Source organism: Vibrio sp. LaRot3, assembly GCF_027587025.1.
Taxonomy (GTDB): Bacteria; Pseudomonadota; Gammaproteobacteria; order Enterobacterales; family Vibrionaceae; genus Vibrio.
This window is the reverse complement of record NZ_JAPPTI010000001.1, coordinates 459786-517456: the sequence shown is the minus strand read 5'-3', so window position 1 is coordinate 517456 and position 57671 is coordinate 459786. Positions and strand designations below refer to the sequence as shown.

Sequence of the window (57671 nt, the reverse complement as noted above, 5' to 3'; positions counted from 1 at the left end):
AACCCTAGCAACTTAAAGTAGTTCCACTTCGTTTCACCGCAGTAACGAGCATCGCGCTCAAATTGCACTGTCGTCTGTTTAAACCCCGGCCAAGCAAAAATACCTTTCATGTAGCGGTTACGCTCAGGCAAGCGATTAATGTGGTCTACTACTTCACGGCTTAATAGGCGGAAGTCACCAACATTTTCTGGAATGTCAGATTTCACTAAACTGTTTAGCAGACGGTAAAAAATGGCTGCAGAGCGTTTCTTAAACCAAGCCTCGCCATTGCGCTGCTTGCGCTGCATATTGACCACATCAAAACCTTCACGCCACTTATCTAGCATCTCAGGGATCAGCTCTGGTGGGTCTTGAAGATCCGCATCAATAAGCACAACCGCTAGGCCATTGCTGTACTCAAGTCCCGCGCTCATCGCAGATTCTTTACCAAAGTTTCGGCTTAACGAGATACTGCGAACTAGACTGGTGGTGGACTTGAAAGTTTCAACAACTTGTAAACTGTCGTCACTACTACCGTCATCGATGTAAATGATTTCACAATGGTCCTCGATACTATCAAGCACCTTGGTTAATCGAGCGTGTAACTCAGGCAACACATCCGATTCATTAAAATACGGAACGATGACAGACAAGGTGATGGCAGACTCAAAGTGTTTGGGAACAGGCTTAATAAACTTCATAGTCACTACTCTTGTTGCTAATCGGAACTAAGTCCTTTAAAAATCACGCTATAAAGGACGCTATGTGATTAACCTACAAGAAGGAGTGTGAAAACTCTGTTGTTCACATTTTTTCTACGCTGAGTTTGTTGCTATTATGCCGACGACTCTAGCCACAGAAACAAATAAACTGCTTTTATAAATCAACGAGGTAGCGGATGAACAAAGTGCTATTAGTAGAAGACAACCGTGAAGTCGCAGGGATTCTATTCGATTACTTTGAATGCTTGGGAATGGAGCTCGATTACGCCGACAATGGAGAGCTGGGCTTGCAGTTGGCATTAGAAGGCAACTTTGATCTCATATTACTCGACCTCATGTTACCTCGCATGGATGGCTTAACAGTGTGTAATAAATTGCGTGAAAGCGGAAACTCAACACCTGTTCTTATGCTAACGGCTCTCGATAATCGTGAAGACATGCTAAGTGGCTTTCAGCATGGCGCGGATGATTACCTAACCAAACCCTTTGATTTAGAGATTCTTGAGGCGCGCATGACTGCGCTTATCAAACGTTACCGAGGCCAAACGGCATCCAGCACGTTAGAAGTTGGCCCGATTAAGATTGACCAAAAAACTCGTCAAGCCTTTAGAGAAGGTCGCTTGTTGGCTCTTAACCCAACGACATACACCATCCTAGAAATGCTCTGTATCAAAGCGCCTGAACTGGTAACAAGGCAAGAAATCGCAGAGAAACTATGGGAAGAAAAAGAGCCTAATAATGATGTATTACGCAGCCATATTTATCAGCTACGTAACCAACTTGATAAACCTTTTGACAAGCAACTATTGATGACGGTGCCAAAATTCGGTTTTCGTTTGGAGATAGACTAACTTATGCGTATGCTCCGCAGCTCAAAATCTCTAACAGGTCGTTTAGCCGTCTTCTTTATCGGCCTATCTTGCACCGTGGGCGTTGTGACATTCATGGTTTTTCTCATGGCCTTACAATGGTCAGAAGACCGAGTGGGTGAACGCCGTATTTTACTCGACAGAGATATTGCTGCTGAGCGTTTTATTAACGGTGAAAATGGCAAGATCCGCATAGACATGCTGACCGATGCCTACAATGACTTATCCCTTATTCCAAAAGAATATCAAGATTATTTAAGAGACAAAGAGTCCTTTGTTGGAGAGGTAGGGTTTTGGTATAACCCGGACTCATTAATGATCTATAAAGGCCAATATGCTCATGATGGAGAAATGCACGATCTCATCTTGCTTTCTTTAATGGACAAAGTTGAGCTGTCAGATAAAGAAATCATATATTCCGGTCTCATCGTAATCAGTTTTGTTTCCGTACTGATGTTTGCCTTTGGCACGTTGCTCTACCGATTATCAAGCCAACTTATCGAGCCACTTAATGGCATTGCTCTTCAATTGGAAAACCAAACCGGAGACAGCGCCGCTGAGTTTACCATTTCACCGGAAGCCTCGATTGAGTTTCAAACTCTGACGACAAAACTCAACCAGTATCGTAGCGAACTCAACCATGCACTAAAACGCGAACAAGCCTTTGCTCGCTATGCAAGTCATGAACTGCGGACACCATTAACCGTGGTAAAAGGCGCGACAAAATTACTCGAGCGCACCGAAACCAAAACCTTCAACCTTCGCCAAATTGGCCGCATTAGTACCGCGACCGAGCAAATGATCACTATGGTCGACGCTTTGCTTAGTATCGTGCGCTACGAGCGCAACGTTGAAGACGCCCCTTTGCGCCAAGTGCCGGAACAAGAATTCTCAACCATCATCACCGACAACAGCTTACAAGCAACCGAAAAACAGCTGCAAGTTGAGCTAAATATCGATAGTTTGCCCCAAGTTAGAGCGACTGAGCCTGTGATGCACATGGTATTAGGGAACTTAATTCGCAATGGCATCGCAGCCACTTCAAGCGGCGCCATCACCGTGAATATTAGCGAGAATCACATACAAATCATTGATGATGGCCCTGGTCTAACCTCAATCCCAAACAAAGAGGGGCATGGTTTAGGCTTGCTGATCGTTGACGACTTATGCCATCGCTACGAATGGCAGTTTTCACTAAGTAATCACCCAAATCGGGGCTGTATCGCCACTATTCAATTCTAAGGTTTAGAGTCATTCTAACATTCAAGAATATTGTAAGGTGGAGTAGAATACTGACATAACACTCCACCTCAGTTAATCATGAAGCTCGCCGATACCCCTATTACCCAACACCAATTCGCTGGTATTGATTTCTACCTTAAGCGTGACGATAAGTTACATAGTCACTTTAGTGGAAACAAAGCGCGTAAACTAATGAGCTTACTACATGATGACTTTCCATCTGTTCGTACTCTGATTGGTTACGGTAGCCCGCAAGCAAATTCGTTGTATTCACTCGCAGCCTTAGCAGCAATAAAAGGATGGCAGCTGGAGTTCTACGTTGACCGTATTCCTGAATGGCTAAAGGGGAGCCCAATAGGCAACTACCGCGGGGCGTTAGAGCTAGGGGCAAACATTATTGAGACAGCTTCCCATCAATGTCATCCATGGGACTACATTAATCAAGTGCGCCAACCCGATGATACTTGCTTAGTCGTGCCAGAAGGCGGAAGAAGCCAAATAGCCGAGCAAGGCGTGAAAGGTCTAGCGAATGAAATTCTAAGCTGGGCACGCTTCGAAAGTGATAAGCAATTTGTGGTTGCTCTTCCCTCTGGTACAGGCACAACCGCCCTCTATCTGCACAAACATTTGTCACCCCATGGCATTAAAGTGCTTACCTGTGCTTGTGTCGGAGGTAATGATTACTTAACCAAACAGTTTTTAGAGTTAGGTGAAAGCCAACATCCTGAACTCTTGTCACTGAATCGTAAGCACCACTTTGGCAAACTATACCAAGCGGATTACCAAACTTGGCAAGCTTTGCTAGAGCAAACCAGTGTCGAGTTCGATTTACTCTACGACCCTTTGATGTGGCAATGTTTGCAGCAATGGCAGCTAAGTAATCAAGATAAAACCATCCTCTATGTTCACCAAGGGGGAACACTTGGCAACGAGAGTATGCTGCCAAGATACCAAAGAAAATTTGGAGACATCTGATGTACAGAATCTTTAGCCTTATCGCATTGTGCCTTTTTTCAATATCAAGCTTTAGCGCAGACAAGGTAGTAAAAACACCCATCAAACCCGTTGTTGTGGTTGACAGTTCTTCAGCTTCGCATCGGATCTGTTACTACCAAGGTGAAGCCTACTCACTTGGCGCAGTGATTAAAGTTGATGATTACCTGCTGCGCTGCCAAGCCGAAAATGACTTTGAGACCAACAGCGCTGTTATCTGGGCTGCACTCGAAAAATAACCAAGCCGAAAAACATCACGTAAATTCAGTCAATCGGACTAGAGCACATTACCGCCCAATAACACGTATTTGGTTTCTAGGTATTCTTCGATGCCTTGCTCTGCCCCTTCACGGCCAAGCCCTGATTGCTTCACACCACCAAATGGCGCACTGGCCGATGACAATAAGCCTTGATTAAGCCCGACCATACCCGCCTCTAAACGGTTGGCTAATCTCAGGCAGCGGGCAATATCTTGGCTATAGGCGTAAGCTGCGAGCCCCGATTCTGTCGCGTTAGCGCGTTCTATCACCTCTTGCTCGGTATCAAAGCGATACAACGGCACCATAGGGCCAAACGTTTCTTGTTGGCTACACAGCCACTCATCATTGGCATTCGCCAATACTATTGGAGCCAACAAATTACTCTGACCACTCGGAATCGAGCCAGAAAGTAACTCACCGCCTTTTTTTAACGCATCTTCAACTTGTTGCTTCACTTTAATCGCCGCTTCAAGGTGTATCAGCGGCGCAATATCAGAATTGTCTAACCCACTCCCAACTTGCAACGTGGCTACCCTAGCAACAAGCGCATCAGAAAAAAGCTGATAAATACCGCTTTGGACAAAAATTCGATTGGCGGCTACACATGTTTGTCCACTATTGCGAAACTTAGCGATCATCAAACCATCTAACGCTTGTTCAATATCCGCATCATCAAAAACGATAAACGGAGCATTCCCACCAAGCTCTAGTGACAGTCGCTTCACGTTTGCCGCGCTTTGAGCCATTAATAACTTGCCTACATTTGTAGAACCGGTGAATGACAGCTTGGTGATCTGGTCACTTAGGCACAACTGTTGACCAATTTCCGGCGCATCGCCACACACAACTTGCAATAACCCTTTAGGAAAACCGGCGCGCTGTGCTAACTCCGCAAGTGCGAGAGCGGTAAATGGTGTATCTGGCGAAGGTTTTACAATTACACTGCAGCCTGCAGCAATCGCTGGTGCACATTTACGAGTCATCATCGCAGCAGGAAAATTCCAAGGCGTAATCGCCGCAACAACACCAACGGGTTGCTTCTCAATCAAGATTTTAGAATTAGGTAGATGACTCGGCACTATCTCGCCGTTAATACGGGTCGCTTGCTCAGCATACCAAGCGACAAAAGAGGCAGCATAGGCTATCTCCCCTTGCGCTTCTTTTAACGGCTTACCTTGTTCAAGCGTAATAATGCGGGCTAAATCATCACTGTGTTGCAAAATTAACTGATGCCATCTGCGCAACATGTTACTGCGCTCAACCGCTAAACATTCTCGCCATAGCTCAAATGCCTTTTGTGCACTTGCTATTGCCCGCTCAATGTCAGACGAGTCAAGGTTTGGTACATTCCCTAAAATGCTTGAATCGACAGGGTTATAGACTTCCTGAACGTCTGGTTTGTCGAGCCATTGACCATCAACTAGGCATTGCTGCTTAAACAAACCTAAATCACTGAGTTTTTGCATGAGTGATACCTTTACTTAACTACGCTTTTCACAAGAACGAAATTTGAACCCACCAAATATGCAACTAATATTATATATATGAATCCACAATATAATCGAATATAAGATGATTCAACGCACTGTAGGCCTTTGCTTGCTGCTACTATTCAGCACTTTGGTACAAGCTCAGTCTCAGACAACCAAAGAAGAAATAATATTAGATTATGGGTTAGTGCTTCCCATCCCTAATAGTGTGGACGTTGATCGTGAGATTGCGAAACTTGGTTGGGTATTGTTCAAAGACCCAAACTTATCGTCAAACCAAGCAGTGAGTTGTGAGAGTTGCCATGATCTTAGCAGCAACGGGGCAGAGCCTACAGCGGTTTCTACTGGCGTAAACGGTCAGGGCATCCGCAATTCAATTACGGTATTCAACACTAGCTTAAATTACCGCTTTTTTTGGGACGGTAGAGCCAACTCTTTAGAAGAGCAAATCAATGGCCCTCTCACCAATCCTGTTGAGATGGATTCGAACTGGAATGATGTAATTCGCTACATCAAACAATCCACTCGCTATAGAGCAATCTTTAAATCCATTCCAAACTTTGACATCAACCAAGAGAACATTGCCTTTGCGTTGGCCGAGTTTATGCGAGCGTTGCAAACCCCAGGTTCTCCTTTTGATCAATACCTCAATGGCAACCCATACGCCATATCTGATCAAGTTAAGCGCGGTTGGGAAACCTTCCAAACAGTCGGCTGCGTGCAGTGCCATCAAGGCACAAATGTCGGCGGCAATATGATCCAAAAATTCGGTTACTTCACACCACAATTAGAAACGGAAGATACAGGGCGTCACCTAGTGACTAAAGATGGATTAGATAAATTTTATTTTCGCGTCGCCAGTTTACGTAATGTTGCCCAAACCCCACCTTACTTCCATGATGGCAGAACCGAAAATCTCACTGACGCCATCCGAATCATGGCCCAAGGGCAACTCGGTATTACTATGGACGATAATACCGTTAGCGATATAGAAGCCTTTCTTAGCGCCCTCTCTGCGCCTAGACCGCTAATCTTACAGGAGTTTGAAAATGAGTAGGTCTCTACCTATTACCGCTTTTATGATCGTGATGATTGTCGCCGCCCTTGCGCTTGCAGGGCTGAATTACCACTCCAGTCGATTGCTTGAAAACTATCAGGCGGAAGCCAATAAAATCAGCCATGACTTACTTAATCACAGAGACGACATCTTAAATTACGATAGCCATGATTCACGCAAGCACTTCCAATTAACACAAAAAATCGTTGAGATTGAAAAACGCTCGCTCAACTTGAAAATACAAGCTTCCAAAGCGCATTGGTTTGAGCTTGGGCACAACCATGACAAAACGCTTTCTACCCTGTCTCATTACCACCAGCAACTTAAGCAAATTACCTCAAAGTTAGATCTATTGGTTGGGATTCAAGTTGCCAAAAAGTACGCAGAAATCTCCCTCAATTCTCTTTTTGATAAAGCAATACAAGGCATCCCGAACGACCAAGGCATCAATTGGCAATTTGTCTCTTTCATGCAAGAAAACCAGCTCAGTAATCATGTCAAACACCCGCAAATTAGTCAGTTTTCTCAGCAGCTTCAAGTTATTGAAAGCAGAAGAAAAAGCTTGAGCCAAACGGTTTTGAATGAAGAACATAAAGCCTTTATCGAACTCACACGTAATCAACTGCGCCAACTGAGTCAAAATGCCCTCAGCCTAACTTGGCTACTTGCTTCAACAGCAATAATGCTTTGTTTAGGGCTATTTATGTATTTGGGCTACCGACGTTATCGTCTGCTCAATCAGCTAAATCAAGAGTTGGAATTTGCTTCAGATAAAGCACACAAGGCCGCAAAAGCTAAATCGCAATTTTTAGCCACCATGAGCCATGAGCTTCGCACACCTATGAACGGAGTACTTGGGCTAGCGCAAATCATTGCCGTGGACACCAAAGAGCCCGCGACTAAGCAAAACACCAATATTATTTTAGAGTCAGGACAGCACCTACTCACGGTGATCAACGACATTTTGGATTTCTCCAAAATTGAAGAAAACAAGCTCACTTTAGAAAATGACGATTTCTATCTTAATCAAGTTATTGCGCCCGTCATGAGTGCCATACAACCATTAGCAGAAGAAAAGCACATCAAGTTTGAATTTAATCAGCAGATAGAACCCAATCGATTTTTTAAAGGAGATAGAGCGAGACTGCGTCAAATTCTGTTTAACCTAGCTGGCAACGCGGTGAAATTCACTCATCAAGGTGGGGTGACCATCAGCGCCAAACTCACGCCAGCGCCAAATCATCAGTTGCAGCTAGCCGTCTCAGATACCGGAATAGGTATTGCCGAAGAAAAACATGGTGCGATATTCAAATCCTTCGAACAAGCGGATACTTCAACAACCCGCGAGTTTGGTGGTAGTGGCTTAGGCCTTGCGATTGTAGAGCGCCTTACCCACCTTATGGGCGGTACGATTACTTTAGATAGCGAAATCGACTTTGGCAGTACCTTCACCGTCACCTTACCACTTGAAACAGGGCTTTGTGAGCAAACAATTGAAAATGAAGAAACACTGTTTACACCAAACCAAGCAAGACCGCTCAATATCTTGCTTGCAGAAGATAACCGAGTGAATGCCATCGTGGCGAAAGGATTTTGCGCCAAATTAGGCCACAGTGTAGAGATAGCAGAAAATGGATTGGTCGCGACTCAAATGGCCAAAGCCAAGCAATATGACCTCATTTTAATGGACAACCACATGCCCGAGATGAGCGGGGTTGAAGCTACGCGTTTCATTCGTCAGCAGCTTAATATAGACACGTTAATCTTCGCCTATACCGCCGACGTATTTAGAGAAGCCCATGACGATTTTATTCAAGCCGGAGCCGATCACGTACTGACCAAGCCGCTGCAACATGAAAGTTTTTGTGATGCTCTGATTAGCTTTGCTCATCGCATTCAATCTCAACAAAGCATAGAGACAACCACAAATGAACCAAGCAACGTTATCGCCCTACACCGAGCGCCAACATCAGCCCTCCCCCTAACTGAAGAAGAGCTAACCAAGAGTGAACTGCTCAGTGACATCAAGCAAGATGTCGATACTTACCACAGCATTATCAGTACACTAATCGCAGACTTTGAGCTCGCCATCGATGAGCTGATTGATGCGTATTCTGAGCAAGATGCCGACCAATTACATAAGACCTTGCACTGCGTAAAAGGCATCGCACTCAATCTACAACTCGATAATCTCGCTCAACAAACACTCATTATTGAACAGGCCGTTCTTGCGGGCGATATTCCCGATATAGAGTCATTCCAAAAGTTGATTAACCGCTTATCCGTCAATGTTCATCAAAGTAATCGAATCATCGAACGACTTGAAGAAAACAAAACCGTCGTTGCGATGAATCCGAATCGCTAACCACTAAACAGAGCACTAAAGCGCGGAGATATAGTTGGGTTTATCTTGATACAAACGTTCATCCGCGAGTTTTATGGCGGCTTGTAACTCTTCACGCCCTGAAAAGGTCGAGACGCCAATCGAGGCAGATATCCACTCATCCTGCAAGGTGAGCTCTGCCGGCGTTTGGCTACGAATATGATTTTTAAGATGAGGTACAAAGGATTTTATTCTTTGTTGACCAAAGCTTGGAGCAATCACGATAAACTCATCGCCCCCCATCCGAATAACAAAATCAGACGAACGAAAACCAGATTGCAAAGAGTGCGCAATAGCTTGAATGGCAAGATCGCCAATATGATGTCCGTAAGCATCGTTAATCGCCTTAATCCGGTTACCATCGACGCAAAATAGCGCACATTGTTTATGGCTAATCAACTCTTGAGCCAGTTCATCCGACTCCAGAACCTTACGGTTATAAACTTGAGTTAAAGGATCATACAGTGCGGTTCTAGCGACCATTTTTACTCTATCGACTTTCGCCACATAAATCGCTATCGCAATAAATAAGCTCGAACTGAGCAGCACTAGCAAGCCATATCTTAACCAAAGCTCCACCAAATCTTTGTAAACCACCAATGATTTGATGTTGTCGAGCGTATAAGAAAGCTTTGTCGAATGCCACGTGGGCTTACTACCCAGTACAAGCTTAATCAAATGACTTGCGCGAGAGTGGGAGGAAACGTCGTAAACCGCATCAGGTAGAACCGTATCCACAATGACATCACCAATCACCTTACCGTTAGCGGTGATTGGCGCAAGTAACGAAATGATCCAACGCGCTTGGCTATGATCATAATATGGGTGACCAATAGCGACACCATCTTTGACGGGGTATGCTCCGGTGTACTTCTGGCATACCTTTTTCAGCAAGCAGTAACTGGATTGGAAGGTTCGCTCATACTCCTCTGGATTAAGCTCTTCACTTGAGTTCGATAGCAGTTGCTTACCCTTTCTAAGTCGAATTCGAACTGGCGTATCCTCGTCAAAAAAGATGGGATTTTGCTGAGCAAAATGATTAACCAACGAGAGCGCTTCCTTGTCCTGCCATTCTCCTGTGCTGTTGAAAAGTACATCATCCAACCGCCCTCGCTGACTTGAAGGCTTGAACAACTCAGCATCGCTCAATATAAACGACAGCAACATGGCAACTTTCGCGTTGGCTTTAATATCTTCTTGAAGCTGATTTGAGACATAATGAAACTCGTTCATTTCATCTAAAAAATCAAAACGTATCGTCACTACGGTAAAAACAGCGAGTACCACAAAAGAGAGAGCCAGAATGAACTTTTGCTTCATTAAACGTTGCATTCTTGCGCCTCATTTTGCTCAGCATAAACGCGAAGCAATACATCAATTGGCATCGGTTTCGCAAATAAATACCCTTGCTGAACATCCACACCAAATTCAGTAAGTGCCAGTTTTTGCTCTTCTGTTTCAACACCTTCGGCAACAATCACCGTATTGTCGACCTTAGCAAAACTGATCAAAGATTCGATCAGCTTCTGTGAGCGAGGGTCGTTAAACATGTCAGTGACAAACGCACGATCAATCTTAATCTCATCAACCCGTAACTCACCCAAATAGGCAAAAGAACAATACCCTGTACCAAAATCATCCAGTGAAAGTTTGTAACCATAAGACATCAGCGATTTAAGTCGGGAAAGAGTCTCGCTGTCTTTATCAAGGAAGATGTTCTCTGTGACTTCAATGGTGACTCTTTCCGGATCAACACCATGCCCTAACACGATATCATTCAATCGCTCGACAAAATCGGCTTGGTCGATACTGATAGGCGACATATTGATTGAAACAAAAAAGTCACGTCGACCCAATGCGGTGTCCAACATTGGCAACTGCTCACAGACCAAGCCTGCTACGTGCATATCCAATTCATAAATCAGAGCGCTGCGCTCCGCGATAGAAATAAACTCCATCGGAGAGACCACGCCAAACTCACACGAATACCAACGACACAACGCCTCAAAACCATGCAGTCGGCCGCTGACAGAACATCGCTGCTCTTGAAAGTGCACTTGAATCTCGTTGCGTCCCAATGCCAACGGTAGTTGGCTTTCTAAGCTTTGGTCGCGCGCGACTTGTAGCCCAATGGGTTCGTTATAAAACTCAATCCACTGATCATCGCGTTTACGTACATCTGAAAGTGCGATACCTGCCATCTTTATTAGCTCAAACATATCGCTTGAATCACTCGGGTACTTGGCAACACCAACATTGAACTTAATGTCTAAGTCTAGCCCTTTGTAGTTAAGAACATTCGGTATCGTTGACTGAATATGATTGATGATATCATCACATTCGTTCCCTGCCCCGCATGGCACCAACAATACAAATTCATCCCCAGCAAACCGATACACCCTGGCCCCTTTAGCCTCAAGTGAACGTAAATGTGTCGCGACATGATTCAATGCCTGATCTCCGCAATCAAAGCCATATAAATCATTGATTCGTTTTAATTTGACTACATCCAAAAAGGCCAAATATAAACGCTGCTCGCCCATCACTACCCATAGCTGAAACTCTCGTTCAAAGGCGCGGCGATTGGCTAAGCCAGTTCTATTGTCCACATAAGCCAAAGTGTCTAACTGGTTCGCTCTTTGTTTTAGCTCTTCGATTTGTGAGTGAATCACCTCCTGATAACGTTCAATCAGGCTGCGAACGAAATGGCTCATTCGATATGACATCGCGATCAAGATGAGAATAGTGATCACCGCGATAATACCAGTCACTTCTTTGACCGATTGATTGAGAAGCGTGAACGTTTTTGTATGATTTTCGGCTATATTTTGCGCTTCATCTAAGTAAACGCCTCCACCAACGATCCACCCAAACTCAGGTAACAATTGAACGTATGAAGTCTTTAAGTTGTTTTTAAGACCCTCAGGAGTAAAAGGTGCATTATAGGTGACATAGGCACTTTGCCCTTTTCCTGCGTTCTCAATAGCATTTAAAAACAAGTCGATGTACCTAGCTGGAATGCCCACCATTTCAGGGTTTATATGAGCCAGTATTTTCCCTTCAACACTGACAATAAAAATGTAGCCCGTCTCATCAAACCGATACTCTGAGATCCAATCAGAAACCCTTTTTTCTACTTCGCTTTCGATCCCTGAGATGCTGCGACCAATACCGATATAGGCATCGAACTCTTTGACATAAACGATGTAGCCAAGCTTAGACTTACCCATAAAATTCCACGCTACCTTTTGCGGCTGAGCGCAGTTCGGGATATAAGGCGATTGGGAAAACTCTCTAATGCTTTTTCCAATCGCACTCGGCACGTCAGGGTGCATCAATATGGTTTCATCTTCACCGCTGAACATAAAAAAGTACGCTTGTTCATTAGAAAAGCGTAAAGGGGTAAGTAGCGCTATCACGTCACTCAACTTCGGTGCCGCCCCTGCATTGGACTTTTGATCAAGGTAAGTATTCACCACACCGCTCGCCAGATTGATTGCATCTTTCAGCGCCGCATCAATCTGCTTGCGTTGAGTTGCAACTTGATAGCGAATTTCATGAGACACAATGTTTACTTGCCCGGCAACATGCTGCTTCTTTTCTTCTATCACTCCGTTGAAAATCGTCTCTTCAAAAGTACTAAAGGCGATTCGGTTATTTAAAAATAGAAGAGTCACCAGCACGATAGAGAAGATAGAACCCATCACGAATGGAATATCACGAAGCTGTTTCATCGAAGTGTTTTGCATAGTAATACTGCTATTTAAAATTGCCTTTAATTCTGCCTATACTCATTCGCACACGAGGGAACTTTGCATAAACATAAAATCGGTCGCCCTGCTGTTTAGCATGATAAAAAAACAACCGATAACCGGACTTAATGACATTTGATTTGTCGGTATAGCCCTTAGTCGAGTGAATTTCCGAGCGGTCATAGGCCAACATAATTATCTGATTACCCAGCCTTAGTTGACGACCAACCACCTTCCATTGAGATAAAATATTACCTTGCTTATCTCGCTTAGTATTAATTTCAATCGCACTACCACGAGAGCAAGTAACGACACTGCTGCCATTATTTTTGAACTTGAAACTCACTTGATATTCGCAAGTCATTCCTTCTAAATAAGCCACGTAAACAGCCATGAATAACATCGTCGCGAGGATTCCGCTCGCAGCAAACAAATATCTAGCCCATTTCATCCTGTTGACCTTCTGCATATTCTGCGGGAGTAAGATAGTTGAACTTTTCATCTGCTCGATAATTAAGTGTCACTCCGCCAACATCGCAAGCGATGTTGTTTTCCAAATCAACGCAATCAACAAACACCCATGATCGATATAAATAGAACACGATTGAAACAAGCCAAAATAATAGAAGAACGCCACAAACAATTGAAAAACCGTTCCATAACGGAGACAACCTGCTCTGTTGTTTAGTAAGCGGATGGCTTTCAACCGTCTCCACCACTGGCTTTGGCTCACACGGTGTCATTTCGAGGCGATAACCTAAACGAGGCACATTAATGATGCTCACGCCATCTAAGCTAACGATCTTTCGTAAATTAGAAATCGCGACAGCCAACGAGTTACAACCGATGCCTTCTTCTTTACCCCAGCCACAACGGACAAGTAATTTCCTTGAGACGACCTCACCACGGTGCAAGATCAGCTCTTTTAACACTATCGCCTCAGAGCAATTAATCGACATGAGCTGACCATTAGCGAACGAAATCGAGTTTCGACCTGGGTCTATTTGAAGCGTCATGTTATTGAGTTCTATTTTTTCCATATTTCTGTATTTAGTTCAGAATCACGAAACACTACCAGTTTATAAAATCAAATCAATTTAACGGAAAAATCCAAAATCCTCATAAATAGCTCATTAAACAATCACCTCCAGTGATACTTTTATTGATAATTAAACATATTTACAAACATTGTTCATTTAAGAGTCAAAACACATTGATGGACGTAATGGATTTATATTTTCCATATTAAAAAGTCGCAAATTGTATAGCTCAATTTACGCCTCAAATAAGATTCATTTAGAACACTAAGGATGATCATCCATTTGTGCTATTAAAAAAATGGCTCGTCATTTATGTAACACAACGGCAGTTGAGGAGGGATTAATTTATGCTAATTTAACCAAAAACACTTATATAACATAAGCTTAATAAGTCAAATTTAGATTTATTTAACTCTGTCTATTATAAAAACCAACTATACTTTTCAAATCAATGCCATTTGCATCAGTTATATTTTTAAGGCCAGCCATATTGCGGGCGTTATTTAACCGCTAACCACTGAGTAAAAAAATCGAAACAATTATCATCATTGATGTAAAAAAAGGCTCCGAAATCGGAGCCTTGATAAGTTGCTTATTGCGTTTAAGAATTCTCTAGTTTGTGCTTCAGTATACCAATTGCAACTCCAACCAAAACGCCAAAGGCAGTGAGTAAACCGACTTTAATTGGACAATATGGTCTGTCACCTTGAACTTCACCCGTCTGAGCATTAACTAGCACCTGATATACTTTTTCTTTGTATCGATAAGAAGTCACCCACACAGGCAAAATAAGGTGCTTAAAGGTCGCATTAGTGTAGACTGATTCAGTAGCGCTGATGCTCTGCTTATCTCCACCGATATCTTCTCTAATCACTTCATTAATTTTAAACTGCATACGATCTTTCGCATCTGAATAGCCTTGCTTAATATCGATTTGATAAGTCTCAGCTTGATAACCCTGTAAATAACTATCTGAGTAATCGACCATGCGGCTCAAATCCCATGGCTCAAGCTTATGCAGTTGCTTGGATTTTAGTGACTTAGTTGCCGGCACTAATACGTCATCAAAGGTAGTTTCAACGCTGCCCGAAACTTTCTTCCAACGAGTCTTCGTTTCAGTTTTAAACTCGGTCTTACCCTCAGAGTTCGTTACAGATTTGGTTACTTGGTAGTTGGTTCCTCTCTCACCACGATAGTCAGTTGCAACATCACAGTCGTAAGTCCAATACGGCAAGTAAATACCTTGGAAGCGTTCATAGTTTTTGGCGTGATTCTTTAGATCGTTTGGCGCAAGCCATAAGCCTTTAACCCAAGAGCCAAAATTACCAACCGCTTTCTCTCGATTAACTTTAAACGGTAGAATCCCTTGCGGCTTAATGCGCTTTTTATTCTCTGCTCTTGAAAGCACTAATGGTGTATCGCAAAACGCACAATGTGTTGCTTTAACATCAGTGCCAAACTCTGTGGAAGCACCGCAGCTATCACATGTTACTGTTAGTGCCTCAATTTGTTCTTGGCAAGATTCGTAGTTGTCTAAATAGTCCTCGAGATCAAACTCAACATGAGCATTAGTAGCTTGTAGAGGCTGCTCAATTTCCATTTCATACGAGCAGTGACTACATATTAAAGACGTGGTCCCCGGCTCATAAGTTAAATCTGCTGCGCAACTTTGACACTTTACATCCACTAACATCGCTTACGCTCCCGGGATTGGCGGAGGAGTAGCTTGAAACAGTCTATTGAGCTCTACTACATCACCAGCCTTCTCCCACGCGGCCATGCCTTGTTTCCAGACTAGACTTTCACGAGTTACCTGACCCGACGATGCTTGTTGCTTTAAAACATCAAGATTAAAAGGCCCTGTTTGCTGACCATTAACTGCAACAAAATATTCGCTTTGCGTCGGTAATGGCGGAGGTGTTACGGCCTGAGGAGCTGATTGCTGTTGAGTATTCTGAGGGTTCATAGACTGCGCCATTTGCTGAGCCATCGCGAAACCCATTCCCATTTCCATTCCCGCACTTGCGTTACCACCATTTTCAGCTGCGGTTTTCAACGCTTCTGCCGTTTGGTATTGGGTGTACTGGTTTAAGTTACCCAAAATCCCCATCGATGAACGCTTGTCTAATGCTTCTTCAACTTCTGGTGGCAAAGAAATGTTTTCAACCATGAACTTAGCAAGCGTTAAACCATATGTCGCAAAGTCTAAGTTCATTTTCTCTTGCATCAATAACGCAAACTCATCATAGTTCGCAGCCATATCAAGAACAGGTAAACGACTTTCACCCACAGCATCAGTAAAACGAGCCACCGCCATCGTTCTTAATTGGCCATGAATCTCATCAATTTGGAAGCAACCATCCGTACCCACAACTTGCTCTAAAAGTTTTAGAGGCTCTTTTACGCGAATATCGAAGTTACCAAAAGCACGGATACGTACTGGCCCAAATTCAGGATCTCGTAACATAATAGGGTTCTTAGTACCCCACTTGTTATCGGTAAACAATCGCATATTGATGAAATACACTTCGGCTTTAAACGGCGAATTAAAGCCATGCTTCCATCCTTTAAGTGTACTCAGGATAGGTAAGTTTTCAGTGGTCAGTTGGTACATACCCGGTTCAAAAACATCCGCAATTTGACCTTCGTTGACGAAAATAGCCACCTGCCCTTGCCTTACCGTTAGCTGTGCACCATTTTTTATTTCATTTTGGTAACGCTCAAAGCGCCATACTAAGGTATCGTTGCTATCATCAACCCATTCAATAATATCGACGAACTCACCAACGATCTTGCTCCAAAAGCCCATGAAACCTCCATTACCTAAGCCAAATTAGTATAGTTTTGTAGTTACTCGGTTTAACCACATGATTTATTGGGAAAAGAGTATCTGATACTCAAAGATTTAAGACAAGTGCAAAACCTAATAATAAGGTTAAATAACGAACTGACCGAATTAGAATGTCAGCAGCGAAACTATCTAGTATTGATGGGAAACAACAGGCATAAAAAAAGACGTCCTAAGACGTCTTTCTTCAAGAATGTGGCGGTGAGTGAGAGATTCGAACTCTCGATACGTTGCCGTATACACACTTTCCAGGCGTGCTCCTTCAGCCACTCGGACAACTCACCGAATCAAATTTTGGTTAGCGCTGTCGGCTAACGAGGCGCTAATTTAATGATTATAACCAGTTAGGTCAACCCTTAACGGGAAAAAATCACGATAAGGTGAGCTAACTGGTTACGGAGTAACTGATGTGACGAACATTCCACCAGCTACACTTGAGAGTAGTAACCCGGCACTTTGAACCATTTACGGCACATATCTAAGAAGTAACCATAAACCACGCCCATTCCGCACGATACCACTGCATTAGAGGCAACAGCCGTCATGATTTGATCCGAAGATGCACCTACAACTAACAAAATGCCCGCATAAACTGGCGATTGAAATAAAACGTAAGCAACGAGGTCCGAGAGGTTTTTCATACGACTTGAAGCAGACAGCTTTTCACCCTGTCGCAACACGAAATCTCTAAAAAAGCCGTATGGCCATGCGATGGCAATGTTTACGGGGATCGATAACGTTCGCGACGCTAACGACTGTTCAAACGTCATACCCGAAACAAAGATCTCTATGATCATGCCAGAAATAAAGCAAAACACCACCATGGCAAACGTATCTGCTGCAGCGTGGCGAATACAGAAAGGACCACGAACTTTCATACCAAAACCTCAAAACAAATCACTATTAACTACAACAAAGAACAATATAAATCACCATAATTATACGATCATGGCAGTTAGTTGCGCTATTAGAGCATGAAAATATTAGATTTAGATTCTATTTTTGAGTAAGTTTGGTAAATAAAGCACTGGTTTTGAAAATAAAACTAGAGAAAACGACTACTATTAGCCGTTCCCTCTAGAATTCATTGTAAGTTGAACCAAAAATGTAATTTATTTTCAGTAATCTTTGAGGAGAACCGTAAGAACATCGAGTTGATGTGCGGTTGGAAGCTCTTTATCTTCGAGCAGAGATGAAATTAATGCGATCAGGTTCTCAGTAGAATCATGAGCTACCGAAACGACATGCTCCAAAATCACATGAAGTATTCGGGAGACTTCATCATAAAGTTGGTCTTCCACCGCAATATATAAGGAGATAAGTTGCTGTTCTGTATTGAAATCATCTTTCACAGTTTTGGAAGTAGAGACCGAACCAAATTGATAGAGCTTGCTAGAGTATCGATGTAAGGCATCATCGAGTTCTTTTTCATTGATAGGTTTAGAAATGATGTAATCCACACCAGCGACTAACATCCTTTCTCGCGTTTCTTTAAATAGATCAGCAGTACAACCAAAAATGAGGGTATTGGCTTGCTTGGACTTAAGCGCTCTAATTTCGCTCGTCGCGGTAATGCCATCTTTTATTGGCATATGATTGTCCATTAAAATCAGATCGTATTGTCCACTTTCGACTTCTTGAACAGCTGCTTCGCCATTTTCAACGCAATGACATTCAAAGCCTTTACTGCTCATGAATGTTTTGATGATGATAGTGTTGGTTCTATTATCTTCAACGATCAACGCTTTTAAGCCGGTGTAATCAAGCTTGCGATGTTCTACTATTTCTAATTCACCCGGTGGGCAAATTTCCATATCAAGTAGAATATCAAAGGTTGTGCCCGCCCCTACGGTGCTTTGCAACGAAATATCACCATCCATCAACTCGGTAATTTGTTTCACAATCGCAAGGCCAAGCCCTGTGCCACCAAAGCGTCGAGTGGTTGAAGACTCCGCCTGTTCAAACGGGTTGAAGATTTTATGCTGAGCGGTCTTATCAATGCCGATGCCAGAATCTTTTACTTTAATGTTCAAGAAATTTCGGCCATCGACGGTGACTTCATCAAAATGCGCTTCAACCGAACCTGAAGCAGTAAATTTAACCGCGTTATTTAGGAGATTGAATAGCACCTGTCTTAAACGTGCTTTGTCCGAGCGGTACCAACGCTCTTTCTCCACGTGGTTAATAATCTTAAACTCCAATCCTTTCTCAGAGCACAAGGTGTAATACACACTGTTGATACTGCCAATAATAGATTCAAGTGGAAACTCAGCGCGCTCTAACTCTAAATGGCCTTGCTCTATCTTTGAAAAGTCCAATATCTCATTGAGGAGCAACATCATGTGATCCCCTGAATCGTATAGCGTTTTCAGGTGCTTACGCTGTTCATCATCCAAATCGGTTTTCAACAAGATTTGCGCCGTACCCAATACCCCATTCATTGGAGTACGAATCTCGTGAGAGATCGTGGCTAAGAAAGCACTTTTCGCTTTCGTTGAAGCTTGCGCTTTTCGCTTCTCTTGCTCCAGAAAGACGGTCTTTTGGTTGAATGCATCAATCAGATGTTTGATTTCATCCTTGCTTTGATAGCTAAAATCGATGATGCCGCCTTCTTTTGAGTCATCCACCTTTTTTGCAATAATCGCGATAGGCTCAATTAAATAGCGGTTAATCACCACGTAACCCAAAAGCACGCAGATGATCATGATTGGCATTAAGCCAAATTCGACCTTACCCACCAAGTCATAGACTTGTTCAGTCACTAAGCGTTTGGCGTTTACGACATCAATATTCCAGTTGAACTGACCAAATTGATTACGGCTAATATAGATGTCTTTAGTGATTTGGAAATTGTGTTCTGTAATCACATCACCGTAGCCATCACGTACCACGACACCTAAGTTATGCTCTTCTGCATGGAGGCGAACGAACTCAACCAAACTGACTAATGCGACATCTATCGTCGCAACTCCAGCAAACTTATCGTCAACATAATAAGGGGCAGACGCTGTGATCATTTGTACGTGCGTGAACGGATCAATATAGACAGGAGACCAACTGACTGTTCCCAAAGGTTTATCGACCACTGAAGTATACCAAGCCTCATTATCGTAGCCACCAGATTGTGGATTATCCCAAGAGTAGATCTGATCCACTACCCCATCACTCGCACGATTGAAGAAGAGGCTTTTGTATGGCGTTTGTTGATCAACCGAATATGGAATTGGCCACAAACCACCACTGACGGCAACGCCATCGACGACAGAAAAGAGAGAATGAAGCATCTCTGCTTGTAACGATTGAGATCTGCCCGTATTACCAATACTAACGATACTTTGTAGTATCCCAAGTGAGCTATTGAGTGGGGCCTCAATTTGGCTAGAAATGATTTTGGTTCGGGAATCGAGATTTTGCACCAATTGATCGCGAATTGGCGGTTCAACCACTAAATAACTCACCGTACCTACCGTCGCTAATACTATAGCGAGGTAAGCCGCCAAAGCTAAAATGCTTTTCCTTTTGAGCGAAGATCGTATTTCCATAACCAACTGAATTTTTGATGTTTATGAAAAATTATAGTCAATAGTTGGTAACAGCAACCTATTTTTGTGTGATTGGTGCTGTTACTATTGTTTTTTTGAATCTAGCTATCGGTAACCATTTTGATACTACAACAACTTCTTTCTTTGCCAGAGCTGCAAGATAAACTGATTAATGAAGCGAAATCTCGCGGTTTTATTACCGCTATGGCAGCCGCGCCTCACACCTTAGACCCTCATGAATGGCTACCATTCTTATGGGGTGGTGAAGAAGTCGCACCATTTCAAGATGGTGAACAGCTAGAGAGCTACATCGAGCAAATTATTGCGATTTGGAATGAATACCGCCCAGCGTTACTCAACAACACTTGGCAATGGCCGGATGGTTGTGAGTTAGACGAAGAAGAGATCGTTTCAGAGCAAACTCGTGATTTCTGCGAGGGGCTACTTCAAGGCTGGCAACTTGCACGTGATGATTGGGAATCAATCATGCCAGAGCAGAGTGAAGACAATGCCCTATTAGGTGGCGTATTGCTTTCTCTTAGCATGCTGTACGATCCTGAGACCTCAATTGCCACGCTAGCAGAGCAAGGTATTGAAGGCCTTGAGCAGTTTGAAGAGATCTTCAACGCTATGCCGACCATGCTATCAGGCTTAACCATGCGTGGCGTACAGCTGGTTGAAGCTAACGCATAAGCAGTTCGTATTTAATCTAGAAAGGGCTTCAGATATGAAGCCCTTTTTCTATTTTAACCTATCCCATTTAAAGTCTTCTATCCGCTCATCAGCGATATAAAACAACTTCGTACCCGGAGTAATGGCTACGTTGAGATCAGGGTTAAGCTCAATATTTTGTTCAGCCTGAATCGCGATTAGCGTTGCTTGATAGTCTCGCTTCATAAACATGAACACCTGCTCGACATGGGTTTCGCTCGCGTTTTTAGGGTAAAAAGTCGAGTACTGAGTCATTCCGCGCGTTGAAGCGAGTAGCTCTTGGTGCAATGCACTTGATCCTGGGTCTACCGCCGCCTTCGCGAGCATTTCTGCACCTACCGCAGGGATGCATTCAGCATTTGGACAATGTTGGCTTAGAAGCGCACTCAACGCCTCATCTTTGAAGTAAGCCACTAAATGGGCATCAGGATTGATGTTGGAGCAATACAAAGCTGAAGACAGAGTAATGTCATCTTCAAGGTTATCGACGATAATGCAGCTAGCGTCTGCGATACGCGCATTCGTCATCTCTTGACTATCGGTATAACTACTCACTTTAACGAACTCAATTTCGCCAGGGAGTGGATTTTCAATATCCGAACGAGAGCAAAGCACAATCGGACGATTGCCCTCTTCTTCATGTTGTAGCATACGAATCATATGCAAGGTACGTTGGCCATTCCAGCCTAATAATAAAATATGATCGTTCACACTCACTTTCCTCTTCCCTAACACTCCGGCACGCCAGTAATCGATAAGCCCTGTCGCGACTCTCCCTAACAAAGCAGCAAACAGTGCTAGCCCTCCAGGGATAACAATAAGCGCAACCACCCACTTACCTATATCGGATTGCGGCGAGAAATCACCATAACCAACCGTCGATGCTGTCACCATCAAATAGTAAACAAACTGACCAAAGCTAGAGGTCAGCTCATATTCCCCAGCCCAAATAAGCAAGGACCAACACACTGCAAGATAGAGCAGTAACAATAGTAATAAGTTGCGATTGGTGATGGTAAATAGATTTGCCTGAATCTTTCTTTTTAAATAGAGCCAAATCCCCATGAACCTTCCTTTTTATCTGTATCCAATCTTTTTATAGCAAATGGTGTTGGGTTTGATAACCGTTTGGTAATGTCTTGATAAAAAAAAGACCAGCCATAGGGCTGGTCTCTTACGTTTTGGGGTAATTACGCGTTACCCTTAACTTGCATATTCAGTTCTTCGGCAAAATCTAGCATACGATTCAGTGGGATAAGCGACTTCACGCGAAGCTCATCATCAACAAAAATCTCATGTTCTTCACCGCCATCTTTCAACGCTTTTTCGATAGCATGTAAGCCATTCATTGCCATCCAAGGACAGTGTGCACAGCTACGACATGTTGCACCTGCGCCCGCTGTTGGCGCTTCAATCAGCTCTTTCTCTGGAACAAGCTGCTGCATCTTGAAGAAAATGCCTTTGTCCGTTGCTACGATCATCTGCTGATGAGGAAGTTCTTTCGCGGCTTTGATAAGCTGGCTCGTCGAACCTACTGCATCCGCTAGTTCAACCACGCTTGCTGGCGACTCTGGGTGCACTAAAATAGCAGCATCAGGATAAACCGATTTCATCTTACGTAATGCGTCTGCAGAAAACTCATCATGCACAATACACTCGCCCTGCCACAACAGCATATCAGCACCTGTTTTATTGGCAATGTAAGAACCTAAATGGCGGTCTGGACCCCAGATAATAGGCTTATCTTCCGCGTCTAAATGCTCAACGATCTCTAATGCGATGCTTGACGTTACCACCCAATCTGCACGCGCTTTCACCGCTGCAGAAGTATTCGCGTACACCACGACAGTATGGTCAGGATGGGCATCACAAAACTCGGTAAACTTATCTGCTGGGCAACCCAAATCAAGCGAACATTCCGCTTCAAGAGTTGGCATAAGAATGCGCTTTTCAGGTGTGAGAATCTTTGCAGATTCCCCCATAAAACGAACACCACCGATGATCAGAGTGCTCGCCGGATGACGGTTACCAAATTTGGCCATTTCAAGTGAATCACCGACAAAACCGCCGGTTTCTTCTGCCAAAGCTTGGATTTCAGGATCGGTATAGTAGTGCGCGATAAGTACCGCGTCTTTTTCTTTCAAAAGCTGTTTAATGTTTTCGATGTGCGCCTGTTTTTGTTCTTGTGAGAGAGGCGTTGGCTTAGGAGGAAAAGGATAAACAGTTTCGATTGTATCTAGAATGTGACTCATTGCTTTGCTCTACGCAACTTCCGTTAATCCGAGTATTGTAACTCCGATCGACGTCAAGAATCAAAGTGCATTCAAAGCAAGCCAAGAATATAAAAAGAGATGCATAAGCATCTCTTTTTATTATTTGAGTTTTTCTTGAGCAATTTTAGCTGAAGCACTATCGGGGTATTCAGATACCACTTGCTGATAATACTTGTTCGCTTGCTCTGAATTGCTGTTTCGCTCAGCAATATCACCCAGTTTCACCAACGCATCAGCTCGCTTATTTGAGTCTTTGTACGCGACAACAGCGGCAAAGCTCTTAACGGCTTCTTTATCTTGCTTGTTCGCAAAATAGAGCTGGCCAAGCCAATAGTGTGAATTTGGGGTAAAACTAGAATTCGGAAAGTCTTTTTGGAATTGAGTAAAGGCCTCGATTGCACCTTTGTAGTCACGTTTTTCTAAAATGAGATCAACGGCGTTTTGATACGCAGTTTGCTCATCGACATTCGTCGTAAACGTGCCTTCCGTTGCGCTATTTTCTGCAGGTTGTTCTTGAGGTACAACTGCAGGTGCTTGATTACGAACTTTATCGAGTTCAATAAACAGCTCGCGCTGACGCTGCAACATTTGCTGCATGTCGTAATTATTCTTTTCGATTTGTCCACGTAGCTCGCTGATCTCAAGCGCCATATCATTCAATTGCTGCTGCATTTGAAGTTGAACACGATTGCGATTTTCTAGAAGGCGTTCTAAACGTTGGACGTCGGTTTCGTTGGAAGAGAATGAAGAGCTACTGGAACTGCTACCAATATCTGATACTGGAGCTGGTGCAGCGAACGCTAGGTTCGCTGCACTTGCCAGTAACGTAAGCGTAAAAACTTGCTTTAAGTTACTGAACATCAGGTCATCCCCGAATTAGTACACTAGAACTGCGCGGCGGTTCTTAGCGTATGCTTCGTTAGTTTGACCTAGAAGAAGAGGTTTCTCTTCACCGTAGCTAACGATAGAGATTTGATCTGCAGTTACACCTAGTGCTTGTAGGTATAGAGATACTGCTTGTGCACGACGCTCGCCAAGTGCGATGTTGTACTCAGGAGTACCACGCTCATCTGCGTGACCTTCGATAGTTACTTTGTGAGCAGGGTTAGTGCTTAGGTAAGCTGCGTGTAGAGCTAGAACTTTCTCGTAATCGCTGTCGATAGTTGCGTTATCGAATGCGAAGTAGATAGTTGAAGCTTTCATTGCTGCTTCTTTTAGCTCTTGCTCAGATAGTTGACCAACTTGATCAATCGGAGTCGCTACTGTGTTAGAAGAGCCGTTGTTAGTTTCCGAGCCAGAAGCATTTGCTGCGTCGTTGCTCGAGCTACACGCCGTTACCGCTAGAACTGGTAGTGCAATTAGTAGCCCTTTAAGAACTTTGTTCAGTTGCATTGTTATGATTTCCTTAATTATTGATACTTATTTGCTACAAAAACGGTGACCACGCAGGTGCACGGACGCGCCCATTTGTTGCCGGTAGTCGAGCCTTAAAACGCCCATCTATAGAAACCATCGACAGCACATTTGCTTTGTTATAGATAGAACTATAGATAACCATTCCGCCATTTGGAGCAATACTTGGTGATTCGTCCAACAGTGTTTTAGTTAAAATTTGCACCGAGCCTGTTTCTAAATCTTGCTTTGCAAGATTAAATCCAGAATTGCTGCGATTAACCATCACTAAGAAGCGACCATCAGGGGTAATTTGTCCCCCCAAGTTTTGACTGCCTTGCCACGTAATACGACTCGTAGCCCCGTCTGCCAAATTTACTCGATAAATCTGTGGTTTACCACCCCGATCCGAAGTGAAAATCAATGATTTTCCATCGGGATGCCAAAATGGTTCTGTATTATTTGATCTGCCACGCGTTATTTGCGTCAATTTACGTGATTTGATGTCGAACGTATAAACCTGCAAACTGCCTGTTTTCGACAATACCAAAGCTAACGTTTTACCATCAGGCGAGAATTTTGGCGCACCATTATGACGCGGGTATGACGTGAGTTTCTCACGCTCACCTGTGTAAATGTTCATCACGTAGATTTCTGCTTGGCCATTTTGGAAGCTAACATACGCTAACTTCTTACCATCAGGCGACCAAGACGGCGACATTAACGGCTGCTTAGAGCGCAAAACCAAGCGCTCATTGTAACCATCATAATCAGCAACACGTAATTGATACGGATACGAGTCTTTATCGTTAACCACTACATAGGCGATGCGAGTCAAAAATGCACCACGATCACCCGTTAGCTGCTCATATACCAAATCTGCGATACGGTGCGCATATTCACGTAAACGCTTTGCAGGGACAGTCGCACGCTTATTAAAAAGAACATGGTCTTTAGATAGAACCAATTCACCGTCCTCACCTAACGCTTTACTTTGGCCTTTGGTTAGTTGACCACGTGCAACGTCGATAAGCTGGTAATTAATAGCATAGCTACCGTCTGCATTTTGAGAAATAGTGCCTGTTAATAATGAATCAACGCCAAGTTGAGTCCATGTCTCAAAATTTACTTCACTCTCATTGTAAGGCGTTTGCGGCATTTTGCTGGTCGCAACAGGGCTAAACTTACCACTACGCTGTAAATCTGAAGCAATCACGCCAGAGACGTCTTGCGGTAATGGCGTATTCCCTTCCCATTTGAAAGGCACAATCGCGATTGGACGTGCAGAGTCGATACCATCGGTGATGACCAGTTCAAGTGCTGCATTAGCAAATTGAACGCTACTCGCCAAGACGAGCGTTAATCCTAATATAAGTCGCTTTAACACAAGCTAATCCTTTAATTAAAGTTCAACGGTTAAATTGATGTCTTTTAGTTTATTCACTACATCTCGATCTGTCGGTAGTGGAAAACTAGGTACTTGAGCGACCGCACGTTTTGTTGCCGAACAAACGCGGCTATCGCCCTCTAACACTCTAAGATCGCCAACTAGCGCGTCCGACCCGGTAGGAATCAAACGCAAGTTAACTCGACAAGACTTTCCCCGAAAGTACTCCTCTACCCTAAGATTTTGTTTTATCAGCTCCGTATATATTGCAGCGTAGCGGCTAATTTCGCTTGCCACAAATTGACCTTTCGCTTGGCTATTTTGCTGGTTTTCCGTTTCTAAGCCGGCGAAAATGTCATTTAAAGCGGCTTCTTGCTCTTTACGCTCACGTTCGATAGCCTCTAAACGCTCTTTCTCTATACGGGCTTTCTCTGCCGCCTCTTTGGCCGCTTTCTCTTTCGCTATGCGCTCTTTTTCCGCTTTAGCCGCAGCTTCACGCTCTTTACGCGCTTTTTCTTCAGCTTCTTTTGCCGCTTTTTCTTTGGCAATACGCTGCTGTTCTGCTTTCGCAGCTGCTGCTTCTTTCGCTTTGCGTTCTTCTTCCGCTTTACGAACCGCTTCTTCTTTCGCTTTACGCTCTTTTTCTAGCTTAGCCGCGCGCTCTTTTTCCTTTTGAACACGTTGCTCTTCAGCCTTACGTTCTTTCTCTTTTTGCACCCGCTGCTTTTCTGCTTCGCGGGCCGCTTTCGCCTCTTTTGCTTGCTGCTCTTTTAGCTTGCGAATACGTTCTTCTTCAGCTTTACGGTTTTTCTCTAGCTGCTCACTTTCTCGACGCAACTTATCAAGACGTGCCTGCTCTTTCTTAGCCGCAGCTTCTCTTTGACTACGAATTTGCTGAGCTTGTTGACGAACCAAAGCAGGGTCAATCACCACAGCCTCAACCATACGCCCTACCGGCTCAGGTTTAGACATAGTGAAATCCGTACCCCAAATCAGAGCAACAACTAGAGCCGCATGCAAAGCGACCGAGATGGCTATCGGCGTGCCTAAGTTGTTTGATTTTTTTCTTGTATCTTTCATGGAGTAATTGAACTTATTCCTTAATGTCAGTCAGTAACCCTACTTTCGGGATACCGGCGCGACTTAGTTCATCCAATAACAATACGATGTCAGCGTATGGCGTTGCAGCGTCTCCGCCAACAGCCACGGGCGATTTAGGATTGATGCTCAGCTCCGCTTTTACTCGAACAATTAAGTCTTGCAAAGAAATACCGCGCATCACTTCCTCATCGTTGACACTCAGACCTAAATTACCATCACGATCAATTTCGACGATAATAAAGCTAGCATCACTGTCTCCAGCCATTTCTTGTGCGGATTGCGCTGACTCAGTTTGAGGCAGCTCAACTTCCACACCTTGGGTAACGAACGGAGAAGTCACCATAAAGATGATCAACAGTACCAACATCACATCGATATAAGGTACAACGTTGATCTCGGCTGTCATCTTCCGCTTTTTACGTTGATAACCGGCCATGTGTTACTCCCTGCCCGCCATAGCCTGACGGTGTAACACACTGTGGAATTCTTCTGAGAAGGTCGCGTAGTTATGTTCTAGCTTAGAAACTTTGTTGCTTAAGCGGTTGTATGCCATTACCGCAGGGATTGCAGCAAATAGACCCATCGCTGTCGCGACCAACGCCTCAGCGATACCTGGCGCGACCATTGCAAGTGTCGCTTGCTTAACTTCACCTAGGGCGATAAAGGCATGCATGATGCCCCACACGGTACCGAACAAGCCAATGTATGGACTGATTGAACCAACGGTAGCAAGGAAAGGTAAGTTTGTTTCAAGATCGTCAACTTCACGCGCGACAGCGACACGCATCGCTCGGCCTGTGCCTTCCATAATGAAGTCTGGTGATGTCGCATTTGATTTACGTAAGCGTGCAAACTCGGTAAAACCAGAGTAGAAAATCTCTTCTGTGCCTGTTAACTCATCTTTGCGCTTTTTTACCGCTTGGTAGAGTACGGAGAGATCGTTACCTGACCAAAATTTGTCTTCAAAAGCTTCGGCATCTTTTGCGGCTTGAGAAAGTGCTTTACTGCGCTTAATGATCATTGCCCAAGAAACAATAGACATACCAAGAAGAAGTAACATGACCACCTTTACCGTTAAACCGGCTTGTAAAAATAGGTCAAGGATTGAAATATCAGCGGTCACTAGCAGAAAACTCCGTAATTATTGATTGAGGGATAGCCTTAGGCCTCATCCTTTGATTGTCGATACATGCTACCTTAACCATTGCTCTGCACAATGTTTTGCCATCAGGATTTACGATCTCCTGACAGAAAGTAAGGGAGGCTTTTTTAAGTTCAGAAATGGTGGTTTTCACAGTGAGCTGATCATCAAGTCGCGCGCCCTGTAAAAAGTCGATATCCATGTGTCGGACTACAAAACCCGTATTTTGTACCAAAAGAGAGTGTTGCGAAACATTAACCGAGCGCAAAAGCTCAGTTCGTGCTCGTTCAAAGTACTTTAGATAGTTTGAATGGTACACCACGCCACCTGCGTCAGTGTCTTCATAGTAAACCGTTACCGGCCATTCAAAGGCATTTTGGGATGATTGCACTAGCTCGTCCGACATTCTTACAAATAAGCCGTTACTATAACGCATCTCATTGAATTTTGTGCAAGTAGGATTGAACGATTTAAGATGCCCCCCAAAAAAATAACGCCAGTTTATAAAAACTGGCGTTATTAGATGACAATATGACGTTATTTTAAGCGCTTTGCTTACGTAAAGTAGGCGTAAGTAAGGTAACTCAAAATCGACAGACTAAAGTATGGGCTAAATAGAATTTGCCAATACCAGCTATGAGGCTTAAAAGAGAGTCCATACACCATGCTTGAGCAAATAGCCCAAATCATTAGCGGCGAAATGACACTATTAAAACCACCGATTGCAAATGAGTATGCTTCTGGGTCCCACATCACCATAGCAACATGGAAAAAGCCTAAAATAAGCGATAAGGCTCTAAGTAGAGCCTTATCCATAGGGGCATGCAAGCATGCCACCTTGTCAGCGAGATTACTCACTGTCTTTGTCCATCATTTCTGTGTGCTCTAGCCAAAGAGCGTTGATGATACCGAATGCACAAGCAAGTAGTACACCTAGAATCCATGCGAAATACCACATAGTAAATGCTCCTTAGTAAAGTGAGTTTTTGTTGTCTTCGATAAACTTATTATCCAAGCGACCAAACATCTTGTAGTAAGTCCAAGTTGTGTAGCCAAGGATAATAGGAACCATCACAGCCGCAACAGCTGTCATTAGGTTCAACGTCAACTCAGATGAAGTTGAGTCCCACATTGTCAAACTATGGCTGTACACCTCGCTTGACGGCATTACGAATGGGAACATTGCAAAACCAGCCGTTAGTACAACACCAGCGTTACCCAAGCTTGAGAATAGGAAAGCAAAGCCGCCTTTCTCAAAGCGAGATGCAAGCACAGCAAGTAGTGGCATTGCCACACCAAGAGCCGGTGCCGCCCACATTAGCGGGTATGTCTCGAAGTTGTTCATCCAAGCGCCCATCTCACGTACCACTTCTTTGTTAAGTGGGTTAGATGCTGCGTTAGTATCGATAACGCTAGTGATAACGTAACCTTCGATAGACTGAATCCAGAAGCCACCAGCAACAAATAGAGCAACCGTCAGTAGACCAGCAATTTGCGCGACGTTACGTGCACGAGCGTGAACTTCGTCTGTTGTCTTCATTTGAAGCCATGCTGCACCTTGCATCACAATCATGAACAAGCTTACTAGACCACAAAGCAGAGCAAATGGGTTTAGCAGTTCAAAGAATGTGCCGTGGTACGTTGGCATCATAAATTCGCTTAGCTTAAATGGAACACCTTGCAGAAGGTTACCAAACGCTACACCGAAGATAACTGGTGGTACAAAACCACTTACACAGATTGCCCAGTCCCAAGCATTACGCCAGCGAGGGTCTTCAATCTTCGAACGGTAATCAAGACCAACCGGACGCAGCCATAACGCAGCCAGTGTTACGATCATTGCTAGGTAGAAACCCGAGAATGAAGTCGCGTACACAAGAGGCCATGCAGCGAATAGCGCACCACCCGCCGTGATAAGCCAAACTTGGTTACCATCCCAGTGAGGAGCAATCGAGTTAATCATTACACGACGCTCAGTGTCATTTTTACCGATTACAGGTACAAGCGCGCCAACGCCCATATCAAAGCCATCAGTAATTGCGAAACCTACCATCAGAACACCGATCAGTACCCACCAGATAAGTCGCAAGATTTCGTAATCAAACATAATGTATCTCCTTACCTTACGCTTCTACTTGGCGGCTAACTTTGTCTTCTACAGAGTCAGCGTTTTGCTCAAAGTGGTAACGGCCTGTTTTCAGGCTGCTAGGACCTTTACGAGCGAACTTCAGCATTAGGTATACTTCTGCAACCAACAATACTGTGTAAAGCGCTAGAATCACGAATAGAGATGTCCAGATTTCGCCAGCAGTTAGAGAAGATGCCGCTACGTGAACAGGAAGGATTTCACCTACAGCCCATGGTTGACGACCGTACTCTGCTACAAACCAACCTGCTTCAATCGCAATCCATGGAAGTGGAATACTCCAAAGTGCTGCCTTAAGAACCCAAGGTTTCTGTTCGATTTTCTGACGACACGTTTGAATAAACGCAGCACCAAATACGAATAGCATGATGAAGCCACAAGCAACCATGATACGGAATGACCAGAATAGAGGCCAAACAGTAGGGATAGAATCATCCGCAGCCGCTTGAATTTGGTCTTCGCTCGCATCCACAACGTTGTCTGTGTAACGCTTAAGAAGTAGACCGTAACCTAGGTCACCTTTTACTTCGTCGAACGCAGCCATGTTTTCAGGCGTTTTCTCACCTGCACGTAGCTTCTCTAGTAGTTCGTATGCGTACATACCAGTGCGAATACGCTCTACGTGCTCTTCACGAAGGTCATGGATACCCGTAACTTGCTCATCGAATGAACGCGTAGCAATGATACCCATCACGTAAGGGATTTTGATTGCGTAATCCGTTTCCATTGTTTCTTGGTTAGGTAGACCAAAAACAGTAAACGCGGCTGGAGCTGGCTCTGTGTGCCATTCTGCTTCTACAGCTGCTAGTTTTACTTTTTGTACTTCACCAAGCTCATAGCCTGATTCGTCGCCAAGAACGATAGTAGAAAGGATTGCTGCCATACCAAAAGAAGCAGCGATTGCAAATGAACGACGCGCAAATGCAACGTCACGGCCTTTAATTAAGTACCATGAGCTGATGCCAAGAATAAACATTGCACCACACGTGTAGCCAGATGCTACTGTGTGTACGAACTTAACCTGAGCAACTGGGTTAAGAACAACCTCAGCAAAGCTCACCATTTCCATACGCATGGTTTCAAAGTTAAATTCAGCGCCAACTGGGTTTTGCATCCAGCCGTTTGCAACAAGGATCCAAAGTGCCGAGAAGTTAGAGCCTAGTGCTACTAACCAAGTTACAACTAAGTGTTGACGTTTCGACAGTCGATCCCAACCAAAGAAGAATAACCCGACAAAAGTGGATTCTAAGAAGAAAGCAACAAGGGCTTCAATGGCTAGCGGCGCACCAAAGATGTCACCGACATAGTGAGAATAGTAAGACCAGTTAGTACCAAACTGGAATTCCATGGTTAAGCCTGTGGCAACACCAAGGGCAAAGTTAATACCGAACAGCTTACCCCAGAACTTGGTCATATCCTTATAGATTTGCTTGTTCGTCATTACGTACATTGATTCCATGATGGCTAATAAGAAAGCCATACCTAGAGTCAAAGGTACGAATAAAAAGTGATACATCGCTGTTAAAGCAAACTGCAACCGCGACAGATCAACAATGTCAATCATGATAACTCCTATGTGTCGGCTGAATGACACGCTCTACATTTCTGCTTCCAATCTCGAAAGTTGAACGTTTTCGAGAAATGTTTATAAGAAAACATATTTGTTGCAAATATGTACTACATTGGTTAGTTAATTGTTAAGCATCAGCTAATATAGCTATGACTAATATTACTTGGAAAACCCGCTTGTTTCAAAAGGTTTATAGGGAAAATTCGCTTTGATCTAGATCAAGTATGATTTCTGAGTTTTGAGCAAAAAAGCATCACATTGATGCAGATCAATTGTAGAGGAGTATTCAGGTGACTAAATGGTGAAAATGCGACTCACAGAGGGTGAAAAAGCGCGAAAGGTATTAACATTCAACGATAAAAGGTTACTTATATATAAATTGGACAAATTTAATAAATGTGACCTGAAACACATGACTTACGTGCAAAGCTATTTTGTTAATGGCAAAAAGCTAAGTATTCATAATCTGTTGTATTTACTTATAAATACTTAGCTGCGCAAAATAAATAGCACTAGGAAAATTCTATTTATCTACTCCAAAATGTAAATATGCTCTATCTGTCGCAATTCGCCCGCGAGGGGTGCGTTGTAGATAGCCTTGTTGGATTAGATACGGCTCTAACACGTCTTCAATTGTATCACGCTCTTCACCAATAGCCGCGGCCATATTATCAATCCCTACCGGGCCACCACCAAATTTTTCCATTATCGCTAACAGCAGTTTGCGGTCCATATAATCGAAGCCTTTGGCATCGACATCTAACATATTCAGGGCTTTATCTGCGATTTCAGCGCTAATATGTCCGTTGGATTTAACTTCTGCGTAGTCACGTACTCGTCTCAACAGACGGTTTGCAATACGCGGAGTACCCCGTGCTCGACGCGCAACTTCCAATGCACCATCGGCTTCCATGGATAAACCAAGGCAATCAGCGCTTCTTTGAACGATATGCTGTAAATCTTCAACTTTGTAGTATTCCAATCGCTGAGTGATACCAAAACGATCACGCAAAGGCGAAGTCAGTGAGCCAGCTCGTGTTGTCGCCCCAATCAAAGTAAAAGGCGGCAGATCGATTTTAATCGAACGAGCAGCCGGTCCTTCACCAATCATAATATCCAATTGGTAGTCTTCCATCGCTGGATAGAGCACCTCCTCTACCATTGGGCTCAAGCGATGTATCTCATCAATGAATAGTACGTCATTTTCTTCAAGATTGGTCAATAGTGCGGCTAAATCTCCCGCTTTTTCTAGCACTGGGCCCGAGGTGGTACGGATGTTGACATCCATTTCATTGGCAACGATGTTAGCTAATGTGGTTTTACCCAAGCCAGGAGGACCAAAAATCAATAAGTGGTCGAGTGCTTCTTCACGTAATTTGGCCGCTTTGATGAAAATTTCCATCTGATCACGCACGTGATCTTGGCCTTCATAATCTGACAGTTTCTTAGGACGAATTGCTCTATCAATAACGTCCTCGTCTTTAAAGACCGGATTCTCTGGAGCGATGAGGCGATCGGCTTCAATCATTCAAATCTTTCCTATTACACCATGGATTTTAGAGCATGCTTAATCAGCTCTTCAGCACTCATATCAGGCTGCAATACCTGAGCAATCACTTTTGAAGCTTGAGTAGGCTTATAACCTAACGCAAGTAAAGCACTGATTGCTTCTTCTTCAGCATTGGTATTTGTCGCTTGCGGTACGCTATCAATCGGCGCAGCGTCAGTAAATGGCGTAAACAGATCGCCTGCGCTCCAGCCTTTGAGGCGGTCTTTCATTTCAACCACTAAGCGCTCTGCTGTTTTCTTACCCACACCCGGCAGTTTTACTAATGTGGAGATATCTTCGCGTTCGACACTGGCAACAAATTGACTTGCAGTCATGCCCGACAAAATACCTAAACCCAGCTTAGGCCCAACACCATTGGCTTTAATAACTTCACGGAATAACGCGCGCTCTTTAACGGTATTAAAGCCATACAGTAACTGCGCGTCTTCACGAACGACAAAATGGGTATAAATGATGGCTTCTTCGCCGACATTGGGTAACTCATAGAAACAGCTCATTGGCATTTGAACTTCATAGCCAATACCGTTGACTTCAATTAATAGTTCAGGCGGTTGTTTTTCAAGCAAAATACCACGTAGACGTCCAATCACAAAGAGACCTTTTGAAATTGCTGGTTTGAATAATAATGGAATGATGATAATCAATAACTGGATGGATAGCCAGTAAAAATCCGACTACCCAACAATAGAGGAAGGCTTAACGATAACGTCCGCGACGCGCGCCCGTTGCTTTACCTGCTAGTGCCACTAAGGTTTTGTTAGTATTGGCATGACAAATCGCCACACCCAATGCATCTGCAGCATCGGCTTGAGGTCTTGCAGGGAGTTTGAGCATTTGTTGCACCATATGCTGCACTTGTTCTTTGTCTGCGCCACCAGTGCCTGTTACCGCTTGCTTTATCAGACGAGCAGCGTATTCATGTACTGGTAAGTCGGCATTCACTGCCGCGACGATAGCACTGCCTCGTGCTTGCCCAAGCTTTAGAGCAGAGTCAGCATTACGCGCCATAAAGACTTGCTCAATCGCAAAAACATCAGGTTGAAACTGCGTGATGATTTCAGAGACACCCGCAAAGATTTGCTTTAAACGACCTGGCAGCTCTTTCTCTGAAGTTCGGATACAGCCACTGCCAAGGTATTGCAAATGACGGCCTTGTTGACGAATGACGCCATAGCCGGTGATACGAGAACCTGGGTCGATACCCAAGATGATAGACATTAATAACCTTACTCACTAACTGTTATTGCCGTAGTGTATAGCAGCCTCTAAAGAATGGCGAGAGCTCATCCCCCACGAAAAGCGAGGCTGTTCAATGTTTACCCTTTAGCCAACAGTGAGTATTGCCCTTGCGGCTAGTCCGCTTTCAAGCGTGACTTCTATCGCCGCTACAGGTTCTTGATTGAGCTTCTCGCCGCTCCAGTAATCATGCCAATCGACAGGATGATCAGCGGTCAAAGTCACTTCGCGAGCGGGTTGTTGGTAATTGAATAAGCAATGTAGGTCATTGTTATGCGTCAAACGCAAATAACCATGATGTAAATTCAAACAAGAAAACTTCACCGCGTCTTGGTTGCGGGTTTGACGTATCAAGAGCTTATCAAGGCTTTGCTTGGCAAATGGCGTCAAATCGCAGAGAGGATCGCCTGACATCAAAGTCCCTGCGCTGGCGAGCAATACCGTGCGATGGAAGTCGTAACTCTTTCGTTCCGTTGCTTGATTTGGCAGCGAGACAAAGGTCGCGCAATCGGGATCAATTTGCCATAAGCGGCGATGTTGCCAACTACGCAAAAATGTCTCTTTTGCGATTTGTTCGAACCTACGCTCATCCCGTTCAACATCATCACTCACGCGCATGATGTCGACTAAGCCAAGTGATGGCCACATAGGTGCGTTACAACCAAGTAGTAACGCATCCCCTGCCCCTTCCGATATTGCTTCCATACCCATTCGATATGCTTCAACACCAGTGATGCCCGATTGATAGCGAATCCCTTTGAGTGTCCCCCAGTAGTTGGCGTCCAGTTTAAATAGCTCAATGCCCCACTCATTACGCATGTGCGCGACCACTTGGGTAATGTGCTCTTGCACATCTGGGTTGGTCATATCAAGAATATACCAAGGTGTGCAGCGCCAGCCTGCGTAGGTCACTTCCTCGGCTTTCATTGGCTCACCTTTGTCATTATGGACAAACCAATCAGGGTGCTGCCTAAACAGTTCAGACTCTGCTTGTGCGATAAATGGCGCAAGCCAAATTGCGGGTTTCTTTCCTAACGCTTTAATCTTCTCGATGACCGTTTGAACACCTGAAGTGAATTTATCTGATGGTGTCAGCCAGTCGCCCATGTAAGCTTGGTAGCCATCATCAATGAGCAAATAGTCAAGCTTAGGAAAGCGCTCAGCCATCGCTGCAAGGTTGGTCAGTACTTTGTGCTCAGATACATTGGCGTAATAAGCATACCAAGAGCACCACCCTGTCGGTGCAGGTGCAACCACACCGTTTCTGATGGGGTGATGATTAGCAATTCTTTGGCTGTATCGTTGATACAGGCGGCTTAAGTTCGTGTCCTTTAATACCACTACCGACTCAAGATTTAATGATGACCATTGTTGAGGCAAGGTTTCCTCACCATCAATATAGGCGGTGACACGTTTCAAATTTTCCTGCTCTGCTATCGAGAAATAACCAGCAAAACGGTTGCAGGAGGTAAAACCAAACAAGGTGTAGCCGATGGAATCGCCGATCACTAAGTAATTGTAAAAGCGCTTACGGGCGTTAACTGGGTAGATTCGGTAACTCGTGCTGTTATCAGGACAACGACCAATATCTTGTAGATTGTCTAATTGCCCTTTGGTTTGCGCGAGCATCTGAAAACCGTCGCCATACAAGGTCGCTTGCTGCTCAACAACAGTATCAAGGTGAAATAGCGCGTAATCTGAACCGATAGGATCGTTAGATAAGCCTGAGTAGGAAAAGTGCAACTCGTTCCCTTGCAACGTCGCTTTCAGGTTCGCATTACTGATATGAACTTCGACCTGACAATCTAACACTATCGAGTTTGGCATGGTTACCTCAACACACTGATCCATTTAGAAGTATTACAGCATTGGGTAAGTTTGATGTCTATTTTGTCAGTGATACAAAACGTTAGGTATTTCACGTTTCAAATCGAATAGTTACTAAGTACCAGATTTCTATAATAAACAGATAAAAAAAATACCAGCCCGAGAGCTGGTATTCATTATCACTTTTTATCCACTATCGAAATTTAGTTAATTTCGATTGGACCACCAAATGAGGTAACTGGTGGCACTTTACCACGGAATTTCTCAAACTCAACGATACAAGTGTTTGCCGATGTCGCCTGAGCTAGCTCAGATGAACCGATATCCATTGTTAGCGTGTTTGGATCGCCGTAAGTACAGATAGCACCTTCTTTCTCATTTAGAGGGCCGTACCATGCACCTTCTTCGATGCGAATAACACCGCGTGGGTAGCTATCAGTCAGTACAGCACCAGCAAGTAGCTGACCACGGTCGTTGTACACGCGTACTAGATCGCCGTCTTTAATGCCTTTCGCTTTCGCGTCAGCTGGGTTGATGTACACAGGCTCACGACCTTTCACTGCGTAAGTGGCACGGAACTCTTCCGATTCACACATTTGCGAGTGTAGACGCTTGTCTGGGTGACATGACTGTAGCCAGAACGGGAATTTGTCTGAGCCAGGACCACCGTGTGAACGTTCTGTCTTCTCAAACCACATTGGGTGCTCTTGACAGTGTTCATAACCGTAGCGACCGATCTTACGTGACGTAATTTCGATGAAGCCTGATGGCGTACCTAGTGCGTTGATCTCAGGATCTTTACGGAAATCAGCGTGACGAACCCAAGGCTGGCCAACACCAAAATCTAGTACGCTCTCTTCCCAGAATTGATCAAATTCTGGCATGTCGAACTTCGCTTTATTCGCAGCACGACAATCATCATATAGAGAACGAACCCATTGCATTTCATCCATGCCACGAGTGTACTCTTTGTGACGGCCGAAACGACGTGTTAGTTCTGTAAAGATGTCAAAGTCAGTCTTAGATTGGAACAATGGATCCACTAGACGGTGCATTGCAATCAGACCTTTACCTGAGTAAGAACCGTAAACGTCAATGTCGTTACGTTCGAACTGAGTACACGCAGGAAGAACGATGTCAGAGAAGCGACAAGTCGCTGTCCAAGCAAATTCAATTGTTACTACAGTTTGTAGCTGTTTGAATGCTTTCTTCATGCGGTTACGGTCTTGGTGGTGGTGCCAAGGGTTGTTGCCCGAGATAACCATCATCTTGTAGCCCGGAAGCTTCACTTTAGAGCCGTTGTAACGAATCTCTTTACCTGGTTCTAGTAGACAGTCAATCCAGCGTGCAACTGGGATTGTCTTACTAAAGCCATTGAAGTCATTGTTGTCCCACTTGGGCTTATCATCTGGGTTACGAGGGAAACCACCCGGTGCCGCGAAGCCAGTTGAAGGAACACCGATACCTGAGTAGTGGTGACCGTAAGAAATACCGCCGCCCGGCAGACCGATTTGACCAACCATCGCTGCAACTACCGCTGCTGCCCAGTAAGGCTGCTCACCGTGCTCTTGACGTTGAATACACCAACCCATCAGGATCTGTGTACGACCGTTCACTAACATGCGTGCAAATTCACGAATCTTATCCGCTTTAACGCCACAGATTTCCGCGGCCCACTCAGGAGTCTTAACCACTTTATCTTTGGTTTCACCCTGAACGTACTTGATGAAATCATCGAAGCCTAGACAGTAAGTCTTAATGAACTCTTTGTCGTGTAGGTCTTCGTTGTATAGCACGTGCGCCACAGCAAGCATGAACGCCACGTCTGTCATCGGGTTGATGTACAGGTGATCGTTCTCTAGGAAACGTTGTGTCTTGTTCTTCACTGGGTCAACAGAAAGAACGTTGATTTCGCCTTTCGCAACTTTTTCTTTTAGTTGCTCTAGGTAAGGGAACGATTGGTGTGTCTCACAGTTCCAACCTACTTGTAGGTTTTTCACTGGGTCGTTCGCCCAAAGAACAATGTTGTCAGAGTTCTCTAGGATCTCAGACCAAGAAGTACCTTGTGCGTAAACTTCTGTAGAGCCAAGAACGTAAGGCAGAATTGTCTGACCTGCACCCGTCGAGTAGTCACCTACTTTCGTGATGTAGTTACCGTGCATGCCCACTGCGCGTTGCATGTGGCTGGTACAGCTGTGGAACTGACCAGTTTGACGCCAGCCTGTTTGGCCTGCGTGCAGTGCCCAAGGACCGTAATCTTTCTGTACGCGTTCTAGTTCACGGTAGAATAGATCAAGCGCTTCATCCCAAGTAACACGGATGAAACGGTTGTCACCACGTGTTTCAGCACTGTATTTGTGCTTCTTCAGCCAATCAAGGCGAACCATTGGATAACGAACACGTGAAGGGCTGTAAATAATACCCTTGATGCCGTTGATCATATCTGTCGGGTTAGTATCCGACTCAAGAGGCTTAATCTCTTGAACTTTACCACCGTAGATGTGGGCGCGGAATGCACCCCAGTGAGAACCTGAAACTTTCCAAGTTCCCGTTGTTTCTGCTGCGTTTGCTGATGCTGATGCCAATAAGCTTGGACCAATTACTGACGCTGCACTTGTGGTTGCTACACCTTTAAGAAAACTTCTTCGTGTAATAGCCATTTTCATTACTCCGTATGACGCTTATTAGTGGTGACCTTCAACAAAATCTGAAGAGTGCTTTTGTAGGTACTTAAGTACTAGCGCTTCGCTGTCTGTATCTAGGTTAACGAATGCAAGCATGCCGTTAAACATACCAGGCCATGTGTTCGCATCGAAGTGCGCTTCGTCTGGTTGAGTGTGACATACAGAACAGTTAGTGTTGTACGACTCGCTCGCTTTCTCCCAGATAGGAGTCACGTCATTAAGCATCGCTTCTTTCTTCATCCAAACTGTTGCGGTTACTTTTTCCCAAGGCAGACCAGTTAGTTCATCAACTTTCTTCTCGCCTTTCGCTACCACGTCGTCGCTTAGTGCTGCTTCTTTCAATAGAGAGCCTACTGCGATGTTCATACCGAAATCTTCTTGGATTACACGACCAAAGCCTTTCGCTTTACGCCAGCCGTCAATCTCAACTTTCATCATGTCGCCGCTTTCTTCAAGCATTGTTACAGTTGATGCTGGGTTTAGAAGACCCGCTTCTTGTGTCGCTTTATCATCAAAGTACATAGGAAGGTGACGAACACTCACAAGTGCGTTACCTACAGAGTAATCTGTGCTAGAAGCCAATTGCTCTAGCTCGCCCACGATACCACCGATGCTGTCCATACCCGCAGGAAGTTTGTGCGCGATACCTTTGTGACAATCGATACAGCTTTGATCTTTCTCTGCCGCTTGCTTCATCTGGATGCGAGCTGTAGGAGACATTAGATCAAAGTCCATTGATTCGTAGTTGTGACAGTTTTTACACTCTAGAGATTTGTTTGCAGAGAAACGATCCCATTCGTGTTTTGCTAGTTCGATACGACGCTCTTCGAATACGCCTTCTTCATCGTAGTTGCCAAACACTTGTGCAAATACTTCTTTAGAAGCCTGCATTTTACGTGCAATTTTGTCTGTCCAGTTGTGAGGTACGTGACAATCAGGACAAGTAGCACGAACACCAGAGTGGTTTTTCCAGTGAACAGTTTCTTGAAGCTCTACGTATACGTTGTCACGCATGGTGTGACAGCTAATACAAAATTCTTCTGTGTTAGTCGCTTCTAAAGCCGTATTAAAACCACCCCAGAAAATAACGCCAGCAACAAAGCCGCCCATAGTCAGCACACCAAGGCTGATATGAACCGCAGGACGCGTCATAGTGCGCCACAGTTTAATAATCATATTTTTCATGACTTGCTCTCTTAAAATTCTAATTTATAAGTGCGGTCGGAGGTCAAGGCTTAACCGTGAACGCCAGGAGGACCAAAGAAGAACACTTGTAGCGCCCAGACGATAAAACCGTAACCGCCTACGAATGCCACACTTAGAATTGGAAAAAGAACCACTGTGATGAAGAGGAAAGACTTCCACTCCAGCGAAGATTTCTCGCCTTTTTCAATTTTGTTAACATCACTCATACATTTGCCTATTGCGTATTTTGTGTTATTGGATAGCTCTTATAATCAAGCTATAAGTTTGACTATTTCTATTTAAAAATTTTAGACCATACCAATAGTAGGGTTCAATCAATTACTCCCTTATCCCGTCTGTTATCCAACACTTTTTTGAGGTCATCCAGATATGTGTTTGAATAAAAAATCATGTATAAAAAAGCGTGCATTTATGAAAAAATATTAATAATACTTTAGGGGTAACTCGGCCTCATTTTGCGAGCCATATCTCGCAGGAAAACAGGCAAAATAGAGAGTTGAATAGCAATAATTTTCATTCAAAAACAACCAACTGTTATAAAAATGTAAACTATCAGCATAGCGCAGTTTGAGTTATTCGCTAATTAGTATTCCGGGATAGATCTTCAAATTGAGGTACAATACGAAACGGGAAATTGGAGAGATTTTATGACGACTGTTGTCGATATTCCTTGGCCTATTTTAGCGCTGTTTTTTACCACACTAACAATACCATTGGGGCTAAGTCGCTACTATCAGTTAAAGATCGAAAAAGAACTTATGATCAGCGTTTCACGCATGACTTTGCAATTGATTCTTGTCGGCGTCTACCTTGAGTTTTTGTTCGAAATTAATAGCCTGTTAGTCAACCTTTTATGGCTTGCAGCAATGATTTTAATTGGCGCAAGCTCGATTATTAGTAAAACTCAGTTACCAATAAAACCCATTTTTACTTCTGTCGCACTTGGGCTTCTTGTTGGTCTAACTCCCGTGCTTTTTCTCATCTGTCTGGCCGTTGTAAAACCAACTCCGTTTTACAACGCGCAATATCTGATTCCTTTGGCCGGGATGTTACTTGGTAATTCATTAAGCGGGAATATCGTCGCGCTACAAAACCTTTTCTCGAGCTTTGAACAACGTAAAGCAGAGTATGAAGGCGCCATTTCACTCGGTGCTTCGCCTCAATACGCTACCCTACCCTTTGTGCGAGACGCGATAAGAAAGTCCATCGCACCTTCAATGGCAACAATGAGCACTAGCGGTTTGGTGACCTTACCGGGAATGATGACGGGGCAAATATTGGGGGGCGCAAGTCCTATGGTCGCGATCAAATATCAACTAATGATTATGATCGCTATTTTTGTCATGTTGATCATCGCAGTAGCCGTTACCTTGAGCCTAACCATCCGTACCAACATCACCCCGAGTGGTCGAATACTGACTTCGACGTACAAAAATTAACCAGTCATTTTCCCTAACTACGGCATTTGTAAGGTGTTATCCACAGAATCTGTGGATAACACTGTAACAGTATTGAAGATAACTCTGACAAGGAAAGTAAAAACGCGCCCCACCACAAATCAAAGCGTTCATTATTTCGCCATTCTGTTGTAATCCAATTGTCAGAATTGCTTTTTACACTCCCAACATATCGGATTAAGGGACGATAAAATGCAACAGGGACATCACAACATCGCACGTAGAAATATGGCGAATGGTTTTCTACTAACCGAGTTAGAACAGGAAGATCAAACGAACTGGCTAGTTGTCGAGCCAGCAGAGCTAAACGATGAGTATTTCGAACAGGGACAATTCAACTTGGACAACTGCTGAGCATAAAAAGGCTCGCATGGGCGAGCCTAATATCTATGCTAGATGCTGGTCGTCACGTAGATAAATCAGCCAGTACCACATACCTACAAACAAACCGCCACCAATAATATTACCTATCGTCACTGGTATTAGGTTGTTAACCAAAAAGCCCAGTAGATTCAAATCGGCGTAATCTGCGATATTCGCGCCCGTCATTTGCCAAAACTCTGCTGGAGCAAACGTCTTAATAGCGATCGCCATCGGCACTTGGAACATATTGGCAATGCAGTGCTCAAAGCCTGCCGACACAAACATAGCGACAGGTAAAATCATCACCATGATTTTATCGGTCAACGTGCGCCCGCTGAATGTCATCCAAACGGCAATACATACCAACACGTTACACATAATACCAAGCGCGACTGCTTGGAAAAAACCATGGTGTAATTTGTGCTGAGAAATCGCCATGGCGTTCAAGCCAACTTGTCCATGATCGAACATGTATTGCTTAGTTACCACCATACATAACACAAGCAACAATGCGCCAATACCGTTACCGATGTAGACAATAAACCAGTTCTTAAACAGTGTCTGCCATGAGATTTTACCACTTGCTCTGGCAACTAATGTTAATACCGAACTGGTAAACAACTCACCGCCGGTGACTACCACCAAAATGAGACCTAAGCTAAACGCGATACCACCAATCAAGCGGGTCATGCCCCAAGCCATCTCTGATGTGCCCGTGGTAACAGTGGTATAAAAGATAAATGCGATGCCAATATGAATTCCCGCAGAGATCGCGAGAAGAAAAGATTTAACCGGGTCTTTAGTTGCTTTACCAAGGCCGATTTCGGCCGCGCGCTCAGCCATTTGCGGCGGTAGCAATGAGTCAAATTGGTTAAGGTTCATGTTAGTGTAACATTTTGAAACAAGTGAATAGGAGGGCGCGGATAATCACTCGTATTCAGCATTTATTCAAGCACTAATTTTGTCGTTAACTAAAAATGTTTTTTATGAGAAGACAAACTGGAGTTATCGACGAGGACATTGCTATCAAAATACCTAAACGACTCATGCCAAACAGCAGCAAAAACCAATATATTCAATTGCTTATTTAAAATCTCATTTTTAGAAGTTTGCACTTTAAACTCATTAGGCTAATTTTTCATATTAAAAGCGATTTTTATGCAAAAATCTGCTTTTTTGCATTAGCTAACACTTCTCTCATATCAACATTGTCGAACGCTGTCGTTCGCAGTACTTTGGATAGGAAGACAAAATAAGGAATCTCTTATGAAATACTTGCCAGAACATCTTTCTGAACTCAACTTGCTACTGCAATTCGATATTAGTAGCTCCGCAACTGGCATTAAGGTGCACAACGATGCATCAGAAGAAATGCAGCAAGCCGTAAAAAAACTCTACGAAAAAGGACTATGTACATTGCCTGATGGCGGCTACCTGACTGATGAGGGTATCGAAGTCGCAGAACACGCAGACAAAATTCTTCGCGTATTAAAGTAATAGACACCACAAAAAGAGCACCGCATGCGGTGCTCTTTTTTGTTGAACAGTTCTCTTAAGCCTCTGTTCTATTCGCAAACATCCACTTATAAGGCTGCAATCGGTCATAACACCAATTAAACCCCGTCGCGTAAAAGAAGAAAAATACCAAGAACCCTGCTTCAAGCATCAAAGCAGACCCAATTGAAATCTGCAAAAACCACGCAATGGTTGGCACAGTAAGGAAAATTAAACCACCTTCAAATCCAAACGTATGCCCCACTCTTAACTTCAATGAACGATTAACGCGATCATGACCAAACCAGCGGTCAAAACCAATGTTGTAAAAGTAGTTCCACACGACGGTAAAAAGGCTCAAACCAATCCCCACAATAGCAAGCGATCCTGTCGCTTTACCGGTAATAACTGCCGCCGATGGGATGATTATGGCTAACGCCAATGCTTCAAATGTAATGGCATGGAAGATTCTTTCTTTTGTTTGCATCATAGTTCTCTAAATTATGCTCTATCAATAGACGCTATTATCATCGAGATATAAGATACTAAAAAGTCAGATACCATCAGTAAAAATGATATGTTTAGTATTGAGCAATTAGATGCGTTCATCCAAACCGTCGAGCAAGGTTCATTTTCCGCCGCAGCACGAAAGTTGGGTAAGGTTCAATCCGCCATTAGCCAACATATAATCAATATGGAAATAGACTGCGGCTATGAGTTATTTGATCGGTCTGGGCGCTACCCGTTGTTGACCCATCAAGGCCAGCAGCTTCTACCGCACGCTAAAGCTGCTGTTATCCAACATAAGCGGTTGATCAACTGCGCGCATCAACTTGATGGTCGGCAATATCAAGACATTACTTTGGCCATCGATGAAGGTATTCCGATGACGCAGTTATCCGTTGCGCTGCAAAGTGTGAGCGAGCAGTTTCCGATGATCCATTTCGAATGTTTGAGTGCATCCAGTATTGATATTCTTCAGTTAGTCAGAAATAAACGAGCAACAATGGGAATCATGTTTAGCGAAGCAAGCTTAGATGAGTCGCTAGATTTTGAAGGCTTAGGTAACGTCATATTCGATGTCTACGTTGCGAAGCATCACCCACTCGCCTCACTCACCATTCCTCACCTCGATACTTTGAGGCTGCATCGGCAAATCGTGATTCGTTCTAAATCCAACGAAACTAGCAGCTTTCAAAAAGCACATAGCCCAGACGTTTGGTATGCCGATAGTCACTATGTCTCACTAGAGTTAATCAGCAACGGTTTTGGTTGGGGGATGCTGCCAATCCATATTGCTCAGCCCGCACTAGAAAGCGGCCAACTGATACAAGTAAAGTCTGATTTCGAAAACCTTACGTGGCACGCCAATATCGACGTAGTACAGCATCAAAGTGTCAGTAACTGCACCGCACACAAGTGTTTGCGTAACCAATTAACTAGGCTTCATAATGAAGTATCGCTATAGGGATTGGAGTAAATAAATGAAAAATATCGTCATTGTTGGCGCGGGCTGGTTGGGACAGCCACTCGGCCATTGCTTAGCTAACTTGGGCCACACGGTTGTTGCCACCCGTACAACGCCATCAGGTTGCAATGAGATTGCGCAATCGGGCTTAAAATCGACGTTACTCAATCTTGACCATTCGTTGGAAGATGTCGCCAATACCTTAGCTTCGCTCAAAGCCGACCTGCTCTTTGGCTGCTTTCCTCCGGGATTTCGTAAAGGTAATGGTGACCAATACGCTCAGCATTGGCAAAAATTGGTCTCAGCAGCGAAAACCAACCAGGTAGAAAAGATCATTATGATCAGCTCAACCACGGTTTACCCTAACCTTGCCAAAGAGATGACCGAAGACGACGCTAGCTTAGATAAAGCCATTAGCAATCCAAGCTTTTCTGACAATGCCCGAGTGATGCTACTAGCGGAACAACACTTAATGGATAGTGGCATAGACTACGCCATCATTCGCTGTAGCGGCCTTATTGGCCCAAACCGCCACCCTTCTCGCTTTGTGAACAAGCTACGTCAGGTCAGTACGCAAGCCCCCGCTAACATGCTGCATCTCAATGATGCAATTGGTATCTCTGTATTTGCCGCGTCCCATTTCAATAAGCAAATCATCAATGCCACAACACCAAACACGACGAATAAAGCCGAGTTTTATCAAGCCGCGCTAGAGCGAGTACAAAGTGAAGATTCGCTTCCAGCCACGGTGGCTCAGGCCGACAAACGAATCATTGCCGATAAAGCCATCGCACATGGCTATCGATTCCACTTTCAACATACGTTAGAAACCATTTGAGGGCATCAAGATGCGTCTGTTCAAGCATATAGAAAACTTATGGCAGTACATGCAGCTAAACCACCAAATCGAGAAAGCAGACTGTATTTTCGTATTAGGTAGCAATGATCCTCGCGTAGCTGAACATGCAATTGACCTATACCATCAAGGCATGGCTGAGTACCTCATATTCTCTGGTGGTTTTGGCCGCTTAACTGAAGGGGTATTCGATCAAACAGAGGCCGAAACATTTGCGGCCATCGCCAAAGATCTCGGTGTCCCTGCAAATAAAATCATTATTGAAAACCAAGCAACCAACAGCGGAGAAAATGTCACGCTCACTGCACAAGTATTAGGAAAGCTTAAGCTCGATTTTCAACGCTTTATCTTAGTTCAAAAGCCTTATATGGAGCGCCGTGCCTACGCGACGTTTATGAAGCAGTGGCCAAATGCTATCGAAAGTGCCACCGTCACTTCTCCTGCTTTGTCTTTCGTTGATTACTTCAATGAAGATATTGATTTGTGTATGGCGTTGGAAGCAATGTTAGGCGACTTTGAGCGCATTAAAATATACCCAGAGAGAGGATTTCAGATAGAGCAACCCATTCCGGATGATGTAGAAGAGTCCTATCAGTTCATTTCTTCACGACTTTCCGCCTATCGATGATGAAAAAAGCCAGAGCAATTGCTCTGGCTTCTACTTTTAGTTTGAATTTTTTTCTATGTCATCAATGAGGGTATTTACTAAAGCCTCAACAAATGGAAGCTCATCTTCTTTGTCTCTTAAACCACCACCAATAATCTTCAAACTAGATGCAAACCCAGGCTTATAGACCAAATTCTCTCTAGACACTACAGTCTTCATTTCCTGCCCTTGTGCTAGTTTGATCTGATACTCAAATTCTGGGGCTGCTAACGAATCACTAGGAAGTGGAGTGGCGTCACCTAAAAATCGACGGAAATACTCGACATTTATCACAATCGAGTCGGCCTCTGGCGCTGTAGACAGTAATTGTTTTTCTTTAAGCTTTGTCTTTAGTAAGGATGTTACAAGTGACGTTAACTCCTCTTGAGTGTGATACTTAATTTCAGGCGTATGTTTGAACGTAAGATTTAAATCTAGTTCTTTAACGTTTATAGAGGAAGACAGAGTAACAGTTTCCGCAGGAGGTTGTTGCGGGGTACCGCCACACGCAATTAATCCAACTGAAGTGAGAACAATGACCAAGACTCTGGCTGCAAGTTTTTTCATTTTATAACTTTCCTTAGCTTTTATATTTAGGGGGTTAATTAATACAAAAGCATTAATTTGATATCCAGATACTAATCCATTCTCATCACCCAAATAAGATATCAGTCGCATATAAAACAACAGCTGTTATACATTTTACCTAAGAGCAAAAACAAAAAAGCCAGAGCAATTGCTCTGGCTTTACGTTATCGAGTTCGACTTAATGCACTGCGGCTTCTTTCTCATTCATGAAATCAAATTCTAATTTATCTGACTTCAGAGTGACCTTCACCGTACCACCATCGACCAATTCACCAAACAGTAATTCGTTTGCCAATGGTTTTTTGAGCTTATCTTGAATCACGCGTCCCATTGGTCGAGCACCCATTGCTTTGTCGTAACCTTTGGCGGCAAGCCACTTACGAGCATCATCTGAGATCTCTAGCGATACGCCACGAACATCCAACTGAGCTTGCAGTTCAACGATGAACTTGTCCACTACTTGGTGAATAACATCTTCGCTCAAGCTGTTGAACCAAATGATGTTATCCAGACGATTGCGGAATTCAGGAGTAAAGACTTTCTTAATTTCCGCCATCGCATCATGGCTATGATCCTGCTGGATAAGGCCAATGGATTTCTTCTCAGTCTCTTGGACACCCGCGTTGGTTGTCATAACAAGAATAACGTTTCTGAAATCCGCTTTACGGCCATTGTTGTCTGTTAGAGTACCGTTATCCATCACTTGCAGTAGCAAATTAAAAATGTCCGGGTGCGCTTTTTCAATCTCATCCAGAAGCACAACTGAATGCGGATGTTTAATCACTGCATCTGTTAACAAGCCGCCCTGATCGTAACCAACATAACCCGGAGGCGCACCAATTAGGCGACTTACTGAGTGACGCTCACCGTACTCCGACATATCGAAACGCAGCAGTTCAATACCCATCAGCTTAGCAAGCTGAACGGTCACTTCTGTTTTACCCACACCTGTAGGGCCAGCAAACAAGAACGAACCAACTGGTTTGTTGTCTGCACCTAGACCGGCGCGAGTTAGTTTGATTGCCTCGCTCAGTACATCGATGGCATTGTCTTGTCCAAATACCAGCATTTTCATCTTCTCATCAAGAGACTGAAGGATCTCTTTGTCTGTAGAAGAAACTGATTTTTCAGGGATACGAGCCATCTTTGCAACCATAGCTTCAATATCAGCAACGCCAACCGTTTTCTTACGACGGCTTGCAGGTGCTAAGCGGCTGCGCGCGCCCGCTTCATCAATAACATCGATCGCCTTATCAGGTAGATGACGCTCATTAATGTATTTCGCTGACAACTCTACTGCTGCACGTAGCGCTTTGTTGGTGTAACGAACTTCATGGTGCGCTTCATATTTCGGTTTCAAACCAATTAGAATCTTAGTGGTGTCATCTAATGAAGGTTCAACCACATCAATTTTTTGGAAGCGACGAGAAAGCGCGCGCTCTTTTTCAAAAATGGTGCTGTATTCTTGATAAGTAGTCGAACCAATACAGCGTAACTTACCGCTGCTCAGTAGCGGTTTAATTAAGTTCGCGGCATCGACTTGACCACCAGATGCTGCACCAGCACCGATAATGGTATGAATTTCATCAATGAAGAGAATCGCATCCTCTTCTTTTTCAAGCTGTTTAAGAATGGCTTTAAAGCGCTTCTCAAAATCACCACGGTATTTTGTACCCGCTAATAGCGAGCCAATATCAAGTGAATAAATGATGCTATCTTTGATTATCTCAGGCACTTGGCCTTCAACGATTCTCCAAGCGAGACCTTCGGCAATGGCGGTTTTACCCACGCCCGCTTCACCAACCAATAGTGGGTTGTTTTTACGGCGGCGACAAAGCACTTGAATGGTGCGCTCTAGCTCTTTATCTCGACCAATCAGTGGATCGATTTGGCCTTTTTTCGCCACTTGGTTGAGGTTTGTAGCAAAACTTTCTAAACGCTCTTCAGAGCTGTTGTCTTCACTTGGCGCTTCACTACCGAATGATTCAGAGGATGAGTCTTCTGCTTCACCGTTTGTTTTAGAAATGCCATGGGAAATAAAGTTAACAATGTCTAAACGGCTAATGTCATTCTTTTTCAGCAAATACGCTGCGTGCGATTCTTGTTCACTAAAAATAGCGACTAAAACATTGGCGCCTGTCACTTCACTGCGACCAGACGATTGAACATGGAAAACGGCACGTTGAAGCACTCTTTGAAAGCTAAGAGTTGGTTGAGTTTCACGTGTTTCGTCGTTTTCTGGGATAAGAGGAGTTGTTTGATCAATAAATACGTCTAGCTCATTACGCAAGGCGTCTATATCAGCTTGGCACGCAGTCAGTGCATCTCGCGCGGCATCATTCTCTAGCAAGGCTAGTAGGAGGTGCTCGACGGTCATAAACTCATGTCTTTTGTCTCGTGCACGGGCAAACGCGCCGTTGAGACTCGATTCTAATTCTTTATTCAGCATAAGGACCTCCTCAAAGAACAACTAAAGGGTTGTTCGGACAAGCGCTAAGCTTGCTCCATAGTGCAAAGCAGTGGGTGCTCATTTTCCCTTGAATACATAGTAACTTGCGCTACTTTGGTTTCTGCCACTTCCGCAGTGAAAGTGCCACAAATGGCCTTCCCTTCGTAGTGAACCTTGAGCATAACTTGTGTCGCTTGATCGATATCCATAGAGAAAAATCGCTCTAGAATCTCGATAACAAAATCCATCGGTGTGTAGTCATCATTATTCAAGATAACGTGATACAAAGATGGCGGTTTAACTTCTGTTTTCTCTAACTCCAGTAGATCTGAGTCTGGAGTTACCCATTCAAAATGCTTGCTCATGATTAATCATTGTTTAGAAAGTAACTGTGTTTAATTTTAACACTTCACCGTACGGAAATATTGGATAGAACTCTAGTAAGAGTAAAAAAAGCCCAAGCATTTCAAAGCCCATACTTAGAGACTAATGCAGCAATTGTATCGCTGCAAATAAAAGATTTCTATCTCGCGGCAAATACATGACAACTGATTAAAAACACATCAAATCACCCTAAAATTATTCAGTTTTTCTTAAGCAAATAGTGAAATCAGTTACAAATATGTAAACTTTGGAATGATTTTGTTTGTAAATAATTAGTAAGTAATACCTTTTTACTATTGACTGTCCCTAATCATTGACTACATTGGTCAAATAGTGACTAAAAATTTGGCAGCGCCTGAATTGTTATTCACTAATTCATCAACAGCACAGGAGTGTTGTTGAGTTAACAACATCAGTAAACAAAATGCATGAGGGATGTATAGCATGGCTACAGGTACAGTAAAATGGTTTAACAATGCCAAAGGATTTGGTTTCATTTGCGCAGAAGGTGACGACAGTGACGTTTTCGCTCACTACTCCACAATCCAAATGGACGGCTACCGTACACTGAAAGCTGGTCAACAAGTATTTTTCGAAGTAGAAGAAGGTCCTAAAGGATACCACGCTAGTGTAGTAACACCGCTGGAAGCAATGCCAGCTAAATAAATCGCTGCCAATGTCGAAACAAAAAACCCGCCTTTCGGCGGGTTTGTTCATTTTAAGCTTTGATTAACCGTTAATGATGGCGTTAAGTGTCTCACTTGGACGCATCAGTGGTGCGGCTTTATCAAATACCGGTGCGTAGTAACCACCTAAATCACCCACAACACCTTGCGCGCCGTTTAGCTCAGCAACGATTGCATCTTCTTTTGATGCAAGAGCTTGTGCAATTGGTGCGAACTCAGCAGCTAAATCTGCATCTGCAGTTTGCGCCGCCAGTGCTTGTGCCCAATAAGTCGCTAGGTAGTAATGGCTACCACGGTTGTCCAACTCACCCACTTTGCGTGATGGTGATTTGTTGTTATCCAAGAACTCACCCGTCGCTTTATCCAGTGCGTCAGCCAATACTTGAGCTTTAGCATTGCCTGTTACCGTGCTCAGGTGCTCTAGCGATGCTGCTAAAGCTAAGAATTCACCGAGCGAGTCCCAACGAAGATGGTTTTCTTTTTCAACTTGTTGAACGTGCTTAGGTGCAGAACCACCAGCGCCAGTTTCAAACAGACCACCACCATTCATAAGTGGGACAATCGATAGCATTTTCGCTGACGTACCAAGCTCTAAAATCGGGAATAAATCCGTGAGGTAGTCACGCAATACGTTACCCGTAACAGAGATAGTGTCTTCGCCACGCTTAATACGCTCTAGAGAGAACTTACACGCTTCAAGTGGTGCAAGGATCTTAATCTCAAGCCCAGCCGTATCGTAATCCGGTAAGTAAGCATTAACTTTTTGGATAAGCTGCGCATCATGAGCACGGCTTTCATCCAACCAGAATACTGCTGGTACACCTGTTGCACGAGCGCGCGTTACCGCTAGTTTCACCCAGTCTTGAATTGGCGCATCTTTCACCTGACACATACGGAAGATATCGCCTTCCTCTACGGCTTGCTCAAGTAGCACTGCACCCGATGCATCAACCACACGAACCGTACCCGCGGCATCAAGAATAAAGGTTTTATCGTGAGAGCCATATTCTTCTGCTTTTTGAGCCATTAGGCCAACGTTTGGCACACTACCCATAGTAGTAGGGTCAAATGCGCCATTCTCTTTACAGAAATCAATCACAGCCTGATAGATTCCGGCATAGCTACGATCTGGGATCATGGCCTTAGTATCTTTCTGCTTACCATCTGGGCCCCACATTTGACCCGACGCACGAAGCATTGCTGGCATTGACGCATCAACAATGATGTCACTCGGTACATGAAGGTTAGTAATACCGCGATCAGAATCTACCATTGCCAATGGAGGCTGAGTTTCGTATACCGCTTGCAGTGCGGCTTCAATTTCAGCTTTTTGTGCTGCTGGCAGGCTAGCAATTTTCGCGTAAACATCACCAATACCGTTGTTTACATCCACACCTAGCTTGTCAAATAGCTCACCGTACTTTGCAAATACGTCTTTGTAGTAAACCTTAACGGCGTGCCCGAAAATAACTGGATCTGACACTTTCATCATGGTCGCTTTCATGTGCAGAGAAAGTAAAACATCCTTCTCTTTCGCGTCCGCTATTTCTTGTTCAAAAAACGCAACTAACGCTTTTTTGTTCATCACTGAACAATCGATAATCTCTTTATCTTGCAGTGCGAAAGGTGCTTTCAGTTCTTTAGATGAACCATCTGCACCAACAAATTCAATTTTAACTTTGGTTTCACCAGAAACGGTGTGTGATTTTTCACTACCAAAGAAGTCACTGTCAGACATGCTAGAAACATGTGACTTAGAATCTGCTGCCCATGCACCCATTGAGTGTGGGTTTTTCTTCGCGTAGTTTTTAACTGAAAGTGGCGCTCGACGGTCTGAGTTACCTTCACGAAGCACTGGGTTAACCGCACTACCTTTAATTTTGTCGTAAGTCGCTTTAATTGCTTCTTCTTCGTAAGTGCTTGGCTCTTCCGGGTAATTTGGTAGGTTAAAGCCTTTATCTTGGAGTTCTTTGATCGCCGCTTTTAGCTGTGGAACTGATGCTGAAATATTCGGTAGCTTAATGATATTTGCTTGTGGTGTTTTTGCTAACTCGCCTAGCTCAGCAAGTGCGTCGCCAATACGTTGTTCTTCTGTTAGATGTTCTGGGAAGTTGGCGATGATTCGCCCTGCTAGAGAGATATCACGAGTATCAACATCAATACCTGAAGAAGCCGTAAACGATTGAATAATCGGAAGTAGCGAATACGTTGCTAATGCTGGCGCTTCATCAGTGATGGTGTAAATGATTGTAGGTTTTTCTGTAGGCATGAAATTTCCCTATTGTTCTTACAAAGCCGGTCGGATGAATGGCTCTGCATATGTGGTCGCTTACAAGCTAATTGCTTCATCCCCTCACTTGTCTGCGTTTTTGTGTCTCTTTTTTCGCTGTTTACTCAACAACATCCTTGAGAGCGTTTCGTTATAATTAAACAAAATCGATAGAATAGTCTATTATCTTGTGCGCCAATCCAGATTTTGGCGCGCAAATAATAGCTTAAAGCCGAATTTATTTAAACCAAATCATACACTTTATTTACATTTTTGCAGGGTAGTTAACATGCAGCCTCGCTCGCGTCGTGAGTCATCCAATACATCTTCTAAGCCACCAGCTAAGCGTTTCAAACGAAATGGCCCTGCCCGACCGCACTCTTCTACTCACAGAAAGAAAAAGCCGCAATCCAACAAGCCACGAGTGTCGCCACAAGATCGCAAAGTAATCATCTTTAACAAACCGTTCGATACGTTAAGCCAATTTACCGATGGTGACGGACGCAAAACACTGGCTGATTTTATTCTAGTAAAAGAAGTTTATGCGGCAGGTCGTCTTGACCGTGATAGCGAAGGCCTAATGGTATTAACCAATGACGGAATTCTACAAGCCAAGCTTACCCAACCTGAATCAAAATCTCCCAAGACCTATTGGGTTCAAGTAGATGGCGCGCCAAGCGAGCAAGATCTGGATAAACTGCGCCAAGGTGTAGAATTAAAAGATGGCATGACCTTACCCGCTAAAGTCGAAGTCATCGAACAACCACAAATTTGGGAACGCACTCCTCCTGTGCGTTTTCGTGCCAACATTCCGACCACTTGGTTAGCTATCACTATTATTGAAGGTCGCAACCGACAAGTACGCCGCATGACCGCAAATATCGGCTACCCTACGTTACGCTTAATCCGCTATTCAATGGGGGAGATAAAACTTGGTGATCTTCAACCCGGGCAATGGCGAGAAATCAAAATCTAAGCTTTCTAACTTAAAAGCCTCACAAGATGCCGCGTAATATCATGCGGCATCATTATATTAAGTCCAACTCTTATATTTTCCTGCTTATCGACAGTCAATTATCCATTAACAGCTTAACCAATTGGCCATTTACTCTAAGCAAGCTTTTGTCTCAAAAATAATCTCTTTCTATAGCTCGTCTCTCTACTATACTCAACTAAGTGCGCAATAATTGTGCTACTAGACGTGTAACGGATCGCACTACTCTAACAACGAAAATGAACAACCAATTAATCAGACAATGTTCAATGATCAAGGAGTATCTTCAAGGAAATATAGAGGATATTGAGCTCAACGATATTTGCTATTCCTACGATATTCTTTGCTACTTATTAAGTGACAAAGAAAGTCACAACAAACTCGTTGACCAACACGAAATTACTAATAGAACTATCGATAAAAAAATCGACATTATTTACCATTCGGCCAAGTTTGCTTTTGATTTGGATGTCGATGCGAATACCTATCGCAACATGGGAATCAAATACATTGAACTGCTGCGATTCAACACCAGTATAATGAAAGACATCACCATGAAAGATAATCTGACTGGTGCACTGACCTTTAATTACCTCAAATCACTCGAAGAACGACTCTCCAAGGAGCACTTCCAGTGCTTCTTCTTTGACTTAGATGGTTTCAAACTGATCAACGATACCTATGGGCACGATTATGGTAATCGCGTTCTCAAATCTTTCTCAGCGGCACTTGAACACAGTGTCCGTATTAATGACTTAGTGTTTAGGTACGGTGGTGACGAGTTCATCATTATTTTGCTGAGAAATCACATCGAACCACATCAACTTATCAATCGCATCAACGACCATCTAGACGATGACATTGCGTACAGTGTGGGCTGGGCATACAACGAGGATCTCGACCTATTTAAAACAATTAAAGTCGCCGACTCCTTAATGTATAAAGACAAAAGGAAAGTAACATGAAATTCGTTCTCTACAGTAGTGATTCAAAGCTAGGTAACATCGACATAAACTCACTTCTTAAAGCGGCCATCGAAAAGAACTCAAGGCTAGGTATTACTGGATTTTTGATGTCTCACTCTTCCGGTTTTATTCAATATATCGAAGGGGGTGATAAAGAGATAGATGACCTTTATGCGGTGATTTCCCAAGATCCTCGCCACACCAATGTAACCACACTCCTTGAATCGGACATTTCACAGCGTTTATATCAAGAATGGGATATGGGCCATGTCTACATTGATGACGATGAAATGGTTAGCATGCTAATGAAAACCGACAAACTAAAGTGGTTTGAGTACCTCAAAGAGCGCACCCTTTTCCTCTACCCTAACGAATTTAAAACTGAGCACACAGCCAGTAGCGCAGGCTAAGCCAATATTGCACACCTACTTAGAACTTGCATAAAAAAAGCCACTTGCGAGCAAGTGGCTTTTTCAATTTCATTTAACGCTGATGATTATTCTGCGTCTTTTTCTTCTGCTTTGTCTTTCGCAGCGGTTACTGCGATTGCTAGCTCTTCAAGCGCTGCTGGGTTAGCAAGGCTTGGCGCGTCAGTGAGTAGACAAGAAGCATTGGTTGTTTTCGGGAACGCGATAACGTCACGAATGTTCTCAGTGCCACAAAGTAGCATCACTAGACGGTCAAGACCGAATGCAAGACCAGCGTGTGGTGGCGTACCAAACTTAAGTGCGTCTAGTAGGAAACCAAACTTAGCTTGTTGCTCGTCTGCTTCAATACCTAGGATATCGAATACCGCAGATTGCATTTCAGCGTTGTGGATACGTACAGAACCGCCGCCCACTTCGTAGCCGTTTAACACCATGTCGTATGCGTTAGAGTTCGCAGCTGCTGGGTTCGCTTTTAGCTCTTCTGCCGTCACACCTAGAGGAGATGTGAATGGGTGATGCATTGCGTGTAGGTTGCCTTCGTCGTCTTCTTCAAACATTGGGAAGTCAACAACCCATAGCGGAGCCCAAGCATTTTCGTCTGTTAGCTCTAGGTCATTACCTAGTTTCAGACGCAGTGCACCCATCGCTTCAGATACTGTATTAGCTTTATCTGCACCGAATAGAATGATGTCGCCAGATTCTGCGCCAGTACGCTCTAGAATACCGTTGATCACTTCTTCATTTAGGAATTTAGCCACTGGAGACTGGATACCTTCCATGCCTGCTGCACGGTCGTTAACCTTCATCCATGCTAGGCCTTTCGCGCCGTAGATGCCGACAAACTCACCGTAGCCATCAATTTGCTTACGAGTCAGTGACGCACCACCTGGTACACGAATTACCGCAACGCGACCTTTTTCGTCGTTCGCAGGGCCAGAGAATACTTTGAATTCTACGTCTTTTACTAGATCAGCAACGTCTACTAGCTCTAGAGGGTTACGTAGATCAGGCTTATCAGAACCGAAACGACGCATCGCTTCAGAGAATGGCATGATTGGGAACTCGCCTAAATCAACATTTAGAAGCTCTTGCCACATATCACGAACCATCTTTTCAGTGGTTGCACGAACTTGCTCAGCCGTCATGAATGACGTTTCGATATCGATCTGAGTGAACTCTGGTTGACGGTCAGCACGCAAGTCTTCATCACGGAAACACTTAACGATTTGGTAGTAGCGGTCGAAACCAGACATCATTAGCAGCTGTTTGAATAGCTGTGGAGATTGAGGAAGCGCGTAGAACGAACCTTTGTGAACACGACTAGGTACTAGGTAGTCACGTGCGCCTTCTGGCGTCGCTTTAGTTAGTACTGGTGTTTCAATGTCTAAGAAACCGTTGTCATCTAGGAAGCGACGAACGAAGCTTGAAGCTTTAGCACGTAGCTTGATGCGATCGCTCATTTCTGGACGACGTAGGTCTAGGTAACGGTATTTTAGACGCTGCTCTTCTGAGTTCTTTTGGTTGAAGTCTAGAGGCAGAACATCGCTGCGGTTGATGATTTCAAGACCTTTAGCCAGAATCTCAACTTCACCCGTTGCCATGTCTTTGTTTACTTGGCTGTCTGGACGAACACGAACTTCACCGGTTAGTTTGATACAGAATTCATTACGAAGTGTGTTAGCCACTTCATACGCATCTGCCATATCTGGATCAACAACTACCTGAACGATGCCTTCACGATCTCGCATATCGATAAAAATAAGACCGCCTAAATCACGGCGACGGTTAACCCAGCCGCAAAGTTCTACAGTTTGTCCTGCAAGGGACTTGTTCAGGTGACCACAGTAATGGGTACGCATAATGAAATTCCCAATCTCTCTAATATTGTTAATACCATCTGCCGAACATCTTTTTCCGACAGATCAAAGTTCCATTTATACGCTGAAAGTCATGGAAAATCGACCATTCAACATACAATTTATTGCGATTTATCTTGCTTTGACGTTTTTTAGCACAACAAGTGTTCAAAAAACTAACCCGAGCAAGAAAAGTTGGCGCGATTATAGCTCGAAACTGTTCCAATCTACAAAACTCTCGTAGAGTATACGCAGGGAAATTGATGGCTAACTTATGATGGACTCTTTACCACTTCGACTAGGCTTGACCATGTGGTCACACAACAACTGGCAACAAGGCTTTTATG

The 57671-nt window shown here is 43.9% G+C and carries 55 protein-coding genes and 1 tRNA gene (2 of these 56 cut by a window edge); 18 read left to right on the top strand and 38 right to left on the bottom strand.

Annotated features, from left to right (window positions below):
- Positions 1-680, bottom strand: the 5' portion of a protein-coding gene (locus OH461_RS02515) for a glycosyltransferase family 2 protein (protein ID WP_270019058.1). The gene continues 325 nt to the left of window position 1, outside the view; only the first 680 of its 1005 coding nucleotides appear in the window; its start codon is at positions 678-680; its stop codon lies beyond the left edge, outside the window.
- Positions 681-877: 197 nt separating this feature from the next.
- Here OH461_RS02515 and OH461_RS02510 point away from each other — a divergent pair, with 197 nt between their 5' ends.
- The 4 genes from OH461_RS02510 (at position 878) to OH461_RS02495 (ending at position 4044) form a co-directional block, all read left to right on the top strand.
- Positions 878-1552 carry a response regulator transcription factor gene (locus tag OH461_RS02510; RefSeq protein ID WP_270019057.1) on the top strand — a complete coding sequence of 225 codons (675 nt, stop codon included), beginning with the start codon at positions 878-880 and terminating at the stop codon, positions 1550-1552.
- A gap of 3 nt (positions 1553-1555) precedes the next feature.
- Complete coding sequence (locus tag OH461_RS02505; RefSeq protein WP_443088431.1) at positions 1556-2812, top strand: sensor histidine kinase; 1257 nt, start codon at positions 1556-1558, stop codon at positions 2810-2812.
- A gap of 78 nt (positions 2813-2890) precedes the next feature.
- The gene (locus OH461_RS02500; protein ID WP_270019056.1) at positions 2891-3787 is read left to right on the top strand and encodes a 1-aminocyclopropane-1-carboxylate deaminase/D-cysteine desulfhydrase; all 897 of its coding nucleotides are present in this window, start codon (positions 2891-2893) and stop codon (positions 3785-3787) included.
- Complete coding sequence (locus OH461_RS02495) at positions 3787-4044, top strand: DUF1496 domain-containing protein (protein ID WP_270019055.1); 258 nt, start codon at positions 3787-3789, stop codon at positions 4042-4044. The genes OH461_RS02500 and OH461_RS02495 overlap by 1 nt, the downstream gene beginning before the upstream one ends.
- Positions 4045-4082: 38 nt before the next feature.
- Here OH461_RS02495 and OH461_RS02490 read toward each other — a convergent pair whose 3' ends face one another.
- Positions 4083-5531, bottom strand: coding sequence for an NAD-dependent succinate-semialdehyde dehydrogenase (locus tag OH461_RS02490; RefSeq protein WP_270019054.1), 1449 nt, complete (start codon positions 5529-5531; stop codon positions 4083-4085).
- A gap of 106 nt (positions 5532-5637) precedes the next feature.
- Here OH461_RS02490 and OH461_RS02485 point away from each other — a divergent pair, with 106 nt between their 5' ends.
- Both OH461_RS02485 and OH461_RS02480 read left to right on the top strand, forming a co-directional pair.
- Positions 5638-6612 carry a cytochrome-c peroxidase gene (locus tag OH461_RS02485; RefSeq protein WP_270019053.1) on the top strand — a complete coding sequence of 325 codons (975 nt, stop codon included), beginning with the start codon at positions 5638-5640 and terminating at the stop codon, positions 6610-6612.
- Positions 6605-8977 carry an ATP-binding protein gene (locus tag OH461_RS02480; RefSeq protein ID WP_270019052.1) on the top strand — a complete coding sequence of 791 codons (2373 nt, stop codon included), beginning with the start codon at positions 6605-6607 and terminating at the stop codon, positions 8975-8977. Before OH461_RS02485 ends, OH461_RS02480 begins: the two co-directional genes overlap by 8 nt.
- Positions 8978-8992: 15 nt before the next feature.
- Here OH461_RS02480 and OH461_RS02475 read toward each other — a convergent pair whose 3' ends face one another.
- The 9 genes from OH461_RS02475 to OH461_RS02435 all read right to left on the bottom strand — a co-directional run bounded on the left by OH461_RS02475 (position 8993) and on the right by OH461_RS02435 (position 20177).
- Positions 8993-10327: a GGDEF domain-containing protein gene (locus OH461_RS02475; protein ID WP_270019051.1), complete on the bottom strand. Its 1335-nt coding sequence runs from the start codon at positions 10325-10327 to the stop codon at positions 8993-8995.
- A complete protein-coding gene (locus OH461_RS02470; RefSeq protein ID WP_270019050.1) occupies positions 10315-12744 on the bottom strand; it encodes a bifunctional diguanylate cyclase/phosphodiesterase in 2430 nt (809 codons plus the stop codon). Before OH461_RS02470 ends, OH461_RS02475 begins: the two co-directional genes overlap by 13 nt.
- 10 nt (positions 12745-12754) lie before the next feature.
- Complete coding sequence (locus OH461_RS02465) at positions 12755-13141, bottom strand: hypothetical protein (RefSeq protein ID WP_270019049.1); 387 nt, start codon at positions 13139-13141, stop codon at positions 12755-12757.
- A 43-nt stretch (positions 13142-13184) separates the two neighbouring features.
- Positions 13185-13763 carry a winged helix-turn-helix domain-containing protein gene (locus OH461_RS02460; RefSeq protein ID WP_270019048.1) on the bottom strand — a complete coding sequence of 193 codons (579 nt, stop codon included), beginning with the start codon at positions 13761-13763 and terminating at the stop codon, positions 13185-13187.
- A 625-nt stretch (positions 13764-14388) separates the two neighbouring features.
- The gene (locus OH461_RS02455; protein WP_270019047.1) at positions 14389-15387 is read right to left on the bottom strand and encodes a hypothetical protein; all 999 of its coding nucleotides are present in this window, start codon (positions 15385-15387) and stop codon (positions 14389-14391) included.
- 96 nt (positions 15388-15483) lie between these two features.
- Complete coding sequence (locus OH461_RS02450) at positions 15484-16596, bottom strand: SPFH domain-containing protein (protein WP_270019046.1); 1113 nt, start codon at positions 16594-16596, stop codon at positions 15484-15486.
- 235 nt (positions 16597-16831) lie between these two features.
- Positions 16832-16919: transfer RNA gene (locus OH461_RS02445), tRNA-Ser, on the bottom strand.
- A 144-nt stretch (positions 16920-17063) separates the two neighbouring features.
- Positions 17064-17513, bottom strand: a complete 450-nt coding sequence (locus OH461_RS02440) for an L-alanine exporter AlaE (protein WP_270019045.1) — start codon at positions 17511-17513, stop codon at positions 17064-17066.
- Positions 17514-17753: 240 nt separating this feature from the next.
- Positions 17754-20177 carry a hybrid sensor histidine kinase/response regulator gene (locus OH461_RS02435; protein WP_270019044.1) on the bottom strand — a complete coding sequence of 808 codons (2424 nt, stop codon included), beginning with the start codon at positions 20175-20177 and terminating at the stop codon, positions 17754-17756.
- Positions 20178-20297: 120 nt separating this feature from the next.
- On the opposite strand from OH461_RS02435, the gene OH461_RS02430 reads away from it, so the two are divergent.
- Positions 20298-20870: a UPF0149 family protein gene (locus OH461_RS02430; protein WP_270019043.1), complete on the top strand. Its 573-nt coding sequence runs from the start codon at positions 20298-20300 to the stop codon at positions 20868-20870.
- Positions 20871-20918: 48 nt separating this feature from the next.
- On the opposite strand, the gene OH461_RS02425 is transcribed toward OH461_RS02430, so the two are convergent.
- The 20 genes from OH461_RS02425 to torE all read right to left on the bottom strand — a co-directional run bounded on the left by OH461_RS02425 (position 20919) and on the right by torE (position 40627).
- A complete protein-coding gene (locus tag OH461_RS02425; RefSeq protein ID WP_270019042.1) occupies positions 20919-21953 on the bottom strand; it encodes a potassium channel family protein in 1035 nt (344 codons plus the stop codon).
- A gap of 125 nt (positions 21954-22078) precedes the next feature.
- Positions 22079-23140 carry a quinolinate synthase NadA gene (gene nadA / locus OH461_RS02420; protein WP_270019041.1) on the bottom strand — a complete coding sequence of 354 codons (1062 nt, stop codon included), beginning with the start codon at positions 23138-23140 and terminating at the stop codon, positions 22079-22081.
- Positions 23141-23260: 120 nt separating this feature from the next.
- Positions 23261-24022, bottom strand: a complete 762-nt coding sequence (gene ybgF, locus OH461_RS02415; protein ID WP_270019040.1) for a tol-pal system protein YbgF — start codon at positions 24020-24022, stop codon at positions 23261-23263.
- Between the two features lie 15 nt (positions 24023-24037).
- Positions 24038-24553: a peptidoglycan-associated lipoprotein Pal gene (gene pal, locus OH461_RS02410; protein ID WP_270019039.1), complete on the bottom strand. Its 516-nt coding sequence runs from the start codon at positions 24551-24553 to the stop codon at positions 24038-24040.
- Between the two features lie 34 nt (positions 24554-24587).
- Complete coding sequence (gene tolB, locus OH461_RS02405; protein WP_270019038.1) at positions 24588-25940, bottom strand: Tol-Pal system beta propeller repeat protein TolB; 1353 nt, start codon at positions 25938-25940, stop codon at positions 24588-24590.
- A gap of 15 nt (positions 25941-25955) precedes the next feature.
- Entirely contained in the window at positions 25956-27020 is a 1065-nt protein-coding gene (gene tolA / locus OH461_RS02400) for a cell envelope integrity protein TolA (protein ID WP_270019037.1), read from the bottom strand.
- 13 nt (positions 27021-27033) lie between these two features.
- Positions 27034-27477 carry a protein TolR gene (gene tolR / locus OH461_RS02395; protein ID WP_270019036.1) on the bottom strand — a complete coding sequence of 148 codons (444 nt, stop codon included), beginning with the start codon at positions 27475-27477 and terminating at the stop codon, positions 27034-27036.
- Between the two features lie 3 nt (positions 27478-27480).
- Complete coding sequence (gene tolQ / locus OH461_RS02390) at positions 27481-28164, bottom strand: protein TolQ (RefSeq protein ID WP_270019035.1); 684 nt, start codon at positions 28162-28164, stop codon at positions 27481-27483.
- The gene (ybgC, locus tag OH461_RS02385; RefSeq protein WP_270019034.1) at positions 28154-28588 is read right to left on the bottom strand and encodes a tol-pal system-associated acyl-CoA thioesterase; all 435 of its coding nucleotides are present in this window, start codon (positions 28586-28588) and stop codon (positions 28154-28156) included. Before ybgC ends, tolQ begins: the two co-directional genes overlap by 11 nt.
- Positions 28589-28737: 149 nt before the next feature.
- Positions 28738-29040: a cyd operon protein YbgE gene (ybgE, locus tag OH461_RS02380; RefSeq protein WP_270019033.1), complete on the bottom strand. Its 303-nt coding sequence runs from the start codon at positions 29038-29040 to the stop codon at positions 28738-28740.
- A complete protein-coding gene (gene cydX, locus OH461_RS02375; protein WP_000270285.1) occupies positions 29033-29140 on the bottom strand; it encodes a cytochrome bd-I oxidase subunit CydX in 108 nt (35 codons plus the stop codon). Before cydX ends, ybgE begins: the two co-directional genes overlap by 8 nt.
- Before the next feature lie 12 nt (positions 29141-29152).
- Positions 29153-30289, bottom strand: a complete 1137-nt coding sequence (gene cydB / locus OH461_RS02370; RefSeq protein ID WP_270019032.1) for a cytochrome d ubiquinol oxidase subunit II — start codon at positions 30287-30289, stop codon at positions 29153-29155.
- Between the two features lie 16 nt (positions 30290-30305).
- Positions 30306-31892 carry a cytochrome ubiquinol oxidase subunit I gene (gene cydA, locus OH461_RS02365; protein WP_270019031.1) on the bottom strand — a complete coding sequence of 529 codons (1587 nt, stop codon included), beginning with the start codon at positions 31890-31892 and terminating at the stop codon, positions 30306-30308.
- 529 nt (positions 31893-32421) lie between these two features.
- Positions 32422-33426: a Holliday junction branch migration DNA helicase RuvB gene (gene ruvB / locus OH461_RS02360; RefSeq protein WP_270019030.1), complete on the bottom strand. Its 1005-nt coding sequence runs from the start codon at positions 33424-33426 to the stop codon at positions 32422-32424.
- 14 nt (positions 33427-33440) lie between these two features.
- Positions 33441-34058, bottom strand: a complete 618-nt coding sequence (gene ruvA / locus OH461_RS02355) for a Holliday junction branch migration protein RuvA (protein WP_270019029.1) — start codon at positions 34056-34058, stop codon at positions 33441-33443.
- A 106-nt stretch (positions 34059-34164) separates the two neighbouring features.
- Positions 34165-34686, bottom strand: a complete 522-nt coding sequence (gene ruvC / locus OH461_RS02350; RefSeq protein WP_270019028.1) for a crossover junction endodeoxyribonuclease RuvC — start codon at positions 34684-34686, stop codon at positions 34165-34167.
- Between the two features lie 105 nt (positions 34687-34791).
- A complete protein-coding gene (locus OH461_RS02345) occupies positions 34792-36531 on the bottom strand; it encodes a glycoside hydrolase family 36 protein (protein ID WP_270019027.1) in 1740 nt (579 codons plus the stop codon).
- A gap of 203 nt (positions 36532-36734) precedes the next feature.
- On the bottom strand, positions 36735-39191 hold the full coding sequence (torA, locus tag OH461_RS02340; RefSeq protein ID WP_270019026.1) for a trimethylamine-N-oxide reductase TorA: 2457 nt from the start codon (positions 39189-39191) through the stop codon (positions 36735-36737).
- Positions 39192-39215: 24 nt separating this feature from the next.
- Complete coding sequence (gene torC / locus OH461_RS02335) at positions 39216-40400, bottom strand: pentaheme c-type cytochrome TorC (protein WP_270019025.1); 1185 nt, start codon at positions 40398-40400, stop codon at positions 39216-39218.
- 50 nt (positions 40401-40450) lie between these two features.
- Complete coding sequence (gene torE, locus OH461_RS02330) at positions 40451-40627, bottom strand: trimethylamine N-oxide reductase system protein TorE (RefSeq protein ID WP_260258830.1); 177 nt, start codon at positions 40625-40627, stop codon at positions 40451-40453.
- A gap of 441 nt (positions 40628-41068) precedes the next feature.
- Between torE and OH461_RS02325 the strand changes: the two genes are divergently transcribed.
- Together OH461_RS02325 and OH461_RS02320 are read left to right on the top strand one after the other, a co-directional pair.
- Complete coding sequence (locus tag OH461_RS02325; RefSeq protein ID WP_270019024.1) at positions 41069-41860, top strand: ABC transporter permease; 792 nt, start codon at positions 41069-41071, stop codon at positions 41858-41860.
- A gap of 210 nt (positions 41861-42070) precedes the next feature.
- Complete coding sequence (locus OH461_RS02320; RefSeq protein ID WP_270019023.1) at positions 42071-42232, top strand: hypothetical protein; 162 nt, start codon at positions 42071-42073, stop codon at positions 42230-42232.
- A gap of 33 nt (positions 42233-42265) precedes the next feature.
- On the opposite strand, the gene focA is transcribed toward OH461_RS02320, so the two are convergent.
- Positions 42266-43123, bottom strand: coding sequence for a formate transporter FocA (focA, locus tag OH461_RS02315; RefSeq protein ID WP_270019022.1), 858 nt, complete (start codon positions 43121-43123; stop codon positions 42266-42268).
- 384 nt (positions 43124-43507) lie between these two features.
- Here focA and OH461_RS02310 point away from each other — a divergent pair, with 384 nt between their 5' ends.
- Positions 43508-43738, top strand: coding sequence for a TIGR02647 family protein (locus tag OH461_RS02310; protein ID WP_270019021.1), 231 nt, complete (start codon positions 43508-43510; stop codon positions 43736-43738).
- Between the two features lie 55 nt (positions 43739-43793).
- On the opposite strand, the gene OH461_RS02305 is transcribed toward OH461_RS02310, so the two are convergent.
- Positions 43794-44222: a PACE efflux transporter gene (locus OH461_RS02305; RefSeq protein ID WP_270019843.1), complete on the bottom strand. Its 429-nt coding sequence runs from the start codon at positions 44220-44222 to the stop codon at positions 43794-43796.
- A 90-nt stretch (positions 44223-44312) separates the two neighbouring features.
- Here OH461_RS02305 and OH461_RS02300 point away from each other — a divergent pair, with 90 nt between their 5' ends.
- From OH461_RS02300 to OH461_RS02290, 3 genes are read left to right on the top strand one after another with little or no spacing between them, the layout of a single operon-like run.
- Entirely contained in the window at positions 44313-45203 is an 891-nt protein-coding gene (locus OH461_RS02300; protein ID WP_270019020.1) for a LysR family transcriptional regulator, read from the top strand.
- Positions 45204-45219: 16 nt separating this feature from the next.
- On the top strand, positions 45220-46041 hold the full coding sequence (locus OH461_RS02295) for an NAD(P)H-binding protein (RefSeq protein WP_270019019.1): 822 nt from the start codon (positions 45220-45222) through the stop codon (positions 46039-46041).
- A gap of 4 nt (positions 46042-46045) precedes the next feature.
- Complete coding sequence (locus OH461_RS02290) at positions 46046-46687, top strand: YdcF family protein (protein ID WP_270019842.1); 642 nt, start codon at positions 46046-46048, stop codon at positions 46685-46687.
- Positions 46688-46723: 36 nt separating this feature from the next.
- On the opposite strand, the gene OH461_RS02285 is transcribed toward OH461_RS02290, so the two are convergent.
- From OH461_RS02285 to clpS, 3 genes are all read right to left on the bottom strand, one after another.
- Positions 46724-47272 carry a hypothetical protein gene (locus OH461_RS02285; protein ID WP_270019018.1) on the bottom strand — a complete coding sequence of 183 codons (549 nt, stop codon included), beginning with the start codon at positions 47270-47272 and terminating at the stop codon, positions 46724-46726.
- 199 nt (positions 47273-47471) lie between these two features.
- Positions 47472-49742: an ATP-dependent Clp protease ATP-binding subunit ClpA gene (clpA, locus tag OH461_RS02280; protein ID WP_270019017.1), complete on the bottom strand. Its 2271-nt coding sequence runs from the start codon at positions 49740-49742 to the stop codon at positions 47472-47474.
- 44 nt (positions 49743-49786) lie between these two features.
- Positions 49787-50107, bottom strand: a complete 321-nt coding sequence (gene clpS, locus OH461_RS02275) for an ATP-dependent Clp protease adapter ClpS (protein WP_260258840.1) — start codon at positions 50105-50107, stop codon at positions 49787-49789.
- A 463-nt stretch (positions 50108-50570) separates the two neighbouring features.
- Here clpS and cspD point away from each other — a divergent pair, with 463 nt between their 5' ends.
- Entirely contained in the window at positions 50571-50792 is a 222-nt protein-coding gene (cspD, locus tag OH461_RS02270; protein WP_260258841.1) for a cold shock domain-containing protein CspD, read from the top strand.
- Positions 50793-50855: 63 nt separating this feature from the next.
- On the opposite strand, the gene OH461_RS02265 is transcribed toward cspD, so the two are convergent.
- A complete protein-coding gene (locus OH461_RS02265; RefSeq protein ID WP_270019016.1) occupies positions 50856-53081 on the bottom strand; it encodes an NADP-dependent isocitrate dehydrogenase in 2226 nt (741 codons plus the stop codon).
- A 289-nt stretch (positions 53082-53370) separates the two neighbouring features.
- On the opposite strand from OH461_RS02265, the gene OH461_RS02260 reads away from it, so the two are divergent.
- The 3 genes from OH461_RS02260 (at position 53371) to OH461_RS02250 (ending at position 55450) form a co-directional block, all read left to right on the top strand.
- On the top strand, positions 53371-54057 hold the full coding sequence (locus OH461_RS02260) for a pseudouridine synthase (RefSeq protein WP_270019015.1): 687 nt from the start codon (positions 53371-53373) through the stop codon (positions 54055-54057).
- 257 nt (positions 54058-54314) lie between these two features.
- Positions 54315-55040: a GGDEF domain-containing protein gene (locus OH461_RS02255; protein WP_270019014.1), complete on the top strand. Its 726-nt coding sequence runs from the start codon at positions 54315-54317 to the stop codon at positions 55038-55040.
- On the top strand, positions 55037-55450 hold the full coding sequence (locus OH461_RS02250; protein WP_270019013.1) for a BLUF domain-containing protein: 414 nt from the start codon (positions 55037-55039) through the stop codon (positions 55448-55450). Before OH461_RS02255 ends, OH461_RS02250 begins: the two co-directional genes overlap by 4 nt.
- Positions 55451-55536: 86 nt before the next feature.
- Here the strand turns inward: OH461_RS02250 and aspS are convergent, their stop codons facing one another.
- Positions 55537-57327 (bottom strand): aspartate--tRNA ligase, encoded by a 1791-nt coding sequence (gene aspS / locus OH461_RS02245; RefSeq protein ID WP_270019012.1) that lies wholly within the window; start codon positions 57325-57327, stop codon positions 55537-55539.
- A gap of 274 nt (positions 57328-57601) precedes the next feature.
- Between aspS and OH461_RS02240 the strand changes: the two genes are divergently transcribed.
- On the top strand, positions 57602-57671 hold the 5' end (the start) of the coding sequence (locus OH461_RS02240; RefSeq protein ID WP_270019840.1) for a DUF72 domain-containing protein. It continues 812 nt past the right edge of the window; the window shows 70 of its 882 coding nt (coding positions 1-70); its start codon is at positions 57602-57604; its stop codon lies beyond the right edge, outside the window.

What these genes read in the sequence shown, in the direction of transcription:
- OH461_RS02510 (WP_270019057.1), top strand. Translation starts at nt 878, where the DNA reads ATGAACAAAGTGCTATTAGTAGAAGACAACCGTGAAGTCGCAGGGATT.
- OH461_RS02255 (WP_270019014.1), top strand. Translation starts at nt 54,315, where the DNA reads ATGAACAACCAATTAATCAGACAATGTTCAATGATCAAGGAGTATCTT.
- OH461_RS02485 (WP_270019053.1), top strand. Translation starts at nt 5,638, where the DNA reads ATGATTCAACGCACTGTAGGCCTTTGCTTGCTGCTACTATTCAGCACT.
- cydB (WP_270019032.1), bottom strand. Translation starts at nt 30,289, where the DNA reads ATGTTTGATTACGAAATCTTGCGACTTATCTGGTGGGTACTGATCGGT.
- OH461_RS02460 (WP_270019048.1), bottom strand. Translation starts at nt 13,763, where the DNA reads ATGACGCTTCAAATAGACCCAGGTCGAAACTCGATTTCGTTCGCTAAT.
- ybgF (WP_270019040.1), bottom strand. Translation starts at nt 24,022, where the DNA reads ATGTTCAGTAACTTAAAGCAAGTTTTTACGCTTACGTTACTGGCAAGT.
- tolR (WP_270019036.1), bottom strand. Translation starts at nt 27,477, where the DNA reads ATGGCCGGTTATCAACGTAAAAAGCGGAAGATGACAGCCGAGATCAAC.
- OH461_RS02495 (WP_270019055.1), top strand. Translation starts at nt 3,787, where the DNA reads ATGTACAGAATCTTTAGCCTTATCGCATTGTGCCTTTTTTCAATATCA.
- OH461_RS02480 (WP_270019052.1), top strand. Translation starts at nt 6,605, where the DNA reads ATGAGTAGGTCTCTACCTATTACCGCTTTTATGATCGTGATGATTGTC.
- clpS (WP_260258840.1), bottom strand. Translation starts at nt 50,107, where the DNA reads ATGAGCAAGCATTTTGAATGGGTAACTCCAGACTCAGATCTACTGGAG.
- OH461_RS02325 (WP_270019024.1), top strand. Translation starts at nt 41,069, where the DNA reads ATGACGACTGTTGTCGATATTCCTTGGCCTATTTTAGCGCTGTTTTTT.
- torA (WP_270019026.1), bottom strand. Translation starts at nt 39,191, where the DNA reads ATGGCTATTACACGAAGAAGTTTTCTTAAAGGTGTAGCAACCACAAGT.
- pal (WP_270019039.1), bottom strand. Translation starts at nt 24,553, where the DNA reads ATGCAACTGAACAAAGTTCTTAAAGGGCTACTAATTGCACTACCAGTT.
- focA (WP_270019022.1), bottom strand. Translation starts at nt 43,123, where the DNA reads ATGAACCTTAACCAATTTGACTCATTGCTACCGCCGCAAATGGCTGAG.
- OH461_RS02425 (WP_270019042.1), bottom strand. Translation starts at nt 21,953, where the DNA reads ATGGGGATTTGGCTCTATTTAAAAAGAAAGATTCAGGCAAATCTATTT.
- OH461_RS02500 (WP_270019056.1), top strand. Translation starts at nt 2,891, where the DNA reads ATGAAGCTCGCCGATACCCCTATTACCCAACACCAATTCGCTGGTATT.
- OH461_RS02295 (WP_270019019.1), top strand. Translation starts at nt 45,220, where the DNA reads ATGAAAAATATCGTCATTGTTGGCGCGGGCTGGTTGGGACAGCCACTC.
- cydX (WP_000270285.1), bottom strand. Translation starts at nt 29,140, where the DNA reads ATGTGGTATTTCGCATGGATTCTAGGTGTACTACTTGCTTGTGCATTC.
- OH461_RS02455 (WP_270019047.1), bottom strand. Translation starts at nt 15,387, where the DNA reads ATGGAAATTGAGCAGCCTCTACAAGCTACTAATGCTCATGTTGAGTTT.
- aspS (WP_270019012.1), bottom strand. Translation starts at nt 57,327, where the DNA reads ATGCGTACCCATTACTGTGGTCACCTGAACAAGTCCCTTGCAGGACAA.
- OH461_RS02505 (WP_443088431.1), top strand. Translation starts at nt 1,556, where the DNA reads ATGCGTATGCTCCGCAGCTCAAAATCTCTAACAGGTCGTTTAGCCGTC.
- cspD (WP_260258841.1), top strand. Translation starts at nt 50,571, where the DNA reads ATGGCTACAGGTACAGTAAAATGGTTTAACAATGCCAAAGGATTTGGT.
- ybgC (WP_270019034.1), bottom strand. Translation starts at nt 28,588, where the DNA reads ATGTCGGACGAGCTAGTGCAATCATCCCAAAATGCCTTTGAATGGCCG.
- OH461_RS02470 (WP_270019050.1), bottom strand. Translation starts at nt 12,744, where the DNA reads ATGCAAAACACTTCGATGAAACAGCTTCGTGATATTCCATTCGTGATG.
- torC (WP_270019025.1), bottom strand. Translation starts at nt 40,400, where the DNA reads ATGAAAAATATGATTATTAAACTGTGGCGCACTATGACGCGTCCTGCG.
- OH461_RS02435 (WP_270019044.1), bottom strand. Translation starts at nt 20,177, where the DNA reads ATGGAAATACGATCTTCGCTCAAAAGGAAAAGCATTTTAGCTTTGGCG.
- ruvB (WP_270019030.1), bottom strand. Translation starts at nt 33,426, where the DNA reads ATGATTGAAGCCGATCGCCTCATCGCTCCAGAGAATCCGGTCTTTAAA.
- torE (WP_260258830.1), bottom strand. Translation starts at nt 40,627, where the DNA reads ATGAGTGATGTTAACAAAATTGAAAAAGGCGAGAAATCTTCGCTGGAG.
- OH461_RS02450 (WP_270019046.1), bottom strand. Translation starts at nt 16,596, where the DNA reads ATGGGCTTTTGGAGCAAGATCGTTGGTGAGTTCGTCGATATTATTGAA.
- OH461_RS02345 (WP_270019027.1), bottom strand. Translation starts at nt 36,531, where the DNA reads ATGCCAAACTCGATAGTGTTAGATTGTCAGGTCGAAGTTCATATCAGT.
- OH461_RS02490 (WP_270019054.1), bottom strand. Translation starts at nt 5,531, where the DNA reads ATGCAAAAACTCAGTGATTTAGGTTTGTTTAAGCAGCAATGCCTAGTT.
- OH461_RS02475 (WP_270019051.1), bottom strand. Translation starts at nt 10,327, where the DNA reads ATGCAACGTTTAATGAAGCAAAAGTTCATTCTGGCTCTCTCTTTTGTG.
- OH461_RS02320 (WP_270019023.1), top strand. Translation starts at nt 42,071, where the DNA reads ATGCAACAGGGACATCACAACATCGCACGTAGAAATATGGCGAATGGT.
- ruvC (WP_270019028.1), bottom strand. Translation starts at nt 34,686, where the DNA reads ATGTCTATCATCTTGGGTATCGACCCAGGTTCTCGTATCACCGGCTAT.
- OH461_RS02305 (WP_270019843.1), bottom strand. Translation starts at nt 44,222, where the DNA reads ATGCAAACAAAAGAAAGAATCTTCCATGCCATTACATTTGAAGCATTG.
- OH461_RS02440 (WP_270019045.1), bottom strand. Translation starts at nt 17,513, where the DNA reads ATGAAAGTTCGTGGTCCTTTCTGTATTCGCCACGCTGCAGCAGATACG.
- OH461_RS02265 (WP_270019016.1), bottom strand. Translation starts at nt 53,081, where the DNA reads ATGCCTACAGAAAAACCTACAATCATTTACACCATCACTGATGAAGCG.
- OH461_RS02465 (WP_270019049.1), bottom strand. Translation starts at nt 13,141, where the DNA reads ATGGCTGTTTACGTGGCTTATTTAGAAGGAATGACTTGCGAATATCAA.
- tolA (WP_270019037.1), bottom strand. Translation starts at nt 27,020, where the DNA reads ATGAAAGATACAAGAAAAAAATCAAACAACTTAGGCACGCCGATAGCC.
- OH461_RS02310 (WP_270019021.1), top strand. Translation starts at nt 43,508, where the DNA reads ATGAAATACTTGCCAGAACATCTTTCTGAACTCAACTTGCTACTGCAA.
- cydA (WP_270019031.1), bottom strand. Translation starts at nt 31,892, where the DNA reads ATGATTGACATTGTTGATCTGTCGCGGTTGCAGTTTGCTTTAACAGCG.
- OH461_RS02250 (WP_270019013.1), top strand. Translation starts at nt 55,037, where the DNA reads ATGAAATTCGTTCTCTACAGTAGTGATTCAAAGCTAGGTAACATCGAC.
- clpA (WP_270019017.1), bottom strand. Translation starts at nt 49,742, where the DNA reads ATGCTGAATAAAGAATTAGAATCGAGTCTCAACGGCGCGTTTGCCCGT.
- OH461_RS02285 (WP_270019018.1), bottom strand. Translation starts at nt 47,272, where the DNA reads ATGAAAAAACTTGCAGCCAGAGTCTTGGTCATTGTTCTCACTTCAGTT.
- OH461_RS02300 (WP_270019020.1), top strand. Translation starts at nt 44,313, where the DNA reads ATGTTTAGTATTGAGCAATTAGATGCGTTCATCCAAACCGTCGAGCAA.
- nadA (WP_270019041.1), bottom strand. Translation starts at nt 23,140, where the DNA reads ATGAGTCACATTCTAGATACAATCGAAACTGTTTATCCTTTTCCTCCT.
- OH461_RS02260 (WP_270019015.1), top strand. Translation starts at nt 53,371, where the DNA reads ATGCAGCCTCGCTCGCGTCGTGAGTCATCCAATACATCTTCTAAGCCA.